The following is a 57671-nucleotide window of genomic DNA, read 5'->3' on the forward strand; positions in this document are numbered from 1 at the left end:
TTTTGCGGCATTTTATAGTCGGTCAATAACAGACGGTGAGCCTGAGCGCATTGCAGTCCTCAACCATCTCAAGGCAATGAGGTTGGTTAAGACAAAAAGCGCAGACTTTGCCCCGATCGAGCCCTAGTTAAAGGGGAATACCAAGTTCCGAGATGTAACTAGAAATATAAAATATCGTATAAGATTAAAAGCGGTAGGTGAAAGTTGCCGTTTTTTTGTTTTTATTCAGCTTAAGTTCAATATTCCGCGTGCAATGCAAACTGTTCTGTGAATAACGCAAACTAAATACAGCGCCATCTGTTTTTGCTATAGGTAAATCTATGTAAATTAATTGTCCTTCAATCTCTGAATATCCATTTATTTTCGTTGAAATATGATGTTTTAATTTTCCCGTTTCGATTGTTTTCTGCCGATGAATTTCATTGCTTTGTTGTTGTTTTGGCTTTAACTTTCTGTATTTTAAGCTTTTGCTTTCGGTTGCTTGTCGAATTACCTTTGCGCTTTCGACCGGTTTCAATCTGGTTAATACAGCAAGCGAAGAAATTCATGAGAATATTTTATGATTTAAGGTTTATCGATTCGTATCTCAGGCATGGATAACCCACATGATAAAGCCATGATATTGGTATATGTTATATATATTGATAAGCATATTTCTATCTTCTTATCACTGCTTAAATTAATATTATTTTAGATTAAAGCTAAACCAAAAAGGTGCTCTTGAGCGGTCTATAGTAGCTTTATGATTAAGGAGTCGACGATGGGTGTAAATAATAAACTAATGGCTGTTGTTCTTGCTTTGTTGCTCGCGGGGTGTTCATCGACTATCGCGCTTGAAAAAGGCCAGACCTGGGAGCAGTTTGGCTATGATTTGGCGATGCGCGGAAGCAAAATGATTGAAACATCACGCCTTGAATCCGTGGATGTGGCTGCCTACAAAAAAGGCTATGTCGCTGGCTTAAAAGCATTCTGTGATCAGGATGGATATGATATCGGGCTCAGCGGGCTGTTCTATCAAGGTACCTGCGATGAGATAAACCCTAATTTTGCCGAACAGTACAATATTGGTTGGGTTGACTATGAAATCAACCAACAGAATTACGACTGGGAGCTGGGCACCTACGATCCATCCATTGAAAGTGATGAATTCTAGCGCTCAAGCGAATAAACACTTCTTCAGCTAAGCCTGTTGGCTATCTGCCAGCAGGCTTTGCGCGTGCTGTACCTGTTCAGCATGCGCATCCTCAATCCTGTTATTCCACCACGTGCATATCCAGCCAACAACCTGATGACTAAATGGGCATTGGGTCTCATTTTTCAAAATAGATGATTGTCGAAATGATTCGACTAAACTAGTATCCATCCTATCTATTGGGGTTGCCAATGGCTGCGCAACTCTATTTGCATTTAGTGTTTTTGATTTTAATTTACTGATTTTAAATGATTTTAAATGATTTTGTGGTTTGGGGTGTTTTTCGAAACGATACGGCTGGATGGGCCGCCTTAGACCGTTATTCAGGGCTTCCAAATTAGTTTAAAGATTTTTCGGGAATGGTATGAAAACAGTGTTAAAGCCGACGTTGCTCGCGCTGAGTATGACAATGGGTGGTTATGTGATGGCAAGTTCAACGATGTTTAGTGACATGATTAATGTTGAGCGTACGGAGTCTGCATCATCAGCACACTGGCAGGATGATAAAGAGAAGATGGATGCTTTCATCGGTGGCTTGATTAACAAGATGACGTTGCAGGAAAAAGTGGGGCAGCTGGATCTGCAAAGTGGCTTTCGCAATGTCACTGGGCCATTTATCAATGAATCCTACGAACAGCAGATTAAAGACGGGCAGGTTGGAGCCATCTTCAATGCTTATGGTGCCGACTTTGGTCGTCAGCTCCAGAAAATAGCGGTTGAGGAGACCCGCCTGGGTATTCCGTTGATTGTCGGTCACGATATCATCCACGGTCACAAGACCATCTTCCCACAATCGATTGGTGAAGCCGCAACCTGGGACTTGGATGCGGTTAAACTCAGCGCCCGCGTTGCTGCAAAGGAAGCATCTGCTGATGGCATCATGTGGACATTCGCCCCGATGGCCGACTTGGTTCGTGACCCTCGCTGGGGCCGCGTGTCTGAAGCGGCCGGTGAAGACCCATTCTTATCAACGGCCATGGCCGTTGCCCGTGTTGAGGGCTTTCAAGGCGATGACTTAAGCCAAGAAGACACCATTATGGCGACAGCCAAACACTTTGTTGGCTATGGCCTGTCTCAGGCTGGCCGTGATTACCATACAACGGATGTCTCGGAGCACGAGCTTTGGACGACACAGATGCCTCCGTTCAAAGCCATGGTGGATGCCGGTGTTGCCACTTTCATGACGTCATTCAATGATTTGAATGGTATTCCGGCCACAGGTAGCAAACGCCTTCTGACCGATATCCTGCGTGACCAATGGGGATTCGAAGGTTTTGTGGTAACTGATTACACCGCCATCAATGAACTGGTTCCTCACGGTTACGCCCGTGACGATAAGCATGCAGCAGAGATCGCTTTTAATGCTGGTGCTGATATGGATATGGTTGGTCAGCTGTATATCAATTACCTCGAAGAGCTTGTTGCCGAGGGAAAAGTGTCAGAAGAAAAAATTGATACTGCTGTTCGTCAGATCCTCGAGATGAAATGGCGCCTTGGCCTGTTCGAAGACCCATATCGCTACAATGACGAGTCACGTGCCGAGCGTGAAATCCTCAGTGTAGAAAATCAAAATGCAGCCCGCGATGTTGCCCGTAAGTCTTTCGTACTGCTTAAAAATGACAACCAGACGCTACCGTTAAAAGACAATGAAATTAAGTCCATCGCCTTGATTGGTCCACTGGCGGACAGCAAGTTTGACATGATTGGTAACTGGGCTGCCGCGGGGGATCGTAAATCGCACCCTGTGACCGTGTTGGAAGGCTTCAAGCACCGTTTTGGTAAAAACATCAAGATCAACTATGCCAAAGGCGCAAGCTACGAATACATCTCTTCACAAGATGATATCGATGCACTTCAGGGTATCGGTGTTCCACGTATTACAGCCGATGATTCGTCACTAGAAAAAGAGATGAAGCGTGCTATTGCTGCAGCGAAAAAATCTGACGTGATTGTCATGGTCATGGGTGAAGAGCAGCGCATGTCTGGTGAAGCATCAAGCCGTACTGAATTAACACTACCGGGCAATCAGCAGCAGGTAATGGAAGAGTTGAAGAAGCTTGGTAAACCTATGGTGCTGGTGGTGATGAGTGGCCGTCCAAACGATTTGCGCTGGGCTGATAAGAATGTCGACGCCATCCTTCATGCTTGGTACCCGGGCACCATGGGCGGTATCGCACTTGCTGATGTTATCTCTGGTGATTTTACGCCGTCAGGCAAACTGCCGATGACCTTCCCGCGTTCAGTGGGTCAGGTGCCAATTTACTACAACGAGAAAAATACCGGCCGTCCTTACTTTGCGGATAACCCGAACCAGCGCCAGGAGCATTACAAATCTCGTTACGATGATTCACCAAATACACCACTGTACGCATTTGGCCATGGTCTAAGCTACACCCAGTTTGACTACGGTGATATTCGTCTAAGCAGCGAAGAGCTGACTGTGGATGGTGAACTGACTGTATCTGTCGATATTACCAACAGCGGTAAATACGCCGGCGAGGAAGTGGTTCAGCTATATACCCGTCAGCATGTCGGCTCGATTACCCGTCCGGTTAAAGAGCTAAAGGGTTTCCAGAAAGTGCATTTTGATAAGGGGGAGTCGAAAACGATTTCCTTCACCCTGACACCTGCCGATCTCGCATTCTACCGCGCCGATATGAGCTGGGGGGTAGAAGCGGGCACGTTTGATGTCTTTGTCGGCACCGCCTCAGACAATGTGCAAAAAGCAAGTTTCGAACTGGTTGAAAAATAATAAAATCTTAGCCCGTCATTGACGGGCTTTTGCAAAGGAATCATTTATGAAAAAAGCGCTGATTTCATGCTTGGTCGCAGGGGTCTGTAGCCAGCCGTTAGCCAATGCGGCGGCTGCGGATGTGCAAGTAACAGAAGCAAGTCCAGAGCGGCCGAATATTCTGTTTATCATGTCGGACGATCATGCCGTGCAGGCACTGAGTGCCTATGGCCATCCTATCTCCAAACTTGCCCCCACTCCGAATATTGATCGCATTGCTGCCAATGGGGCGCAGTTTCAGCGTTCCTATGTGACCAACTCCCTGTGCGGGCCGAGCCGCGCAGCGATGCTCACGGGTAAGTTTGGTCACGAAAATGGCTTCACTTATAACGGTCAGATTTTCGATGGTACCCAGTTCAACTGGCCCAACGCACTGCAGGATGCGGGTTATACCACCGCCATGATCGGCAAGTGGCATATTAACCGCATCCCGAATGGCTTTAACTTTGACCACTGGGAAATCCTCAATGATCAGGGTGAGTACTACAACCCGGATTTTATCACTGCTGACGGTGTGACCATGGAGATGGGCTATACCACTGACTTGATCACCGATAAGACCCTTGAGTGGTTGGATGAAGGGCGGGATAAATCCAAACCTTTTGCCCTGCTGATGCACCACAAGGCACCACACCGCAACTGGATGCCGGCTCCTCGTCATACCCAGCTGTTTGAGAACGTTGAGTTTCCGCTGCCAGATAACTTTTACGATAACTACGAAGGACGCAAAGCGGCAAGCCAGCAGTCGATGACCATTGCTAACCACACTCAGGACGGCCATGACATTAAAATGACGGTGGCCGAGGGAGAAGGCGAATGGCGTGAAGATATCTGGCCGCACTTGCTTGCCAGGTTGACCGACGAGCAGCGTGCCGAGTGGGATAAAGCATACCAAGCCCGTAATGATCACATGAATGCCAATGAAGCCAACTGGACTGAAAAACAGATGGCGGAATGGAAGTATCAGCGCTACATGCAAGACTACCTAGCGACCATTGTTGCCGTGGATGAAAGTGTCGGAGAGGTGCTCGATTATCTGGAAGAGAATGGACTGAGCGAAAATACCTTGGTGGTGTATACCTCGGATCAGGGCTTCTTCCTTGGCGAACATGGTTTTTACGATAAGCGATTTATGTACGAGGAGTCATTCTCGACCCCGCTGGTTATGCAGCTACCTGGGGTGATCAAGCCTGGTACTGTCGTTGATGATCTAGTGCAGAATATCGATTACGCGCCGACATTCATGCAGTTGGCCGGTCTGCAGGCTCCGGCAGAGGTGCATGGCAAGTCCCTGTTGCCTCTGTTGACTGACCAGGGGAACAGTGGTTGGCGTGATGCCCTGTACTATCACTACTATGAATTCCCCGGTTTCCATGATGTGGCCCGCCACTACGGGGTGTCGGATGGCCGCTTCAAGTTAATCCACTTCTACAACCCAGGTGATCAATGGGAGTTTTACGATCTGCAGGCTGACCCATCCGAAATGGTCAATGCCATCGACGACCCGCGTTACAAGGAAGAAGTCGGGCGCTTGCTCAATCGTCTTGCCCAGTTGCAGGACGAATATGGTGTCCCTCCACTGAAGGAATGGCGCGATGCCCCATTGGAGCGTCATCCGAACCCCTCATTGAAAGAGTTGTTTCCCCATAGTTTCAAGTAGTTGATACAGCCGGTAGCCGAGAGGGTGCCGGCTAGCTGTTTAGTGTATTCTTACGCGCCGGTTGCTTGTGGGCGCGATATTTATTTCCAAGCGTGATGAAAGAGGGAATGTGACAATGATGATAACGGTCACGAATAATTATAAAAAACTGTTCTCTGTCGGTCTGCTTGCCGCATCAATGGCAGGTTGTGGTGGTGGCTCTGGCGGGAGCAGTGATGGCAAGCCGGGGACATTACCTCCAGAGGCTGATTGGCCGTCGCCGGATATTTCAATCAGTGCTTGGTCCTTTAATGGCGGCAGTGGTCAGAGTGTGGCGTCTGCGAAAGTGGCAGGCAGCTATGCCGTTGCAGATCCGGCAGGTTTAAATATCGAAATAAGGGATATCCATCAAACGCTGAAACACCGTATTGACGCTGCTGATATCGTCGACCTGTTGCCCGATATGAACCTCAACCATGATAACGCATTGTGCGGGATGACATTTACCCCGTCGGGGCGCTTTCTGTACCTTGCGGTTTGTGATCGTGACGCGGGCCGGAGTGATGACGCCATTCTGGCATACAATACCAACACCGAAGCGTTGACCGTTTTCCACCGTCTAACTCTGCAGAAACAAGGCGCGAGCCAGTTGCCGCGTGTCGGTATGAACTATTTCTCTTCGACACTCTATGTTGGGGGGGATTCCGCTGTTTACCGGATTGATGCCGACCGCAATGCGGCATTTGAAGTTGAGCACAACGGGCGTCAGCTTGGCGTTGAGAAGATCGCGCTGGCGGGTCCGGTACAGGATATCGCGCTCGACATGGAAGTGGGCAATCTGTATCTGCAGACGCCCGACAGCGTTTACAAACTGCCGCACCACAGCCAATCTGTTCAGCGTATCTACCGGCAGGATAATCTGACTGGCATTGCCTTCAGCCGGGTGTTCGGCAGTGAGGGGGATGCTGGGCTGTATATCAGCGTGGAGCATGGGGAGCGGACGGGGATGCTGTTCTCCCCGCTAGAGACGGTGCGAAGCAGTGGCCAGATAGCGCCAACCCCCTATCTGCTGACAGAGCAGCGCTGGCACGACTTCAGCCTAACAGCAGACGGCAAGTTACTGTTTGCCGACAATGGTGCCCATCTGCTGCGGGACAATACAGATTTGCGGTTGGATTTTGACGCTTGGATGCGTGATGAATTGGCGCAGTATGTTGCAGCGATAAAGGGGCTGACCGCTTCGGGGATGTCGGGGAATTACGCCTCTCCGGAAGGTTTCCTGCACCGCAAACTGGAGCATACCAATCCCAACACGTCACCAATTGCCGATAACGTTGGCTGGGCACTATACCTGTTGATGGTCGCTGATCAAATTGAGCATGATCCAGAAATTGAGCAGTACATAGAGCTATTGATCAAACGTCACGCGGGTCTGCATGAGGACGGCAAGGGCGGCGTGAAAAGCGTCGATGGCCACTTTGTGCGTAACTACAACACTGATGGCTCGATTAATGCGGGTAACCCGCAGTACCAGGTCTACATCAGCATGAAGTTCTTGCCTGCTGCGATCAAAGCGGCAGAGATGTATCCCGATAACCAGAACATTGCCAGTTATGCCAAATACCTCCAGCAAGTGTTCCAGCGAGCTGGGGATGTGGTAAGGGCTGAGCAGCGTATTACATGGGACTCAGATGACTTTGGCCCGGTACGCCTTAACCGCCTCATGTCCAACGAGACTTGGCTTTACGGTGATATTGCTGCAGCTCAAGACCCCCTTGCAACCCGCAACTATGGCAAGTTTACCTACGAAAGGGAAAACTTCCTCTACGACTACGAGTTGCTTGATCAGCCAGTGATTAAGTCCTCCCATTCGGCGTTTATCATTATGGGGGGGCCGCTTATTTTGGACCACCACTTCCATGGTAAGTCGTGGGCGGAACAGAACAATAACTACTACGCGCTGACCCAGTCGGAAACCGATGAGATGGGCTTTACCTATTTTGCTGGATTCTCTGCCGGCCATAGCCCGAATTCGAACGGCAACTATTATAACGATGGTCCGACCGACCATCCTGATGATTTTATTCACTTCCCAGCGGTGAGCGGCTTTGGCCAGCTAGGCAAAACCGATGCCGTTGTCGGCGCTTACATGGCCTACCGAGATGGCCGCCGCCAGACCATGGTCAGCGCGGGAGACACCGATGCGCAGCTGCTAATGCGCTGGTCGGCCAACATGCCTGACTACGACAAAATGAGCGTTGGGATTGCGGACTTCTGGTACGGCGCAATCGGGCTTGCAGAAACGATCCAGCCGGGGGTGGTTCAGCCATTTAGAAATACCTTCTATCGCCCTGAAGTCCAGATTGGTTTTAATGAACAAAATCGCCAGCAGGTGCTCTACTCAACCATGACACCAAGGCTGGTCACTGGTATTCGCGCCGATGGCAGTGAGGAGGCGTTTGGCTACCACCTTTCACCGTTTGTGGTCCCGACCGGTGAGATATTTGCCGAATTTCGCGTGGAAGACCCACAAGGAGATTGGGTCGAACTCGATGATATCGTGGGCATCCACAATATTACTGCCCCATTGTCTGGACGTGAGGTCATTTTCAAGAACCCTAACTTTGAGCTTGGGGCAAACGTTGGTTGGGAGACTGTTGCTGGGAATGTGACAAGTGGCGGCAGTATTCATGGTAGCGGAGTTACTCTGCAGGATGATGCGATCTTAACCCAGGCCGTCCATTTGCCGTATGGGATGGAAGGCAGTGAGTACCGGATATCGACGTTGATTGAACCGCAAGGCCAAGCCGGAAGAGCAAAGTTGCGCCTGAGTTGGTCATCTACGGGCAATTTTGCCGACATCGATCCTGATAGTCAGGTAGAAAGCTCCAATGTGTTTGGGAATTGGGCCAACAAAGTGATGAGCCTGGATATTAAGCAACCGGCTAATGCGAAATATCTGCACATCGAATACTTGACCGAAGGTAGTGGCTCGTTTGTGTTTGGTAATACGGCGTTGCAATCTTTTGGCGCGAAACAACCCTTCAGCAATGGTGACTTCGAGCAAGGTAGTTCGAACTGGAACTTGAGCAACCGTGTTTACATTACCGATGACTCCAGCGAGGTTATTCAAGGCAGCCACTCGCTCAAATTCGATTTGAGCGGCGGGGTGACAAATTGGCAGAGCGCAGAGCGCAGGATCGATATTTCGGACGATCCGGCAGGAACCCGTTATCTGGTTCGCTTCAAAGTGGGTCAGCGTGACCTGGCGGAGGCGAAATTTGAAATCAAGTTTGATATCGAAAACCCGCAACGCCCACCTAACTCTGAAGCAACCCCTACCGGTGACTGGCGAGATGTTGGTTTTGTTGACAATGATAGCCCCGAAGAGATCACGGTAACGGCTCGCAAACGCCCGGGCGAAACGGCGTTGAACTTGGTACTGCGGATGAAGCAGGACGGTAGGAATGCCGGCAGAAGCACTGTGGTATTGGATGATGTCCGGGTATATCACCAACAGATCCTCGACGACAGTTACTGTAATAATAGTGCTCAGTGCTACTAGTTGTGCAATCATCACTGAAGTGATCAATTAGATTGTCGACAAGCCTAACCGCGATGCGGTTAGGCTTTTTTTTATCTGTTATGCCGTGGCAAGGCGTTATTCTACTTTGGTTGCATCTTGCCATCGCGGGTCGTTGAAAAAGGCTACTTTTGCTAAAACGTTTCGAAATGAATGAAAAGTAACCAGAGTTATTTCTATAGTATCGGATCAGAAAGTTAGATCCATATCAAACTTTCGGTCAATGACAAGCCGGGAGGTGGCGATATGGCGCTTGTGTTGCAGTTACTATCGGCTGGTGAAATGACTTTAATAACGTGCAGATTGGATTTAAGTTTATGATTTATTGTGATTTATTATTTCCAGTATAGCGGTTGTAAGAGCAAGAAATAAAAAGTGTGACCCATGTACATGATTTGATACCTGTTGTTGACAGTAAATGGGGCTTTACTTACTATTTGTAGAAACGTTTCAACACAAACAATTTTCTACGAAGAGTACGGTTATGGCCCAGGTCAAGCTGCAAAACATAAACAAAATTTATAAGAATGGTTATCACGCTGTTCATGATTTTTGTCTGGACATCAAGGATGGTGAGTTCATGGTGCTGGTTGGTCCTTCGGGCTGTGCCAAATCGACCACACTACGAATGATTGCCGGGCTTGAAAGTATTACCAGTGGTGATCTTCATATCGGTGATAAGCATTGTAATTCTGTTCTACCGAAAGACCGTGGTATTGCCATGGTGTTCCAGAACTACGCACTGTATCCACACATGACTGTGCGCCAAAATTTGGCGTTTGGTTTGGAAACCCGCAAGAAGTCGAAAGAGGAAATTCATCGTCGTGTGACAGAAGCCGCAGAGTTGCTGGAAATCACTGAATTGCTTGATCGCAAACCGGGGCAAATGTCTGGTGGCCAGTGTCAGCGCGTTGCATTAGGCCGTGCGATGGTACGTAAGCCTGAAGTCTTTTTGTTCGATGAACCGCTTTCAAACCTGGATGCGAAATTGCGTGTTTCGATGCGGATGCGCATATCCCGCCTGCATGATGAACTCAAGCAGAGCGGTAAACCGGCAACCATGATCTATGTCACCCATGATCAGGTGGAAGCATTGACCATGGGTGACCGAATTTGTGTGCTAAACCGCGGCGCAATTATGCAGGTTGACACACCCATGAACCTGTATCACAAACCAGTGAATAAGTTTGTCGCGGAATTTATCGGCTCACCAACGATGAACATGCTGGAAGGCAAACTGACTAAAACCGAATCCAATAACATGGCAGTAGAAGTCGATGGCCATTTATTCGAATTGCCTGAAGCAAAGCAAGCCCGAGCTGAACAATATAACGGACACGAAGTATTCCTGGGTTTGCGACCAGAACATATTAATATCGGTGAAGCAAGCAACAGCTGCGAAGCCAAAATTACAGAAGTGGAAGAAATGGGTTCTGAGTCTTTTGTTTATCTAAACTTCGCAGGTAAACAATTGATTTGTAAATATGTAAACCCAGACATTGCATTGTGCAAACAAAGCATGCATCAAATTTCTTTCAATATGGATAAGTGCCATATTTTCGATAGAAGCACCGAAGAAAATATTTTTATTCCGACAGAATAACAGACAGTTTTAAATTTATATTATAGGTATTTTAATTTCATGATTCACACTATTTCTGACTCAAGCCATGTAGTCTCAAATGGCTTACTAAACCTAGAATTTACTGAGCATAATGTTCTGAAGAATATTAAATCTGGCAATGTAATGGTAAACCTTTACGAGCCAAGTGAATTCGAAGGTGCTTTGTCAAATGTATATATTCGCGTTAAAAGCGATGCTGGCATTTCATTTATGCCGCTTATGCACCTTAATCACAATATGCGCGCTTTCCGTACTGAAGCGGGATTGGTTGGCTGGGAAACCACCACAGAAGCTTTCCGTGCAACAGTTGTCATGAGCCTGGATGCACAATCTGAAAAAGTTTTCTTTACCACTCAGGTAGAAAACCTGCAAAAAGATGCTCTGAAATACGACTTGGTATTTGGTCAAGATCTTGCTCTTGCCGATGAAGGCGGCGTAAAAAGCAATGAGTGCTACGTCAGCCAATACCTGGATCATCAAGTATTTAACCTAGAGCAAGCGGGTTATGTTATCTGCTCTCGCCAGAACCTGCCTCAGTCTACGGGTAACCCTTGCTCTCAAATTGGCTCACTGACTGATTCAATTGTTGGTTACTCAACTGACGGTTATCAGTTCTTTGGCAAGAACTACCGTTTTGAGCCAACGCCAGTAGTACTTTCTGAGCCGACGCTAGCTAACGAAAAACTACAGTTTGAAATGGGTTATGTTGCGCTGCAAACTGCGGACATTACACTGGCCCCTGCGCAACAATCTCAGTCGGTATTCTACATTGCCTTCGGTACTCACCTTGAAGGGGCGAATGTTGCTGAAGCGGGTGATCTTGAGGCTATCAAAGCGGCATATTCAGCGCCTGCAATGACCGCGGCAACAGAACAAACACTGCCTTCATTCTTCCTAAATGGTTATAACGTGCTTGTTGGCGACGAGCTTACGGCAGAAGAAATCAAAGACTTCTTCGGTGAAGAGCGTCGCTTTGCTGAAGAGCAAGACGGCAAGCTATTGTCTTTCTTCTACGGTAAGCAAAAAGGCGAAAGCCGCTATGTGACATTGCCTGCGAAAGAGCGTGTGCTTGAGCGTTCAACCGGCCACATGGTTTCTTCTGGCAACTGCCAGGACTTCCAAAATGCCGTGATGAGCTCAACCCACGGTATGTATGGTGTGTTCAACTCACATGTCGTCATTGGCAATACTTCATTCAACAAACTGTTGGGTGTCGACCGTACGTCTTTGAACCTGTTTAAGTACAGCGGCCAGCGTATCTGGGTGAAGGAAGGCGATGATTTCCGTATCCTTTCGATGCCATCTGCCTACGAGACCGGTCTTAACTTCTCGCGCTGGGTATACAAATACCAGCAAGGTTATATCGTTGTAACCAGCTTCAGTGCGCAGGATACCTCTTCAATCCAGCTAGACATCGAAACCGTTAATTTATCTGATGCGCTTGAAGTCATTGTGACCAACCAAATGGTAATGGGTAACAATGAAAATGATGCCAATGTCGTGGTTGAACACAAAGATGACTACATGACAGTATCTGGTGATTTCGAGCTGATGAACTCGGTTCACCCTGAGCTGACCTATGCGATTCGCCCTGATGCTTCACTGGCGGAAGTGTCGCTAGTGAAAGCTGACGACAGTGTTCGTTACGTACTGTTCCAAGGTAAGGTACAAGACAAGGCAAGCCTAACAATTCAAGGTGCCATGAACGCTGATCAGGTAACGGCTCCGCTAACACTCGACTTTGCTGCTGAAATTGAAAAATACCAAGCTTCACAGCACGCACTGATCAATAACTTCCACATTGATTTCGAGAACGACAGTTACAACGCCCAGAAGTTGAATGACACTATGCAGTGGTTCACCCACAACGCATTGGTGCACTACAGCACGCCACACGGCCTAGAGCAATACTCTGGTGCGGCGTGGGGTACGCGTGATGTCTCTCAGGGCCCATTCGAATTCTTTATGTCGATGCAGCGCTATGACCGTGTAGTTGACCTATTGAAAACCATCTACAGCCACCAGCATATCGAAACCGGTACTTGGCCGCAGTGGTTCATGTTCGACAAATACGCCAAGATCCAGCAGGAAGACTGCCACGGTGACATCGTAGTTTGGCCTTTGAAAGCCATTGCTGACTACATCACGGCCACCGGCGATCTGGATGTACTGAACATTGAAGTGCCATACACCAGCATCGAAGACGGCTTTACCTTTACACCGGAAACCTACACCCTGTTTGCCCACGTTGAGCGTCAGGTTAAACACATCATCGACAACCTGATCCCGGGCACATCGCTATCATGCTACGGTGACGGTGACTGGGATGATACCCTGCAGCCGGCTAACCAAGCCCTGCGTGAAAACATGGTCAGTGGCTGGACTATCCCGCTAACCCTGCAAGCGCTGAAGACGATGAGTGCCGCGCTTGAAGGTAATCCTGATTTCGCCGTTTTTGTTCACAAGATCAATAAACTGGCTATCGAAATGGAAGAGGATTACAACAACTTGCTGATCAAAGACGGTGTTATTGCTGGCTTTATCCACTTACCGAACAAAGACGTTGATCAGGTTGAGTACCTCCTTCACCCGTCAGACAAGAAAACAGGCATCAAGTATCGCCTGCTGCCGGCCTCACGTTCGATCATCTCTGAAACGTTCGACAAAGAGATGGCAGACAAGCACATGGCCATCATCGAAGAGAACCTGGTTCACCCTGACGGCGTGCGCTTGATGGAGAAAATGGCGAAATACCAGGGTGGTAAGCAGAGCTACTTCAAGCGTGCCGAGCTGGCTGCAAACCTTGGCCGTGAAGTGGGCCTTCAGTACTGCCACGCCCATATTCGCTTCATCGAAGCTCTGTGTAAGATGGGTAAAGCGGATGAAGTGGCGCAGAACCTGTACAAGATTGTCCCTGTGGGTATTCAAAAGGCCGTACCGAACGCAGAAGTGCGTCAGTCCAATGCTTACTTCTCAAGCTCTGACGGTAAGTTCAATGACCGCTACGAAGCGTACCGTGATTTCGACAAGCTGAAGAAAGGCGAAGTCGCAGTGAAAGGTGGCTGGCGTATCTACTCGAGCGGCCCTGGTATCTACATCAACCAGGTGATCAGTAATGTACTGGGTATCCGTTTCGATAACGAGTCTTTGGTACTGGACCCTGTGATTGCCAAGCAGATGGGTAAAGTGACGCTGGACTTCACGCTATACGGCAAGCCATGCCGCTTGGTGATTAACCCAGAGCAAGGGACTTACACACCGAAACGTGTTGAGCTTAACGGTGAAGAGCTTGCTATCTCGCTAATGCCAAATGCTTACCGTACCGGTGGGGCGCTTATTGAGAAGCAAGTTGTTGCCTCTATGCTACAAGACACCCAAAACGAGTTGGCGATCTGGCTGTAGCCAATGGGCCTGACACCCCGGATTCCGGGGTGTCAACCTCATCGTCGGTCGTATTCTGTGTTATGCGTCAACGTTACTCTGTTCTGATTTGTAGAAACGTTTTACATGATCCGTTATACTTCAAGTTAACTAGCTGCAAATACAAAATATTATTTTCGTAAGCAAGGCTGTAACTGTTACGGTTTAAGTAAAAGGAAAAAGGTTTAGCTAATGAGGCCTACAATCAAAGATGTCGCAAGAGAAGCGAAAGTGTCTATTTCGACAGTGTCTTATGCGATCAACAACAGTGATCGTATTAGCGAGAAGACTCGCAACCATGTGTTAGAAGTAGCGAAAAAGTTGAACTACTCAGCGAACAGTAATGCTAAACGTCTAAGACAGAAGAATGTGGGTGCCATTGGTATCTTCTTTAACTCTTGGTTCGGTCCTATCTATAGTGAGTTGGTTCAGGGAATTGAGCGCAAAGTTCACGAAATGGGTTATGACTTGATTGCCTGTAGTTTGTTCGGCGGGTCCGAGTCGACGGCGCACCGCTACCTCAAGGATCAGATGATTGATGGTGCCATTATCTTGAGCAACGCCTTTGATGATGATTTCCTGAAGTCGGTCGCTTCAAAAGACTTACCAATTGTTGCCTTGGACCGTGAAGTCAAAGCAGAGCATATTTACAATATCCTGATTGACAACTTCGGTGGCGCATTTGGTGCAACCAAGCAGCTTATTGCAAGTGGGTGCCAGCAAGTTCACTACTTCTGTGGTCCTGATGACTCATACGACAACCAGAAACGCTTGGAAGGCTACATTGCCGCGCTTGGCTTCTACAATGTCAAATTTGATAACAATTTGATTATTAAGTCTGATTTTACCGAAGAAGACGCATATTTGAAAATGAAGGAAATTATTGACCAAGGTGAAACACCGAAAGCAATATTTTCTGCAAATGATGAAATGGCTCTGGGTATTATCCGGGCTGCAAATGAAAGTGGTATTAAAATTCCAGAGCAACTAAAGCTCATTGGTTTTGACAATATCAGAGAATCTGAAAGAACGACACCGGCATTAAGTACTGTTACTCACCATAAGTATGAAATGGGTGTTAAAGCTGTTGAAGTACTATTTAGTGCGATGAATAGCGAAGAAGAAATTGAACAAGTAACAATTCTACCAACTCAAATTGTTGAACGAGAAACCGTGTAGTTTTTATATTTGTTTTATTCTTTCTTTTAGGTCCAAAAACATATCTAACAATTGGTTGCCATGAAAATTTCATGGCAACAGCCATGTTTTGTGATTTGGGGCAATATTATATAGCCTTATAAGGATAGCGAAATGAAATACAAGTGGCTTACAGTTCTCTTAGTTGCCATGGCAAGTTCTGTTTGTGCCAAAGAAAGAATAGAGTTTATGGTGTCATCAGGTGACCAGATGGCATTCGTTAATGAAGTTATCAAACCTGAATATGAAAAGCGTTATCCTGATGTTGAATTAATTCTCACTAACGATGGCAACCTCGAAACACGTATGGCCGCGGGTGATTACCCCAATGTGTATGCCGGGATCTTTGGTTACATGGTACCAAGGTACGCCAAGTTAGGTCGCTTGATGTATCTTGACGACTTCGACGGCTTCGATGAAATGACAGATCGCATCGAACCGCAATTTATGGAAAAGCACTTTGGCCGCCAGTATTACATCCCTTGGCATGCTACCACTCAAATGATGATTTACAACAAGGACCTATTCCGCGAAGCGGGCCTTGACCCAGAGTTACCGCCTCAGACTTGGGATGAATTGCTGAGTGCAGCTGAAAAAATTAATAATTTGCCGGCACGTTCGAATGGTAGCCGAGTTCATGGCGTTGCCCTTTGGAATGACGCGCTTGCAAGCGGTGGCTGGTACTGGAACATGCTGTCACCCCTGTATTACAACTTTAACGATGGCGAATACCAGCTACTTAACCGCTATGGTACTCATCCGGTGTTCGATAAAGAGGAAGCGGGTATGGTGCCATTCCTCGAGACCATGAAGCAGCTTCAGCAGTTCGCACCGCTGACAATGGAGCAAAACTTTTTCTCACGTACTATTGGCATTTGGCCACAATACGGCATCGCCTGGCGTGTTAACCTTCAGGACGCAGCAGGCAAGCCAATGGTGATTGGCGAGGATGTCGGTATTGCACCTATTCCGGTTCGAGAAAAAGGTGATACGCATTATTCAAACCTTGATGGTCGCGCATTGATGGTATTTAAGAATACCCGCCATATTGAAGAGCGTAGCTGGCAACTGATTGAGTTGTTGATGGAAGATGATTTTAACCTCAAGGCGAATATGGCGCTGCAGAACTTACCGACCCTAGCGTCTCTGCAGGAACACCCATACTTCCAGACTCCAGACATCAAACCGTTTGTCGATCAACTACAACATGTGGTGATGAATGAGTCCAATGCGGCGGTATCAGAAGTATCGAGTATCATACTGAATTATTATTCGCAATCGGTTGTTATGAACAGGCTAACACCAGAAGAAGCGGTTAGCGCAGCAACAGAAGATGTTAAGAAGATAATGCACCGGTAACGGTTAACGATATTGCGAATTCGGCTGCAGCCCTTGCTGCAGCTACCTAAAAGATTTTAATTTTTAAATGGAATAAAAGCCATGAACATAAAACGTTACTGGGTGCCATACCTGTTTATGTTACCGTGGGTAGCATATTTCATAATATTTATGCTGTACCCATTCTTCTTGTCGTTACAAAATAGTTTTTTAGATATAAACATTCTTAACCCAGAAAATACTCGCTTTGTTGGCCTTGGTAATTGGGTGACGTCAGTAACAGACTACAAATTTTGGAAATCAATTTTTAACGTTTTCTTTAACCAAATTATTTTCATTACCTTGAGTTTCGTCTGTGCGATGGGCGCAGCATTAATGCTGAATGAAATTACATTCTTATCGAGCTTATTTCGAACTGTACTCTTTATTCCAGTTGTGACTTCAATCACGGTTGCAATGATCATTTTTGATTTTATTGCAGGACCGAATGGCCCGATTCAGTCCTTAATGATGGATTGGAATGTACTGAGCTCGCCAATCTTCTGGAAATTTGAAAAGTGGCTGCCGATGCCGGTGATCGCGGTATTCAGTGCTTGGAAGTGGTTCGGCGTCCAGATGATTATTTTCCTTGGCGGGATTGCCAGCATTAACCGTTCATTGCTTGAAGCCGCGGATATTGATGGTGCGAGCTGGTGGCGCAAGGTGACCAAGATTATCTTGCCGCTGATCAAGCCGCAGATTGTGTTTGTGATGACAATCAATGTGATTAACGGTTTGCAGATGTTTACCGAAGTCTTCATGAACTTCGACTTGCAGGGCGGTCCGCACAACTCGGCCCTCACGCCGGTACTGCACTTGTACCAGACCGGTTTCGAACAGATGAAGATGGGTGAAGCGTCAACCATTGGCCTTCTGCTGGCGATTGTTATTTTCGTGTTGACCATGCTTCAGTTGAAATTGACTAAGGGTAAGGACTAACCATGAATAATTCTAATAAAGGTAAGCTGCTCATTTACATCGGCTTGTTAGCGGCCAGCTTGATCGTGCTTTACCCGTTTTTCTTTATGATCATCAACTCATTTAAATCGGGTTCGGAGATCATGCACTCCCCGAATGCGCTGCCGACCTCATGGTCTGCCAAGGGCTATATCGAGGTGTTCGATAGCGTCAACCTATGGCGTATTTTCTTCAACACCATTTTTGTTTCGGTATCGGTGATGGTGCTTAACTGCCTGTTGTCAGCCATGGTGGCTTTTGCGATAGCCAAAACCAAGATGCCCGGGCGTCAGGTATGGCTGCGCTTGATTCTGTCTTCGATGATGGTGCCGGCGATTTTGTTCACTATTCCGGTTTACATGATGATGTATGAATGGGGCTGGGTGAATACGTATCGCGTACTGATCATCCCAGGGGCTATCAGCGCCTACAATATTTTCTTGCTGTACCAGTTTATGACCCAGGTTGATGAAGCCTACCTTGAGGCAGCACGTATTGACGGTGCTAGCGAGATGCGCATTTTCTTCAAGGTAGTACTGCCTATGATGCGTCCTGCTATGGCAACGGTCGGTATCCTGACCTTTATGGGGGCATGGAACGACTTCATGGGGCCGCTACTGTATATCCGCGATGATTCGATGCTGACACTTCAGCTTGCACTGTTCAAGTTCCAGCAAGATATCCCTGCCGGCAACCTCGAACAGGTATGGGCGATGACGACGATGATTGCCGTGCCAGTTGTGTTTGTCTTCTTCTTTATGCAGAAGAACTTCATCAAGGCGTTTACTGGGGTGGGAGTTAAGTAATGAATGTATCTCAGCTGAAAAAAATCGTTCTTCTTTTCTCTGTGGTGGTAGTGGCTTATTGGGCTGCATGGGGCAAGGCGTATTTCTTGTCCAAAAGTTATTTCGACTATGCGGTTGAGCAAGAGGCTGCTGGTCACTACATCATTGCCTTAAAAGGGATGAACAAGTTGGAATTGCGTATCGACGAGCAATATCTCGGCGGCTACCAGCAAGTGATCGAGACGTGGGAGCAAGCGCTGTTTGGTATCCGCCCTGCCTTCTATGAGGAAGCATTAGTGGCCCCGGGGCGTTTGATCCCGCAGTTTGCTGATGAAGATCTTCAAGCGTTCATTGATATTTATGTCCAGCTGGATACCAAGTATGTGCCGGAAGTAGCCCATATGCAGCTTCAGCGCGCTAGGCTGGCTGGCAATGAAGAACTCTCTGCAGAGATGGAAGAGTTTCTTACCCAAGCATTCCCTTACTTTGATTTTAATTAATCATGTTTCACTTTTTTGCCGCCCTGCTTGGGCGGTTTTTTTTCAATGATCATCTGCTGAGATGACATTGCATTATTAGATTTCGGAGTATTGTATGGATTTTCCATATAAGAACAGTACTTTACCTGTTGAAGATAGAGTCGAAGACTTGCTGTCACGAATGACGGTAGCAGAAAAAATTGGCCAGCTGTGCCAATCCCCAATGCTTGAATACAATATTAACCGCGATATTTACCTCGAGCGTATCCGGCAAGGACATTGGGGCTCGCGTATCTTGGCTGATACGGCTTGGGCCGGTAACGCACCGGGTGAAACGGTGAGCCCGGCCCAGCTTAATGAAATCCAGCGCGCAGCCGTTGAGGGGAGCCGCCTTGGTATTCCGCTGATCATTGCCCGTGATGTAATTTATGGCCAGCAAACCGTGTTGCCCATCCCGTTGGCCCAGGCAGCGTCATGGAACCCAGAGCAAGTTCAGAATGCCTACCGCTGTATCGCCAAAGAAGCAGCGTCGCTCGGGATCCATTGGACGTTTGCGCCAATGCTCGATATCGTTCGCGACCCTCGCTGGGGCCGTGTTATCGAAAGTAGCGGTGAAGACCCATATCTAACCAGCCAATTTGCCAAAGCCGTGGTAAAAGGTTTCCAGGGTGATTCGCTGGCAGATGAAGACTCTTTGGTGGCTTGTGCCAAGCATTTCGTCGGCTACGGTGCTTCAGAGGGCGGCCGTGACTATGACACCACGGAGATTTCCGACAACTCTTTACATAATGTTTACTTGCCACCGTTTGCCGCTGCAGTTGAAGCAGGTGTCGAAACCGTTATGTCCGGTTTTAATGATCTGGGCGGTACGCCGGTGTCGGGCAGCCAATCGCTGATCAATGGCTGGCTCAAATCAGAGCAGCAATTTGATGGCATGGTGATCAGTGACTGGGGATCCATTTCGGATCTTGCTTATTTCGGTGTCGCCAAAGGCGCTGAGGGGGCTGCTGCAGAGGCGCTTAAAGCCGGTGTTGATATGGCGATGACCAATGAAGCCTATGAAGATCACCTTCAAGAACTTCTGGACAAAGAAGCCATTGATATTGCCCATATCGATGAGGCAACCCGCCGGGTACTGCGTACCAAGTTCAAGGCGGGATTGTTTGAGCGCCCTTATGTCGATGAGTACAAGCACAAGAGTGTCATGCGTCACCCAGAGCATCTGGCACAGGCGCTGACGGTGGCCGAGCAGAGTATGGTGCTGCTTAAAAACAACCACGATGTGTTGCCGATTGAAGCGAAGCCGATGACTATTGCAGTGATCGGTCCACACGCTCACTCTAAGCGCCAGCACCTAGGCTCTTGGTGCTTGGACGGTCGTGCCGAGGATGTGACCAGCATTTATGAAGGCATCAAGGCATGGACAGCCAAGCTCGACTGCACCATTGAACTGCTGACCGAAGAGGCGGCATTTACAGATGAAATGGTCGAGAGTGCTCACCGTGCCGATCTGGTGATCTTGTGTACCGGCGAAAGCCATCGCCGCACTGGTGAAGCGCGCAATGTTGCTGAGCTTACTTTACCTGCTGGCCAGGAAGAATTGATCCGCGCTATCGGTGAAGTCGGCAAGCCTTTGGTTGTGGTGCAATGTACCGGTCGCCCGGTACCGTCCGCAGCGACAGAGCAGTTTGCCGATGCGCTCCTGTACGCCTGGCAGTCCGGTACTGAAGCAGGCCATGCTGTGGCGCGTTTGCTGTTTGGTGATGTGTCACCATCTGGTCGCCTGCCGATGTCGGTACCGCGTAGTACCGGTCAGATCCCAATGTACTATGCCCGTAAGCCACTTGGCAAAATGCGCGCATTCCAAGACTACCAGCCGTACAAAGATCAAAAAGACACCCCGTTATACCCATTCGGTTTTGGCCTGACTTATGGTGAGTTTGACTATTCCAACTTGCGTTTGAGCCAAGCTGAGCTGACGGCAGGTGACACTTTGTATGCAACAGTGACTTTGCGTAATAAAGGCACGCTAACTGCGACAGAAGTCGTTCAGTGCTACATTCGTCAGCAAGTTGCCTCAACGACGCGACCAGTTCGTGAGCTGAAAGATTTCTGCCGAGTAACCTTGGAGCCGGGTGAGTCGAAAGAGGTCGTACTATCGCTACCTGTTGAAAAGCTGCGTTTCTACGGCATCAACAAAACCTTCGCGCTGGAACCTTCGATGGTCGAACTGTATGTCGGTGGTGACAGCAATGCCACGCTAAGCGCGAGTGTTGAAGTGAGCTAACTCACCTCAAACGCACATATTTCATCAACCACTTTTCAGCAGCATACGGCGCCCCGTTGATCTTCGCGGGGCGTAAATAAGAGCCAGCTATCATGACGAAAGAACGACAGGCTGAGCCGTTAGCGACTCGCCCCAACATTATCTATATCATGTCTGATGACCATGCGATTCGGGCATTGAGTGCTTACAATAGCGATATAGCCCACCTAGCTCCGACGCCTAATATCGACCGTATTGCCCAAAACGGTGCGCGGTTTGACCAATCCTTTGTGACCAACTCCCTATGTGGCCCTTCTAGAGCCGCTATGCTGACGGGGAAATTTGGCCATAAAAACGGTTTCAACCATAACGGACAGTTGTTTGACGGTTTCCAGCCGACCTGGCCAAGACTACTCAAAGCCCACGGCTATACAACGGCTTGTATCGGGAAATGGCATATCAACCTCACTCCAGATGGGATCGACTTTGATCATTGGGAAGTCCTGAACGATCAGGGGGAGTATTACAACCCTGACTTTATTACCGCCCAGGGGGTGAAGCGTGAGCATGGATACACCACAGAGCTGATCACCCAGAAGTCCCTGCGCTGGCTGGAAGAGCAACAGCAGAGTGACCAGCCTTTTGCCCTGTTGCTTCACCACAAAGCGCCACATCGCAACTGGATGCCGGCCCCGCAGCACATGCGAGCATTTGAGCATACCACCTTCCCAGTACCGGATAACTATTTCGACACCTATGAAGGCCGTGCGGCGGCGGCTATGCAAACCATGACCATCTATCGGGATGCCCAGGAAGGCCATGATTTGAAAATGACCAAAGGGGTGGGGGAAACAGAATGGCGCGAGGATATCTGGCCGTTTTTGTTGGCGCGCTTAACTCCGGAGCAGCGCCAAGCGTGGGATGAAGCCTACCAAGACCGTAATGACTGGTTCAATGCGAACGAAGCCACTATGACGGCCGAGGAAATTGCTATCTGGAAATACCAGCGTTACTTGCAGGATTATCTGGCTACCATCAAATCGGTCGATGAGTCGGTGGGTGAGGTGCTTGATTACCTTGAAGCGAACGGTCTCGCGGATAACACCATTGTAGTCTATACCTCGGATCAGGGCTTCTACATGGGGGAGCATGGTTGGTTCGACAAGCGGTTTATGTATGAAGAATCATTCCGTGCGCCTTTACTGATCCAGTACCCGAACCGGATCAAACCGGGCACCGTAGTGGAGCACTTGGTGCAGAACATCGACTACGCACCAACCTTCCTTGAATATGCGGGGCTTGATGTGCCTGCGGATATCCAGGGTGAATCTATGGTGCCGCTGCTTGATGGCGAATCACCTGCGGATTGGCGCCAGTCTCTCTACTACCACTTCTATGAATATCCGGCGATGCACGATGTGACAAGGCATTACGGTACCCGTGACAGTCGCTATAAGTTGATGCATTTTTATTATGATATCGACGAGTGGGAGTTTTACGATATCGAAGAAGACCCGACCGAGATGAACAATGCGATCAACGATCCGCGTTACCAGCATGAGATTGCGCGGCTAAAAGCCGAGATTGGCAAACTCGAGGCGAAATACGATGTACCGCCACGGGAGGAATGGGTCAATCTACCGCTTGAGTATGAGCCTGCGCCGACGCTGGAAGAGCTTTTCCCGGAAAGCTATCAGGTCGCTTGCCAATAGGCGAAAGCGAATTTATCTGTTCGTGCTTTACGTATGTCAATGAATTGGGGGGTAGGCCGCGTGTTCAGGCCTAAGCCCTGATTATTAAATAGCTACTGAAAGAGAATAAGAAGAATTATGTCATCACTATTCACATGGACGAGAAGAATTACCAATCGACTTGCTGTCACTATCGCTATTGCTTTTTGCTCGATTGCATTTGTCGGGTATGAGGGGCTAAGTGGGATGAACCAGCTATCCAATCAAACTGCCAGCTTGGTTGAGGATGATTTGGCCAAGGTCATTACCATCAGCGATATCCAGCAGCGGGTTGAACAGGCTCGGGTACATACCTTACTAGCCATACAGCATGATCCCGATACCTTCAGCAGTCGTTACCATGAGCACCCCATTTCGGTTCATACCGATTTGATCTTTGAGAGCTATGATGATCTTCAGGCGCTGTTTTTTGATGTGATGACATTCAATATGGGGGAAAGCTTAGAAGCGGCGACAACGAAAGCGAGTTCTCTCACCGATGAACTGTTCTTTTCTGGCTTTGAGGTGATTGTTGAATTGCTGGAGCAAGGTGAATTTCAACAAGCTAATGTGCGGTTGCTCAACGAGGTGAACCCCAAGATTGAGCAACTCAAAACGTTACTCAGTACGATGAACGACCTGAGTGCGACTGGCGCGAGGGACGCATACACAGAAGCGGTCAGCGATGGCCAGAGCTTTGTTTTCAGCATGAGCACAGCGCTGATTGTGAGCACATTACTGTTAATCGGTATTGCCTATTTGACCATCCGTCGCATTGTGTTTGCACTAAAAGCGCTTCAGGCAACGGCAAATAACATTGCCGAGGGTAACCTGACATGCCGCGTGCAGGTTCAGGGCCAGGATGAATTTACTATGATCGCTGATGCGGTCAATAATATTGCGGCAAGGTTCCAGCAAACGGTTTCATTGATTGGTGATTCTGCTAATCAGCTTAATCTTGCCTCGCAGCAGAATACCCGGCTCAGTGAACAGACGGCATCAAATGCCGCCTCACAGCAGGCGCAAATTCAACAAATTGCGACTGCAACCGAAGAGCTGACGGCAACAGTCAGTGATGTGGCTGCCAGTGCGGTGGCTGCGGCTGAAGCTTCCCAGAAATCGGATGAACTAGCACAAAATGGCGTGGGGGTAGTGAATGAAGCTATTGCTCAGTCTGTTGAATTAGCAGAAGAAATTGAGCAAGCCAAAGTGACGATCAATGAACTTGGCAATCATTCACAAGCTATCGGTAGTGTGTCAGACACGATTCGTGAGATTTCCGATCAAACTAATTTGTTGGCGTTGAACGCCGCAATAGAAGCGGCGAGGGCGGGCAGCTATGGCCGCGGTTTTGCAGTGGTCGCAGACGAGGTCCGTACTCTGGCGCAACGCACCAAGAGCGCCACGGAAGATATTCAAGACACGATAGCTCGCCTGCAAAACGGTTGCCAGCATGCCATTGAGCGTATGGAGTCCGGCGATCAATATGCCCGAGAGAGTACGGTCAAAACTAAGCAGGCTGGCGAAGCATTGCAAGCCATCACCGAAACGGTTGCTGGTATTGCTGAGAAGAACATCCAGATTGCCTCGGCGGCTGAGCAACAAGCCGTGGTAACAGGGGATGTAAATACCAATGTGTTTGAAATCAATGCACTGGCTGATAAAACCGCGAGAGATTCTGAATCAAGCCAAGAGGCATCTGAATCCATTGTGAAACTGGCACATTCACTGACCAATGAGGTGAATCGTTTCAAATTATAGTTGTCTCTCTGTTTGGTAAACTGATGCTGTTGACCCAACCGAATACGGAGTTAAAAGCAAGAATATGGGGCTAAAATATACTTAATTAACGCGAAAAATAGCATTTATCCATAAAATTCGTCATGCGTTTTCGTTGGCCTCTCTTGCGCTAAAGCCTGAGAGGTTTTTTTATATTATTTACGTTGTGCTTAGCTCTCAAAAATGACATTTGGAAGATTAAGTTGTTGGTTTTGACTGAATTGTTTTGTTAGTCTTAATGCTAGTCGAAACGTTTAAATTGAGGCGTAAATGAAACTGAAAACGATAGCTATAGGTGTCAGCTTATCAGTAGTTGCCATGGGAGTAAGTGCTGGTAATGATGCTGTTAATAGCGGTGAGTACATTGCTTTTTTTGACCATACGTTACCCATTGAAGAGCGACTGGATGATATTAGTGCTCGCCTAACCGATAAAGAAAAAGGCCATATGATCACCCTGTGGAACGAGGGTGTTCCGCGTTACGGGTTGAAGTCATTTATGCCAGGTGAAGCACTTCATGGTCTGGCGGCCCCGCGAAAAAATGCTGCGACCGTCTTTCCCCAATCAATTGGTCTGGCTGCGACATGGCAACCTGAGGCGCTTAAGCGAATGGGGGATGCCGTGTCCGATGAAGCGCGAGCGCAATATCACAATGGTCCTGTGATAAAAGATGGCAAGCGAGGCCCACTAACGTTCTGGTCACCGGTGATCAATATTGCCCGCGATCCGCGCTGGGGCCGCACTCAGGAAGCCTATGGCGAGGATCCGTTACTCAATGGAGTCATGGCCAGCGCCTATGTTAAAGGTTTGCAGGGTGATCATCCCAAGTACCTCAAGACCGCAGCTGGTGCCAAACACTTCGTCGCCAACAATGAAGAACACAACCGCTTTAACGGTAATGCCAATATTTCAGAAAAACAGTTACGCGAATACTATTTCCCGGCCTACAAACAAGTTGTCGAAGAGGCTAATGCGCAAATTGTGATGACTGCGTATAACAAGCTTAACAATGAGCCTGCGGTCACCAATACATGGTTAGTTCGAGATGTATTACGTGGCGAGTGGGGATTTGATGGCTTCGTGCTTGGTGACTATGGTTCTGTACTGATGACCACCAAAGGATGGGGCGAACGCAGCTTCCACGGTCACGATATCTATGACAACTATGTCGATGCGACTGCCGCGGTACTTAATGCTGAAACCTTGGATTTTGATAACACCAGGCTGTTTCGCCAAGAGGCAATGACAGCAATAGCACAAAACAAAACAACCAGTGCCCAGTTGGACCGGGCATTTCGAAACACCATGCGCGTAGGCCTAAGGCTCGGCATGTTTGATCCAGAAGAACTGTCACCGTGGAAAGACATCCCGTTTGAAACAATGACCACATTTAAGCCGCTTGCACTTGAGCTCGCAGAGAAGAGTATGGTCTTACTGCAAAATGAGCCAGTGAATAGCCAACCGGTATTACCTATCGATAAATCTACGGTTAAATCTGTCGCAGTCATTGGCCCTAACGCGAACGTGTTGAACTTCGGTACCTACTCCGGTACAGCTAAAGATCCTATCACGCCATTACAAGGCATTCGAGATTATCTTGGTGATGATATCGACGTCATCTACGTACCATGGACCCAAAATCAAGGTGAACTTAACCCAATCCCACTAGAAAGTATTACATTACTTGATAACCAAGGGCTCGGTGTCTGGACCGCTGATTATTACACCAACCGAAATGGCAGTGGTAAACCTGTCGCTAATAACACGGTTGGCAACATTGATTTCGACTTTGGCAACAAACCACCACACAAAGACCTAGGTAACGAACATTTTGCTGTCAAATATACAACGACAATTGTACCTCCTCAAAGTGGCCTGTATACGTTAGGTGTTGAGTCCCAAGGCTATGAAATGGTGTTCGATATTGATGGGTCCACTATTTTACGAGACCACGGTAACAACAGCGAGCCACTTCGAACAACAGCAGAGCTTGAGTTGGACTCTCAGAAAACTTACACATTTACTGTGCTAGCTATGGAAAAGCGCGGCAGCTCTGAGCGCTCAGTCAAATTTGGTTGGGAACTGCCATCAGAAGACAGTATTTATGAAGGCGCAGAGCTTGAAGCGGCTAAAAAAGCCGATGTCGTTATTGCCGTTATGGGCTTATCGACTGAATATGAACGAGAGTCGATTGACCGGACTTCAGAAGGCCTGCCTTCTGAGCAAATTGATTTACTCAGAAGCATTATTAAGGTCAACCCAAAAACAGCCGTAGTACTACAATCAGGATCGTCTATCGAAAGTCCTTGGCTTAAAAGTAATGTACCTGCCATTTTACAGAGTTGGTATCCGGGTGAACAGGGCGGTGCAGCTATCGCTAATACCTTGTTTGGTGACAATAACCCAGGCGGTAAGCTTCCGCTTACCTTTGTTAAGTCCTGGAGTGACTTACCAGCCTTTAATGATTATGACATCAGCAAAGGTCGTACTTACCTCTATTTCGACAAAGAGCCGCTATGGGCCTTTGGTCATGGCTTGAGCTATACCCAGTTTGCTCTGTCAGATATGAAGATCAAGAGCAGCAAGGTAGCCAAAGACGGCCACATTGATGTCACTGTAACGGTAGAAAACACCGGTAAAAAGGCTGGTGATGAGGTGGTACAAGTCTACATTACGGATATGTTTGAGCGCAGTGAGAAGCCAAAGCAACGCCTGAAAGCCTTCGAACGTGTCTCGCTTGAAGCCGGAGAAAGCAAGCAAGTTAATCTCAGCATCGATGTCAGCGATCTGGCTTACTGGGACGAGAAAACCAAAGGTTGGATGCTCGGTGACAAATACGAAATCCGGGTCGGGAATGCATCGGACAATATCTTGCTGACTGATACTATAAATGTTGAGTAGCTGATCTCGTATTTTGACCGCCTTTATTAATGGTAATACTCACCGTTTGTAAAAAACGAACGGTGAGTATTTTTCAAAGGTAAAGCAAATTTATGGCACATTTTTACTGCTGCTCGATCAACGTTGAGCAGCTATTTTCATATCCCAGTAATGTGATTTTAAAAAGCAGGGGGGAATAAAGAGAGAGAGAGTTAGGTTGGGTCTTGATTATATTTCTTCGCAATCCGGTCGTTGTAAGTAGTACGTGGTTGTATAGAACACGTTGTTTTTTAAAATTAAAAGATAGATGAATTTCATGAACAAATTAAGTTTTGCTGCTTTGACAGCTTTAATAGCTCTTTCTGGTCAATTGAATGCCGCTGAATTACAGCATCGTTTGGGGGTAGGTTATAGCTCTACGGACTTTGAAGCATTAGGCGTTAGTTTTGGTTACGGCAATGGCATCAAGTTGGAATATGGTTATGATTTCAACCAAATTGCCGGTATGCATGTTTCCTATGAGCAGAATAAAGACGGTATTTTAAAGGGAGACACCTTTAAATTAGGTGGTGACATTGGCTATACGTTCGAATTTGATGAAGCGTCAATCAAGCCTTTTATTTCTGGTGGTTTTTACTCTTATGAAGAGAATTTTTACGATGACTCCGGCCTGTATTGGGGGCTAGGGGCTCGAGCCACGTACAAAAACTTCTATATTGATCTGCGCCAGGATTTCTTCGAGATGAAAGATCAAGGTATCAGTGTTGATATGGAGCAATTTGCTGTCACGCTGGGAATCAGGTTATAAGCTATAAGCACATAAAGCCAGTGATAGAAGAACGCTTGGGACAAACAGAGTTCTTTAATTCCATTGAACCGATTGTGACTTATCTCGATGAAAATGGTGAGTGGCAGAAATTGACTACGTTGCCAGCCCATAGAGCGAATCAAGGTTTTTCTGCTGACAAAACGGCAAGACAATGGCGCTTTGAATTGAGTTGAAATCGAGATAGCACATTCTCCGTAAGCCAGTTGATTATGAATTAAAGAGTGTTTTTGCGGTTTGAATCACCTTAGTGTCAGGTTAATAAATCTGGCACTTTGCCATCAGTTTAGTTGTTGAAATGTTAAATTTCATCCGTCTCCTTATAATGAATTTTATATGCTCTATGACGGTCATTTATTCGAGCGCTAGATGCTTGAATATTATTTATAAATAAAGAGATTTATGAGAAAAATTTTATCTTTAGTGGCTTTGTCCATGTTGAGTTCTGGTGTGTTGGCTGATCGTACGTATATTAACCCTATGGATCTCGAATATCAGTATGGTGAAAGGATTCCGGAACGCCGGCAATTTATTAAGGCTGAAGGGCTCGTTACCCGGCAAAGCGCAGATCCGGTTATCGTAAGCTTTGAAAAAGATGGCAAGCATCAGGGCTATTTCATGTTTGCCAGCCAAGGTCGCGGGTATTGGGTGTCCAACGATCTTATAACTTGGCAACATATTCAGCCTACTGGCGAGTGGCCGGTAAGCTATTTCACTCCAAGCGATGGTAAAGATCCGACAACAGAGAAAGATCCCGAGAGCGGACTCGAGTGGAAAGACATGATTGCTCCTGCGGCCCTGTCAAAGGACGGAAAAATTTACTTGCTCTCGTCCAACCGAAAAGGTGGGCTGACAACACTGTTTGTCTCGGATGATCCAGCATCAGGAAAGTGGGAAAAGGCCGACGAAAATCTGGGGTATCCCGTTGTGGGAGATAAAAACTTGTGGGATCCGGCACTCTATCATGAAAATGATCAATGGTATGTCTACTGGGGCTCATCCAACTTGTTTCCGTTGTGGGGTGCAAAAATAAATGAGAACAAGAAGGGATTAGAAATAGATCGCTTTGCCAAACCACTGTTAGCGATGCACCCGGATGTACATGGATGGGAGAGGATGGGTTTCGATCATACCTCTCCGCATGCCCCTTATGTTGAAGGGCCCGAAATGCTAAAAAGCGGCGATACATATTATCTTTCCTATGCTGGCCCGGGTACCGACGGAAATGTATATGGCGATGGCATTTATACTGGAAAGTCTCCTTTGGGGCCTTTTACCTACCAATCTCACAATCCGGTGACTTATAAGCCTGGCGGATATGTTCATGGTGCCGGTCATGGCAATACCTTTAGAGATGCCTTTGGTAATATCTGGCGCAGTGGGTCTAACTGGTATGGCGTTAACTGGGTGTTTGAGCGGCGTAATGTGATCCTACCTTCCGCTATCGATGCCGATGGTATTATGTACTCGTCGGCGCGATTTGCTGATTTCCCGCAATTTGCACCAACTGATAAATATAGTGATCCCAACGAACTGTTTACCGGCTGGATGTTGCTGTCCTATAACAAGCCTGCTTGGGCGACGTCCGAATTGTCTCCCGAGCGTGGTCGTACTTTTGATGCGAGTTTTGTGACTGATGAAAACCCTAGAAACTTCTGGGTTGCTGGTGAAAATAACGACGCTCAGCATGTAGTGGTTGATCTGCAGTCTGAAAAGACTATCAATGCAATTCAAATCAACTATGCAGATTATCTGGTAACAGGAGATGAGTATAGAGCGCCTCTTCCTCATGACAAGGCGATGGAAGATTACAAGAAGCGTATTTATACCCACTATCGCTTGTCAATATCCAATGACAATGAAACATGGGAGGAGATCAGTAATAACCTGGATAAGCATGAAAATCGTTCCAATATTTATATTGAACTAGATGAGCCTATAACAGCCCGCTATGTACGTTTTGAAAATGTTCATGTGGGTGTGAAACATCTGGCTTTGAACGGATTGCGAGTATTTGGATCTGCCAATGGTGAGTTACCTGCTGTACCTGAGAAGTTAACGACTATACGGGATGCTGATCGCCGTAATGTAACAGTGGCATGGCAGCCTGTTGAAGATGCTGTTGGTTATAACGTACGCTTCGGTATTGCCCCAGATAAGCTTTATCATACCTACCAGATATGGGGTGATGAGTTTGATGGTCAAAAGGAGATTCGCTCACTGGACATTCATGAAAGCTACTATTTTGCGGTCGAGGCGTTTAACGAGACCGGCGTCTCCAAGTTGTCTTCCCCTAAGATGGCCAAATAACCAGACTGTACCATGCTGGGTGCCGTTGAATTGAGAAAATAAAATGCGCTACTGATTTCCAGTAGCGCATTTTTTATTGTCTACGGCTGGGTGAACAATAAACGTAGTAAGGTGCGTTTCAATCAAAGCTCTGCCCGACAGGGACATTTACCTCAATAAAGTACTCCGGAGAGAGCGCGCGATCGTTCGCCCAAACGACTAGCTTGTTTAGTGGCTGGTCTGCCAGAAAATTGGGTTGGAGAAGAACCATAGGTCTTGCCAAGGATATTGATTACCTTGCTGTTTTTTCGGTTCCAAGGTGTCAGTGCTGGTACCACGTAGTCGTAGATAACCGTTTTGATGCTCGCGCGGAATGTTGATGGTTAGAGCAATGGTGTTGTCTTTTACTTGCCATTGCGACTGATCAATCCGCTGGATGACTTTGGTGGTGCTATTGGCGTTCGGTTCATTGGCAATGGCTGGATCAACCGCACCGGTAATTACGTCGATGCGGCTTAATACTGGAATATCACCGTTGGCATTTTGGCTATTACTGAGTTTGAGTTCGAGTTGCAGAGTTAGCATTTCTTCGTCTGCTCCAACCAATAAGGTTTCACCGAGAGAAGCGTTGTTGTTTGCTTTGTTATTGGTCGTGCCGGCACTCAAGTCGGCATTAAGTCCGCTGATCAGATCGCCAAACACCATAAAGCTACGACCGCGGCGAAGTCCATCCATGATGTCAGCAGGTTCGTTACGGGCATAGACATAGGTTTTGTTGTACTCACCCGGCCAGAAATCACGGCCACCGACACTGGCATGTTTATGTGAATCAGCTGAAGAGGTGATCCAGAAGCGCATACCGTTACCAAGGATATGATCCCAGACACCGCCGACAACGGCGGTCATTTGATCGGCCCCTCTAAAAGTCCCAAACTTATAATAAGCGCCGCGAGCCCCTCTGGCTGCCTGATGGCCTGGAGAGCCCACCATACCAATAAAGACGTCGGGATCGGTCTGGTGCCAAGTCATCAGCTTTTCAGGTGTTACCCTTGCCCACTCGTTGAGGCCGGTTGCTTGTCGGCTTGGGTGGTTTTTGATGATGATTGGCTTTTCATCCTGCTGAGCCAGGAACTCGATGCCTTTTTGCATGTGTTCGACATTGTTGCGCTTGCGGGTCAACTTGCGGTATTCCCTGATCGAGTAATCACGCTGGAACTGGACCAGGACATCACGCTCGGCAGCGTTGATCGGCATCATCACGGTGGCGTGCTCGCCATCTGGCACGTCCAGCTCAATACCGAAAAACTGATGGACTTCCGGTACCGCTTTCCGCGCCTCTAGCAGTTCAGGGTAGGCATGCTGGTCGAGCAACTTAGAATGCTCCGGGCCACCGTGGTCAGTATTGACTAGCCAGCTCAGGCCATATTTCTTGGCAGCCTGCGCATTATCAAGATACGTATGCTGACTGTCGCCCCCCTTGATGGGAGACCATGGGTCTGTGGATTTATCCCACTTAACGCTCCAGTGTGTGTGGGCGTGGTGTTCACCCGCAAGCCATTGTCTTTCTTGCGCGGCAACAGTCGAGGCTGCCACGCCCAGCGTAAGGATTGTAGCTAGTGTTATTGAGCGGAGTTTCATCTTATTACACCTTTAGTGTGTTAGTAATCGTTGGTTTTTTTATAACCAATTGTGTTGTCCGAAAAATGGCAGAAGATCGTCGATGATCTGACTCTTATATTTCTGGCCATTGAAAAAGCCATGTCCCTTGCCTTGGAAAGGTACAACCTGGCACTTCCGCTGAAGTGAGGTCGCTTTCCGGCAGAAAGCCTCAGCCGTTGAGATGGCGACGGTTTTATCTTCCGTGCCGTGGTAAATAACGGTGGGCGGCAAGGATTGTGATAGATGGTGGTAGGGAGAAAGCGATATCAGCGGACTGCCAGTCCAAGCTTCCGTCCAATGGGTTGGTTGGTAGAGGTTTGGCTCTGGGGCCATGATGGTGACCGGGTTAAACAGGACTAGCAAAGCCGGGGTGAAACTCATATCGCCATAGTCAGGCAACACCGCAGTGGCCGCGGCAAGTTGTCCGCCGGCTGAGGCCCCCGCTGCACCGATTCTTTTTTTATCAATGTGAAAATGCTCGGCATTGCGATAGAGCCAGTTCATTGCACTTTTTGCATCAGCAACGGCTTCGGCTACTCCAGTGTTGTGCCGGTTGCGAACCCGGTAATCAACCAGCATAGAGGCGATGCCCTTTTGTTGCAGTTGCTGGGCATAGTGAACGAACTGAGCGGGATTACCCCCAGCCCAGCCGCCACCAAAAAAGAAAACAAGTGCAGGGGAAGGCGTTTCGCCTGTTACGGTGAAAAGCCAGCTTTTTAGCTCTATGCCATCAACATGCTTGTAGCTGACCTGAATTGCCCCATTGATAGTTGGTGGGTATTTACTTGCATGCAGGTGCGATGAGTTCAACAATGCAAAGAGTAATACAGTAAAAATGCTCAGCCGAGAAATGCTCATAACTGCCTCTAGATTATTCTGCTGGTGGGATTGCTGGCAAAATGTATTCAGGTACAAATTGCAGCGGTACGCGCCGTTGTTGACCGGTATTGCTGCTAGTGACGGCGACGATAAGATCCAAGTCGGGGTTCACGAAAATAAACTGGCCACGAGCACCTCGCGCCGAAATGGTTGTTAGCTCTTGTCCGTTCAGGCGGAAGTTCTGGGTCCACCAGTAATAGCCGTAGTTGCCGTTTTGGGTTTTTGGGGTTGTCGCGTTGTGTAGCCATTTCCTGGTAAGTAACCGCTTACCATCAAACAGTCCTTCGTTTAGCACCAACATGCCGAACTTGATCATGTCGCGCGAAGTCATATGCAGTCCTGAGCTGGCTTTGGTCAGGCCACAGGCTGATTTTTCCCAATAGGCGTGTTCAATCTCCATCGGGGTAAAAAAGTGTTGTTCGGTAAAGGCGGCAAGATCTTTTCCCGTAGCGTTGAAGAGCACATGGTTGAGGATATCGGTATCGGCCCCCTGGTATTTAAAGTGCGCTCCCGGCTCAACATCGTCGCTTAATGAGAGATACAACTGGGCATGGTTGTCGACGGTGATCGGTAGTTGGTTTTCTGGACGGTTAGGTATTGAGATACCCGATTGCATGCTGAGCAAGTCATGCAGGGTAATTTCTTTGCTACCGCGGGCAAGGGGGGCTGTCTCTATATTGGGTAGGTATTTGATCGCGGGGTCGTCCACACTGTCGATAAAGCCAAGTTCAATAGCTTTACCGATGGCATTGGACAGCATATTTTTGGTGATCGAAAACATGAAGTGTGGTTTATCTATTGCCCCGTCATACCAGTAATCTTCCGAGATGAGCTTGCCTTTGTGGTGAATCAGCAGGCTGTCTATTTGACCATAATGTCCGGCGGCGATACCTTGGCGCAGCTGGTTGATTAATTGGCTATCAAGCCCCGTATCATGGAGGTCGGCCGTCGCGATGCCGTCGCTGCGGGAGACGGGAGTGCGGTAGCTGCCGTTATTCTCCCGTGTTGATATGCCAGCGACTGTTGGCTGCTCGAACGTTGTCGAAACATGATTCAGGGTGACCACCTCATCACTGAGCCCGTCCTGGGCGCTAGCGGGCTCCGCCACGGTGAGTAACCCAGCGGCCAATACTGCATAGGCTCCGATTAATATTCGGATCAGGTGTTGGCTAGGCTGCATGGGTAATGCTCTCCATGGCGGTGTCTTCCTGTTCTGTTTGCTGCGGCTCGGTGCCTATTTGAAAAAGCGCCTTTATATCTTCAAGGGCATGGTATAAACACGGCAGTAGTACCAGGGTGATCAGGGTGGCAAACAGAATGCCGAACCCCAGTGATATCGCCATCGGGATCATCAACTGGGCCTGATTGGAGGTTTCCAAGATCATTGGTGCAAGGCCGCCAAAGGTCGTCAGGGTGGTCAGTATGATGGGTCTAAAACGCCGTGCACTGCCGTTGATAATGGCCTCGAGAAGCGGCTTGCCTGCCTCGCGGTTACGGTTAACTTCAGTTACCAGGATCAGGCTGTCGTTGATCACCACCCCGCTAAGGGCAAGAATACCTAGCAGGCTCACCACACTGAGGACATAGCCAAGCAGGACGTGGCCGAGCACTGCGCCAATCAAACCAAACGGGATAATGGTCATGATGATCAGAGGCTGGGTATAGCTCTTAAACGGGATCGCCAGCAGGCAGTACAGTGCCAGCATTACCAGCGCCCCGTTGACGGCCAAACTTTCCAGACTCTCTTTTTGTTCGGCTTGATCGCCCCGAAAACCAATATCCAGACCTGGATACTTTTCTTCCAGTACCGGCAGCACGTCACGACGCAAGGTTTGGGTCAGGGTCATGGCCTCCGACGAGGGGGTAATATCGGCACTGACGCTGATCCGTCGCTGCCCATCACGACGGTGAATTGCCGAAGCAGAATATTCTCGGTACACATCTGCGATTTGTGATAACGGAAGAAACTGGTTGCCGACTTTGATCGGCAGTTGTTCAAGGTGATAAACACTGGCACGTTGCCAGTCGGGCAGTTGTACCTTGACGTCGACTTCATCGCTGCCGCGTTGTTGGCGGATCGCTCTTACACCACTGAAGGCATGGCGGATCTGGCGGATCAAGCTCTGCTCAGTCAGTCCCATACTCTTGCCTTCCGGGCGCAGGGCGAGGCGGATCTGTTGGCTACCTGACATAAAGCTGTTTTCAATATCCACGATGCCCGCATAGTTGCTGAGGATTTCACTGAGCTCCTCACTGGCCGCGCGCAGCGCATGATTGTTACGGTGGGTGAGCTCCAAGGTGACCCCGGCAACATCGGCTCCTGGGCCATTGCCGGTGGCGGAAAAACGCACCGCATTGGCCGCAGGTACCTCGCCCGTTAGCTGTCGCCACTGGGCTGATACCTGACGGGTGCTGAGCGCACGATTTTCGCCCGGCTGCAGGAAGATCCGCGTCATCACCACATATTCGCCATCTCGGCTCCAGATCCGGCTCGAGATCCCTTTTGCCAGGACCTTGCCGCCGTTTTCCGCGACCACCTGTTTAGCGGCGTTTTCGAGTTGCCCTCGAACCATCTCGGCTTCTTCTGCGGAGCTGCCGACGGGCATAAAGGCACGGGCGACAGAAAACTCAGCCTCCACCCTTGGCATGGTAGTGAAGCCCATGTGGCCGCCCGAGATATAGGCAATGGCGCTGATCAACATGGCAAACCCCGTCGCGACCACGATATAGCGACCGGCGAGCAGGCGCTGCAGGGTCGGTTTGTAGATATGCCGAATGAACCACTGCAGGCCGCCGTCTACCTTGTGTTGCACCGCGTTAAAAGGTCGCGTCCAGCGTGGCGGTTGACGATAGTCTATGTGGGCGACGTGTGCGGGGAGAATAAACAGCGCCTCAACCCATGAGATGATGAACACGGCCCCTACCACAAGGGGGATCACCTTAAAGGTCAGCCCTAGCGTACCGGGCAAAAACCAGATGGGGATGAAGGCAACGATATTTGTCAGGATACTGAAGGTGAGCGGGGTGGCGATATCCCTTGCACCTTCAATCGCGGCGTCGGTAAAGCGCATCCCCTGGCTCATTTTCTCATGGATGTTCTCCCCCGCGATGATGGCGTCATCGACCACGATTCCAAGGGCGATAATAAAGGCAAACATGGAGATCATGTTGATCGAGACATCCATGCTCGGTAGGAACAACACAGCGCCCAGAAAGGCGGTTGGGATCCCCACCGTGACCCAGAAAGCCAGCCGCACATCGAGAAACAGCGCCAGCACCAGCAATACTAGCAGCAGGCCGCTGAAGGCATTCTTCAGCAACAGCGACATGCGTTGCTGGTAGATAACCGCATCGTCATCTACCACCTCCAGCGATATACCGGGCTGCAGGCTGGATTCAAGTTCCGGCATCAGGGCGTATACCGACTCGGAGATAGACACTGGGGTCTGATCGGCAATGCGATAGATACGGATGCTGGCCGAGGGGTAGCCGTTATAGAAATTGCGGTTGTGTCGGTTGGAAAAGCCATCGCGAATGGTGGCGATATCTTCCAAATATAGTTTGCTGCCCGTCGGGGTTTGCATAACGACAATATCGCTGAAATCTTTGGCCCAGCCGCGACTTTCGTCGATTTGCAACAGGATGTCACCGCCGGCGGTTTCTAGTCGGCCTCCCGACTGGTTGATGGCGTGGCGGCTGATGCTGTTGGCAATGTCATCGAGTCCTAGGCCATATTGTTGCAGGGTGAGGGTATCGACCTGGATCTGGACCTCGTATTTGGAGAACCCGCCGATCTCGACTTGGGTGAGTCCTGGCGAGCTCAATAGGATGTTGCGGATCTCGGTGCTGGTTTCCTTTAGGGCGATGAGATCGACATCGCCGTACAGAACCAACTCGAAGGATTGATCGCGGGTTTCATTGCGAAAGATCCGTGGCTTTTCAGCCCCTGCCGGTAAGGGGGCGCGGTTGACGGCGCTCTCGACTTCACGCAGAACCCGGTCGGCATCGACGCCGTTCATCAGCTCGGCGGTGATATTGGTTCCCGCTGAGTTCGCCCAGCCGTGGATCTCCTTGATCCCCTCGATACCGTTTATCGCGTTTTCGATCGGTAGGGTGACTCCCTGCTCCATCTCTGCCGGTGTGGAGCCGGGATAATGCACCCAGATCCGGATTGAGTTGTGCTGATAGTTGGGGTAGACCTCTTTTTTGATCTGCCAAGCCATCAACAGGCCGCCAATGATAAAGAACAGCATCAGCAGGTTGGGGGTGACGCCATTGCCCGCCATCCAGGCGATGGCTCCGCGACGGTTTTTCATCAGCTTGGCTCTCCTTGCTTGCCTACCTCGTGCTGGGTAGCCGGTGTGCTGTCGGCAGTTGACAGGTCAAATTCGAGCGGGACTTGCCTAACATCCAGGCTGATCCCTTCAACAGCGCCCGGTAACGGGGTAGTGATCAGCTGATCGCCGCTATCAAGCCCCTCATCAATTAGCACATAATCCTGGGTACGAAAGGTAACTGAAACTGGCTGGGCGACAAGGGTGCCGTCTTCTGCCATCAGCCAGACAAATTTTTCCTGTTGCAGGTGGCGCCGGGCTATCCGTGCGACGTTGTCGAATGGGTTGGTGTCGATCTCTGCTTGTAAAAAGGCGTTAAGCAGCACCTTTGGCTTGCCGCTGTTTTGTGGTTGCATTGCCAGCGGGTCTTGGATTTCAACCAGCAGGTTGGCCAGCTTAACCTTGTTGTCGAGGGTCGGTAGCAGGCTGACCACACACCCCTGACGGCTTGCTCGCCCCCCCCATTCATGAGGATTGCGAATGGTGACGGCAGAGCCGATGCATTGTCCTTGTGAGTCTGCTGCGCGGCCATTGTCGGGTACGGTGATCCATTGCAGCTGGTGGGCCGGGACACTGACCCGCAGCCAGAAGGTATCGGTGGCCACCAGTTCGGCGATCGATGAGTTATCTCGAAGCAAACTGCCTTTGGCGACATCCAACGAGACGATTTGCGCATCAAACGGTGCGGTAATGTGAGTACGTTCATAATTGAGTTCTGCGCGCTGCAGAGCGGCTTGACTGCGGGCGATATCGGCTTCGATTTGAGCCAAATGAGGGCCGCGCAGCACCAAATCAAGGTCGTCATCGGCCAATGACTGCCCTGAGAGTGCATATTCCAATTCGGCTGCCCGGCGGCGGCCATACTCGACCTGATACAGTGCTTGGTGGCGTGCCAGGGTTGCCTGCGCCTCTTTTACGGCCAGGGCATGGTCGCGAAGGTCAATATTCAGTAGGGTTTCACCGGCTTTGACATAGCCGCCGGGCACCAGATCTTCAGCCATGTTGGTGACCAGGCCGCGTAGTTGCGAGCGGAGGCTGATCGTCCGCTTTGGCTCGACCGAGCCTTGAACGACGATCTGCGGGATGTCACGGCTAAGCCTGATAGGTTCGACATCAACAGTACGGCTTGGCGGCTGACCTGGCCGTGATGGGCGGTGAGGCTTGCCTTGCATAAACTGATGACTGGCATAGAGCCCGCCGGCGATGATCAGGCAGGGCAGTAACAGTTTGAGTGCTGTCGCCAGTTTTGTTCGGGATGTTGATGTTTGCGTTGGGCTGGTCATGTTCAGGATTCCGTCCTGTATGGCAATGTGATTTCCCCATTGTCAGACACTGCAATGAGGCCGCCTCCTAATGACTGATAGGTGGCGATACGGCGTAGGAAAAGTTGGCGCTGCGCCCTGAGTGTCTGCTGCTGGAGGGTAAACAGCTTCTCTTGGGCATTGAGTACATCCAAGTACCCCTGCATTCCACGGCTGTAGCGAATTGATTCTACATCGAGGATGTTGTTGGCCTGTCGGGTTTGACGGCGCAATGAGTCGAGTTGTTCTTGCTGGCTCAGTTCACTAAGAATGTTGGTTTCTACCTCTTCAATAGCACTGAGTACTCCTTGGGTATAGTTATAGAAGGCCTGCGTAGAGGATGCTTCGGCGACCTTTTGTTCGGCTTCCAGTTTCCCGGCATTAAACAGTGGGATATTGAGCTGAGCGCCAAGATTGAGCTGCCAAAGTTCAAATGCATTAGACCAGTCACTGCTCGCGGCGGAGCTGGTGATGGATATGTTTGGTAGCCGAGCCGCAGCAGCAGCAGAAACATCTTGCTGGCTCGACGCGTATTGATACCAGAGAGCCCTTACATCAGGTCTTTTCTCTAGCAGCGCGGCAGGAAGGCCGGTATCAGGCAGCGGTGGCAAAGCCGGGAATGATGAGTATGCCCAATCGACAGCGGCCGTTGGCGAGCGTCCGAGCAAGACATTCATCTGTCTTTCGATGATCTGCAAATTCTTACGGGCTTGTTTCTCTTGCGCTTCCAAGTTCTCTAAGAGCTGCTCCTGGCGCCATAAGGCACTAATACTGCCTTGGCCGGTGCGGTAACGGTGGCCGGTGATCTCGGCGATAATTTTGGTATTGCTAATTTGTTTTTCGAGTATGGCCAGAGATTGGTGTTGTTCAATCAGTTGATACCAGCGCCTCGCGATGTCCCCGGCAAGGGTTTGCGCGGCAGCCTGCAACTGCTCTTCACTGGCCAAGAAGCTGAAATAGGCCGCAGATGCCCTGGCGTGGTTCTTGCCCCATAAGTCGAGCTCCCAGCTGGCGTTTAGCCTCAGATTTTCCGTTGTTTCTTGTGTGATATCGCCGTTGATGGAGCCCCTTTCTCGGCGGACATTGCTGCCAGCCACACCGTTTACCGTAGGGTAGCGGCTGGCGTTTCTGACATCGGCCGTGGCAGCCGCCCTCTGTACGCGGGCGACACTCGATTGCAGGCTGAAGTTTGATTTAAGTGCTGTGCTGACAAGCTGATCGAGCTGAGCATCGTTAAATTCTTTCCACCAGAATTCATCCGATTCCATGTTACCGGATATGCTAAAGGAAGGAGCAATAGCAGATGCTATATCGGTGTGTTCCTGAGGCGTTTGAACACAGCCGTTTAACAGCAACGCTATTGTCGAGGTGCGGAGAAATAGTATTGCTCGTGAACTTGAAGGCATGATCAGGCTCCCACAAACCTTATCGGGTGGTTATTAGGTATTAAATATTGTTGGATACCGCTAATAATCCATTAGGCGGCACAGTATCGCTTTATTAGTTCATTCGCTGGTTAAATTCTTTTACATTTACTCTTTCACCATCGCTAAAACCATTATTGCGGTTGGTTGGTTTGTGGCTCAATTTATTTATTGGCAAGGTTGCTTCCCAGGCATCAAATTTATCTTTTAGCGCTTGGGCAATATTAGGCTCATCGATGACACGGTCATGCCATTCACCAGGGTCATTAGCCATATCGAATAGCTGAATTGTTGCCGGGCCATTGTCATCATTGACGGTGAGCTTCCAGTTTCCATCGCGGATGGCGTAGTCATTGTCCCGGCGCCAGTATAGGGTTTGGTGTGGTTCACCATCTTTTTCTCCCAATAAATAAGGGAAAAGGTCAACGCCATCAAAGGGGATTGCTGCAGCAGTAGTTGTTTCTATTTCATTAATGCCAAAACGGGCGGCAATGGTCGGGAATATATCTAGCGAGCTAACCATAGGCTCATATTTCATTCCCGGTTTTATCTGGGCAGGGTAATGAATAATAAATGGAACACGGATACCGCCTTCATAAGTATCCCCTTTAAAACCATTAAATGGCCCAGGGCTAGACATGGTTGTTTCCCCCCGCTTTTTCTTCCGAGGTTCTTCAAAACCCTGTCCGGAAGGCGTGCCGTTATCACTCATGAAAAAGACCAGCGTGTCTTTATCAAGCTGGTGGGATTTCAGGGTATCCATGATAGCGCCAATGCCGTCATCCAAGACTAATGTTTGTGCGGCGAAGAAACGCCGCTCTTCATGGTGGACGTCGAGATGGTCCAATCGCTCTATATACCCATCCGGTACCTGCCATGGGTGGTGAACGGCAAAATGGGCGACGTGCAGGAAGAACGGCTTGTCAGCATTGTTTTCAATAAACGCCACGGCTTCGTCGGTAAATAGCTCGGTCAGGTAGCCATTGCTTTCTTGGATGGGCGGCTCTGTTGCCGTGTTGCGATAAAGCGGGGATAACCAGGGCTTGCCCCCTTCCACGGCATCAGAAAACATGTAGTTGTGCGAGCCGCCATGGAAACCATAGAAGAAGTCCGCCCCACGTTCATTCGGCCTGCCGGTGGGCTCGCCCATGTGCCATTTACCGATGACGCCGGTGGTGTAACCCAAGTCCTGCATCATTTCCATCATCAGAGGCTGACTGCGCGGAATATGGTTTTGGGCAAAGTTGCCATAAATGCCGAAACGCTGCTGGTATACCCCTGTCAGCAAACCGGCCCGGGACGGGCCGCATACTGAAGCGCTGACATAAGCTTGCGGAAAATGGACACCACCTGCGGCCAACGCATCAATATTGGGGGTGTGGATATCATCGAAGCCATGGTAGCCGACATCTCCCCAGCCCTGATCGTCGGTATAGATAACAATGATATTTGGCTGGCTTGCCAAGTTGTCCCGAGGCGGTTCGATCTCCTGGGCATTCACGGTGGAGCCAGAATAGAGTAAGCCAGCAATCGCAAAAGCTAATGAGGATTTTTTTCCTTTTCCAAACATAGTGACCTTCATTGAATACTGCCCCGTTTACTTAATTTTTCGTTGAGTAACTTAAACAATCTGGCAGCAGCGCTTGACCTTCTTGCCGCTTCCACACGGGCAAGGGGAGTTACGGCCACCGGTAAAAGTGTTAGCGACCATTTTCCTCTGCAGGTCGAGATAGATAATGTCTGAAGCCGGGCGGCCACGCATGAGTAGGTCGCGCATCTGCTTCATCTTTGCCTCGGTGTGAGAAAAGAAGGCATAGTAGCCGGCACAGAAATAGCTGTGTCCCTCTTGTCCTGCTTCAGAGCGGGAGAAACGGTGTTTAGGGCATCCCCCGTGGCACTGCATGCGGTAAGGGCAGCGGCGGCATTGCAGGGTGAGTTTGTCTTTCTTATCCATACCAAACTGGACGGCCTTGTCGGTCTGGTTCAGAGCCTGGATTGAGGCGCTGTGAATATTGCCAAGCTTGTGCTCTGGATACACAAAGTGGTCACAGTTATACATGTCGCCGTTGGACTCAAGAATAAAGGCATGGCCACAGGTTTCTGACTGAACACAAATGCCCGATGGCTCGTTGCACCATGTCGCTAGGGTTGAGTCGAAGGTGTTGACATAAATACGACCGACATCTTTTTTGACCCAACGGTCGAAGACGCGGTTGAGGAACTCACCATAGGCCAGTGACGGTACCGACCATTCGGTAACATCGGCCTCGGCCTGGTATTCTGGGCTAACAAGGAACAGCCCTTCATCTGTTTCCTGCTTGGCTGTACGCTCAACAATTGGAATAAACTGCAAGAAGGTGGAGCCAATGCCGACCAAGAAATCGTAAACCTCTTCAGGGTACTTCACGTTCTCGCTGTTGAGCACAGTCAAGGTGTTGAAATCGACACCGTGCTTTTTCATCTTGGTGATGGCTGCCATCACCTTTTCATGGCTTGCCTTGCCGGCACGAGTTACACGGAAATGGTCGTGCAGGTGGGCAGGGCCATCGATGGAGATACCAATCAGGAAATTATGCTGTTTGAAAAACTGGCACCACTCGTCATCAACAAGCAGGCCATTGGTTTGGAACGCATTGGTAATTCGGTGGTGTTTCTTGTACTTGTGCTGCAGCTCCACGGCTTTGCGGAAGAAGTCGAGCCCCATAAGGGTTGGCTCGCCGCCTTGCCAGGAGAACTCGATCGATTCGTTGCCGCTGTTAGCATCAATATATTGCTCTATGTAGGCCTCAAGCGTTTCATCTGACATTTGCCAGCGGCTTTTTCGCTCTGGGTAAAGGTTCTCTTTTTCTAGGTAAAAACAGTAAGTGCAGTCAAGGTTGCATACAGAGCTGCTTGGTTTCGCCATAACATGGCATGGTTTGAACGTAGACATTGCTTACCTTTATAACGTTATTGGCATAGGTTGAGGGTTAAGCTTGCACTTGGCGTCGCATCCTTGACAGTGTTTGTATGCGAAACATCAATCTATGGTTGGCTATCAATGAAAGCGTTTATGTTTTGTTTCTGTATAAACGTTTCGAGTTAATTAAAGATTACCTTAAAGCCTGTAGTGCCTCAATTTATGCGTGGTTTGCATGTCTGGTAATGTGAGCTAAATCTACTATGTAGTCGAAATGATAAAAGTGGGTAAAAAAAGACAGCGCCTTGGCGCTGTCTGAACGGTGGTTACAAGCTGTTGAGGTTTCGCCAGTTCGTTTCCACCGGGAACATGCCACGGTTCCACCCCCACAGTGCCGGCGTGTTCTCCGCATCCCAGGCTTCCCACGCGGCCTTTAGGCGCTCAACCTGTTCCGGGTGCTTGTCGGCCAGATCAACAGACTCCGAGATATCGTTGCTGATGTTAAACAGCTGATAAGTCTTACGCTTGGCTCGCAGGTTAGGGACTACCAGCTTCCAGTCGTGGTCGCGGATTGCAGCGGCTAGAGTGGTATTCCAGTACAGGAAGCGATTCTCCAGCTGCTTTTCTTTCCCGGTAAACAGCGGAAGCAGATCGACACCGTCCAATTGCCAGTCAGCCTTCACTTCAATACCGGCAGCGGCAGCCATAGTCGGCAGGATATCAAGTGAGATAACAGGCTCGTCGATGGTCTGTCCCGCAGGAATGGTGCCAGGCCAGGATACGGTAAACGGTACCCGGATCCCGCCGTCCCACAGGGTGCCTTTTTCAGCGCGCAGAGGGAGGTTATAGGATGCATTGCCTTTGGGCTTTCCGCCATTGTCTGACAGGAAGAAGACAATGGTATTCTCGGTTAATTCTTGCTCGTCGAGCGCATCCATAATACGGCCAACGTTACGGTCAAGGTTGTAGTTCATTGCCAGTAGCTTGCGGCGCTTCTCATCCTCGACATGAGCATAGCGCTCCAGATCTTCGTCTGTCGCCTGCAGTGGACCGTGCACGCCATTGAATGGCACATAAAGGAAGAAAGGGGCGTCTTTATGGCGCTTGATAAAGCTGATGGCCTCGGTGCCGAAACGGTCGGTCAGGTACTCATCGAAATTATCATCGAGCTCATCGTTGCGGTACATTGAAGAGAAAGGCTTTTGCGCTGCGCGCTCTTTGTTGACAGGGCCTATAAAGTAGTTGGCAGCACCGTTGTTGAAGCCGTAGAACTCATCGAATCCGCGGTGGTGGGGCCAGAATTTACGTTGTTTGCCGTCATGGTGCTTGCCGACCATACCGGTGACATAACCTGCTTGCTGGAAGTAGTAACCGAAATTGTTGTTCAGCATATCATCCGGTGTACCCTGGACGATACCTTTCTCACGCACAAATGGGCCGGTGTTGTTGTGGAAGCCGAAGCGCTGCTGGTAGCGTCCCGATGTAATGCCAGCGCGCGATGGGCCGCATACCGGCGCGGTGACATAACCTGATGTCAGTGCTACACCACTGGCTGCCAGGCGGTCGATATTCGGGGTTTCGACATCCTTGCTTGAATTGTGGTAGCCCACATCGGCATAGCCTAAGTCATCGGCGAACAGAATAACCACATTGGGTTGTGCTTGCGACTGCTCGTTGGATTGGGCGAAGGCAGCTCCGCTCCCCAGGGCTGCCAACACCGTCATGCTTACGGCTGTTTTCTTAAAAATATTTTTCATTCTTATTTTCCTCGTAGGTCAGAGGTTTACAGCCCTTTGCTTAGTTGCGTCCGCGCCAGCCATTGGCATGCGGGAATAGCTGACGGTTCCATCCCCACTTCGGCTCTTGGTTGTCGGCATCCCAGCGTTCAAGTTCTGCTAGCAGGCGTGCGACCTGTTCAGGGTGCTTGTGGGCAATGTCGTTCGACTCGCTGATGTCTTCCGAGATCTTGTACAACTGAGGTTTCGGCCTCTTGACCAAGGTATTCGGAATAAACAGTTTCCAGTCGTTGTCGCGGATGGCGCTCGCGTTGATAGTTTTCCAGTACAGGAATCGCTCATCGATATCAGTGACTTCACCCTTAAGTAACGGCAGCAAGTTTTCGCCCTCTAGCTGCCATTCCTCTTGTTGTTCAATACCGGCCATTGCCAGCGTGGTCGGTAAGATATCGAGGGATATCATTGGTGTGTCAATGACTTGTTCAGCAGGGATGGTGCCACGCCAAGTGATGGTTGTTGGTACGCGAATGCCGCCCTCCCAGTAGGTACCCTTCCTACCATTTAACGGCGTATTGACAGACCCATTGTCATCAGGTCGACCACCATTGTCTGACATGAAGATGATCATGGTGTTTTCCATCAAATCATGTTCTTCAAGTTTGTCGACCATTTTGCCGATATTGAGGTCCATGTTGTACGTCATCGCGATCATTTTTCGGCGCAGTTCGTCGTCGATATAGGAGAACTTCTCCAAGTCCTCTTTCTTGGCCTGCATCGGCCCGTGTGAGGCATTGAACGGTACATAAAGGAAGAAAGGTTTATCCTTATGGCGTTCAATAAAGTTGACAGCTTCATCGCCAAAAATGTCAGTCAGGTAGCCATCGAAATCTTCAACCAATTCATCGTTACGGTGGATTGATGAGAACGTTCTTTCTTCAGCATTCATGGTATTAAAACCACTGACAAAATAGTCGGCAGCACCATTATTGAACCCGTAGAACTCGTCCCAGCCACGGTTGTGCGGCCAGTACTCCTTAGCATCACCGTCATGAGACTTACCGATAAAGCCAGTGACATAGCCGGCGTCGCTGAAATAGTTACCAATAGTTTTGGCATTGAGGTCGAGGCCCTGGACGATGCCGGGCTCCTTGATGAATGGAGCGGTATTGTCGTGGTAACCGTAACGCTGCTGGTAGCGGCCTGTCAGCAACCCGGCACGAGAGGGTCCGCAGACGGAAGCTGTTACATAGCCAGCAGAAAAGATGGCACCTTCCGCAGCGATCTTGTCCATATGCGGGGTAACGATATCCTGGCTTTGGTTTTGAAAGCCCATGTCGGCATAGCCGATATCATCGACGAAAATAAACAGGACATTCGGTTGTTGCTGCGTCTCAGTGGCTGGGGTTGGCGTATCAGCAAGCGCCGGTGCGCTCAGTGCAGCCATCATGGCCAACGTGAGACCATGCTTGTTAAACGTGGTGTTCATCGTAATGTTTCCTACAAAACTGGGAAAAAACGGCCATGTGAAATGGCCGTTTATAAATAAAAGGGGAGAAAGTTATTCAGGTGTGTCGGTCGGGTTCATTACCAGCTTGATGTCGCCCAGGCCATAACGGAAACCTTCTAGTGCATCGAACTTAATGCTGTCGTCACTGTGCCTAACTTGTACGTGGGTTTCTAGTTTCTCCACATATTGCAGGGCGTTGAGGCTAACCTGACCGTTTGCGCTGGTAAAGAAGTCGCGTAGCGGGATTGCAATGTCAATAGTTTTGCCTTTATCTGCCTCTGCTGCGGTTAGGTTATATGTTAGAGCCACGCTATTGCCGTATCCACCCGCAGACAAATCTATTGTGTTGTTGCCCGGGCTGTAGAATTGCATGACTAGCTCTAGCTGGCCTTCAGTAGGCATATTGACTGTACCGTTATTGGGAATGACAAACTCTGCCTGTAATTCACCGTTTAGCATATAGTGGCTGAGGTCAAGTCTAGGCTGTGTCATATCCTTGAGGTTAGCGCCGATATCGATGGCAAAGGAGAGGATGCTGCGTCTTTCCGGATCGAATTTTTCATCGTAATAAATGCCACGGGCACGGATGGCATCTTCATCAACACCATTATTCGTAATATTGGCTGCAGCACCACGCGTAATGCGTATATCTTGTGCTTCACCACTTAGTTCCCAAGTTGATCCGACTTTGGTATCACGTAGGATAATCGTTTCTTCATCAGTCAGTACCTTACTGTTGTTGTTGTTGTAACAACCTTGGATATTGACATTTGCTGGAGTGACAGTCACTGAGTTATTGGCCAAACGTGCCTGGCTAAACTCGTACTGAATGGCGCCTGTGGTTTCGATCTCCATGGCCATATCAACAGTTGTGAGGTCTAAGCCATCGTCCATAAAGCAGTTGAGAGGAACGCGGATAAATTGGGCTTGTTCACCAGCAGAAGCGATGACGGCACTGGTAATATCGGCGGAGAATTTCTTGTCGCCGTTAGCCATGCTGAGCAGGACCGGATTTGGATTTGCCGGGTCATCACCTAAATCATAACTTAGCGTTTTAACATAGAATTGAACAGACCCGCCTTGGAATTTTTCAGCATCATAAAAACCGTTAGATTTTGTTATGTCGTAGTCTTGATTAGCCAAGAAACGTAAAGAAGCTTGGTTGTCAGTCACAGTGACGGTTAGGGGGGAGACTTTAGCGAACTCACCCTCGACATTGATATTGCTTGCTGCTGGCAATGCGTTGCCGTCGACCGCTGTTTCCGTTCCGTCTGAATCTACCGCATACATCACATATGGGTTGTTGAACTCTTTAGGATCGTTGTGATAAAGAGGTACTTGCAAACCGAGTTCGTTTGATGCACCACCGCCACCACCGCCACCGGTGTTACCACCGCCGCTGTAGTCGTAGTTATCACTCAAACATCCTGTTAGTGCGACAGCCGAAGTTATTAATAAAGCTAAGGAGGATTTCTTATAAGTCATTGTAGGGAGCCTTTTTCTTAATATTAGGGATACAGATTTAGCCTTTTTTCGAGGCATTGAAGCGGCGCAGATCATCACGGCTTATTACTTTGAATAGGCCTGACTGGTAAGTCGTCCAATATGGCTTGCGCGCTTCACGGAAAGCATCTGTACCGCGGCCGTGTTCTTGGATAAGTTTTGCATTTGCTTTTGCCATATCCGCTTTTAGCTGCTTAATTTTGTCGGCATCACCTTGACTAAGTTCTAAGAAAACTTGCATCTCATGGACTTCGGTGGAGATTCGCTTTTGATCTCTTGGAGCAAGGTCATTGTATGCAAGGGCTTGGCTTGAAATAAGCATTAACAGTGCAGTAGAGCAGGTAGCAATCATTTTTTTCATAGCGGAATCTCCAAGAAAACCTGTGTCATAAAAACGTTTCAACTAAATGTTGAGTGAAACATACATAAGATATTTAAACGGTTCAATCATCAGCCCCTCAACAAGAAAAAAATATTAAGTTTTTTAATGAATTTTGTGATGTAACGCTTGTTAAAGCCTGTTGGTTAACCATTTTTAGTCAGGGGGAAATGGTGAATATGCTCAGGTTTTCATTTTGCGTTCTTTTTGTCCCAAAAATAAACCAATATACAAGTCACTAAAAAGGTGCTGGTGTAAGTTGTTGATTTAAGTGGGTTTTAGTCGTGGGTGTAAAATTTTGCGTGTGATTTGGTTCATATTGTGTGAATTTAAATTGCTCTATAAAATTCATCAATTGGATGCAAAAATCAACAAAATTAGATACTTATAACCTGTTTTTGCTGTTTGTCGTGTTGATTGACTTCCTAGTCGAAACGTTTATCTTTGTTGATATCAATTAGATGATTGAAGATTACGAATTTTGTTACTTATTTAAAAACTTCAGTCATCAATTACAAATACCAGCGAGTTATAATTATCTGATACGTAAGCAGGGTTAAAATGAATAAGAAATTGATATTAAGCATAGGGACATTATTGCTTTCAGGGGGAGCTTGGGCTTCTCAAACAGACTCAGGTTCTTTCCAGATTGATATGGACGGTGATGTCGATACAATTCAAGTGCGTGCAGATTCAAATCCGAATCTAAGACGAACTAACTTTTTTACTGGTCTAAATTATAACGAAGCCGTATTTGAACGCGCGCCAAAACGTAGCAATGTCCGCTTGGTTTATTTAGATGGTTCGACACGAATCAATGAGCACTGGCGTATCAGGCATGTCCTTTCAGAAGCTTGGCTCACTGAAGGTAAAAATCAAGAGCGTACCGACGGTCGCGTTAACTTTACCATTGCCCCTCGCTATGAGCACTGGGTTAGTCCAAAGGTAAGCTGGTTCGCAGAGCCTGTGTATATCCGTGGTGTTGAAGCGTCCAATGGACTTGCAACGCAAGAACTTAAATTAAAACCAGGCGTACAGCTGACCTTTGGCCAGCACTTCATCTCTACCACCGGTGATTACCAGTTTAAGTGGCGTGAGCGATACAACCGTGAAGATAATGATAATTGGCAGGCCTATTCTGCAGATGTCAATTATGTTTACCGATATAGCCCACAATTTAACTTTGGTATTAGTGGAACATACAGCGGAACTGTTGACAACTCTGATTACGAATTTCGTCGCAAGAACTACAATGTGAAACCTTTTGTTCGTTTACGTCACTACTACGATATCACGACTGAGGTTAACACTACATTTGGTCGTGAAGAAAGTGGCCAGCACTGGGTGGGTTATGATTATGCATCCATCAGTATAAACAACAACAAACGAATCACTCGAAATCTTCGTTTCGTTGCTAACGCTCAGTATAAAGAAGGCAAGCGTAATGGACCTCCAGCTGGAGTTACTGACTGGAGTGGTGGTGATAAGGAAGAATTACAATTCCGTGTTGGTTTCAACATCACATTGTAAATGAATTATCAAAAGGGGCTTCGGCCCCTTTTTTTACTGTATTATATTTTTCGGGAAGTATTTGAATTAAATACTTTTCCTAAACTTGTTGTTGGCTGGTTATTTTCAGACTCCTGCTAGCGATAACTTTCCTGAATTATTTTGATACCATTCTTAACCTTTTTAATACATCTATAATTAACGCGTTGCTTATCCATTCCTACCACGAAGAAAGCACCCTTCTAAACGCCCCGGTTGTACGAGAATGCTAGGCTACTCACATTATTAGAAGCATAACCGGTGTAAGATTGTTGAAACGTTTATATTGGTGGTTGGCGCATGTGATTGCATTGGTAGGTAACGATCTGTTGGCTTGTCCGTTGCGCTTGTTTCTCTACTTTGCATCGATCACCATCATCCATTGAAGACAGGTTATAAGTTACGATGAACCTTCGATATTCCAAAATTTTTAAGAATCTTACCATGCTAATGGCGGCATCTTCAGTGATAGCGCCAGTTGCAGTGGCAGAGCCGGTTTCGACTGAGCAGCCCAATATTATCTTTATCTTCTCCGACGATCACGCCAACCGGGCAATCAGTGCCTATGGATCTGATCTGGTGAAAACACCAAATATTGACCGAATTGCTAACGAAGGTGCGATTTTCGAAAACACCTTTGTGGGGAATTCGATATGCCAACCGAGCCGTGCTTCGGTGATGACGGGCAAGCATTCACATAAAAACGGTGTAACCGATAACTCGGCGCGTTGGAACCCGAACCAAGTTGCGTTCCCTAAACTGCTGGAACAAGCGGGTTATGACACAGCGCTAATCGGTAAGTGGCACATGGCTCCGACACCGGTCAATGAGTTCGGTTATTCGATTGTACTCAGTGGTTCAGGGCGACAGGGGACTTACTATCAACCGGAATTCGTTGATCAAAAGGGCAAAAAAACCGTGGTTGAAGGCTACTCGGCCGATGTCATCACAGACATGTCTCTTGACTGGATGAAACAACATGCAGATTCAGACAAACCATTCTTAATTAAGATCCAATACAAAGCACCACACACGCCACGCCGCCCAGCACTGAGGCACTTGACCACATTTAAAGACCATGTATTCCCTGAGCCGGCAACTTTGCATGATGACTACAATACCCGAGGTGACCATGCCCAGCGCGCCTGGATGCAGCTCTACGGCATGGGGCCTGTTGGGATTAATGCATTCCCACCGGCGGCAACAACACCAGAGCGGGCAAAAGTGCGAGAAGACTGGCTGGCCAGTATGAATCCTAGAGAGCGAAAAACGCACGAGCAGTGGATGGAGCGAATGAATCAGGAGCAGCGTGATGCCTGGCATGCTGCTTATGATGACATTAACGTTGAATACTGGGAGATGCAAAAAGATCCTAAGTATGCAAGAAGGAGAGGGAACCTTACCACCGAGCAAAAAGCGGATCGCCTAAGTTACATGTATCAGCGTTTTATGCGTGATTACGCAGCAACGGTGTTGGGTATTGATGAAAACGTCGGCCGCGTGCTGGATTATGTCGATCAGGCAGGTATTGCCGACAATACCATTGTGGTTTATAGCTCGGATCAAAGCTTCTTCATCGGTGAGCACGGTTGGGCCGAAAAACGCTACATGTACGAAGAAGGGATGAAAATGCCGTTCTTGATCCGCTGGCCTGGACACATTGAGGCGGGTCTCCGACCAGACGCGATGATCCAGAATATCGACTTTGCCCCGACTTTCCTTGAGTCTGCCGGTGTCGATATTCCGCAAGAGATGCAGGGCAAGTCCTTTAAAGCTTTGCTTGAGGGTAAGGTGTCTGATGAGCAGTGGCATAAAGAGCGTCCGGCTGTGTACTACCATTACTACATGCATGGTGCCCATAATGTACCAAGACATGATGGGGTCAGAACGGAGCGTTATAAGTTGATTGACTTCTATTCACAAAACGGCGGTAAAGGTGAATTCGAACTTTACGATTTAGAAACTGATCCTTATGAAGTAAATAATGTCTATGCCGATCCAAAGTATGCAGAAGTTCGCGAAATGATGCATGGCCAGTTGAAAGAAGCTCGAAATAACTATGAGGTTCCTGACGATGTATTTGAAGTGCCATATGTGTACATGAACCGTAAAGAACGTCGTGAGCTTGGCCTGATAAAGTAGTAACTATCTGTTTTTAAATGATATAAATTTAGGCCTGCCTTGTTTAAGGGCAGGCCTTTGTTATTTACAAACTGCTACAATTAAATCGCGTGACCTATCGCACAGTCTACCGCCACTCCATTTGAATAAGCTGTCGAAACGTTTATATTTAAAGGCAGAAAATACGTTAGCGTATACCTTTTAAAGATGAAGGAATCGAAATGAAAAAGAAGTTAGCTGCGCTGCTGATTGGTACAATGCTCCTGCCGGGGATGGCATTCGCGCAAACGGCGGCAAATGACACCGTTATCAGTGAAACAGTGAAAAGCGATCAAGAAATTATTGATAGCCTTTACCGTGGTGGTTATGCGTACTGGCAACAACTACGAAATGAGAATGGCACCTATGAAGACAAGCTATTCCTCAACGGTGACCGCAGCTATGTAGGCTCCATTGCCAACTCTGGTATGGGGTTGATTGCGCTAACGATTGGTCATGCTAATGGCTGGGAGCCAGAAGCCGAGCAACTTGCGTTGGTGACACTGCGCAAGCTAGCGGGGCGTGACCCAAATTTCGCGGTACCGCAGAATGCAACCAATACGTTTATTCATTTCTATAATACCAAGACCGGTGAAGCGGTCGGTGATGACTGGAGTCCGGTTGACAGTGCCATCATGATTTATGGTGCGCTGTTTGTTAAAAACTACTTCAGTGAAAATGAAGAAATCGCCGAACTTGCCGACTTCTTGTACCGCAATACTGATTTAACCCAGTATATTGCCGATGTTCGAACTGGTCGTATCTACCTAGCCCAGCATACCGACGGCACGTTTAAAAAGTATCGTACCAAAGCGTTCAATGAATATATGCTTGTTGCCGGTATTGCTAACCAGCAGGCGAAAGATTTAGACAACGCTGTTAATGCGAGTAATGCCAAGAAGTTCTGGGATATTTGGTACGCATCAACAAAATTCCTTCCTGTTGCTGAATATAATGGCATTCCTGTTCTTTCCGAAGGTAAAACATGGTTTACCTCGCAATTTAATTTCTTGTTCAATAATTATTTGATGCATGATTTTTCTAATCATCCAGAGTTTGTTACAGCTCTTGAAAATTCGGCTAAAGCTGACTTCGCATTCTGGCGAGACGTTGATGTTGAAGGGGTTGAGTTAAAAGAATATGAATGGGGGAGTGGTGCAGGCTCTTGTCCAAATGGCTACTGTGTTGACCGGTTCCATTTCGATGGTGATCGCCAGTTCAACCATAACCTAGTGGTTTCACCACATATTTTGGCTGGTTATATTCCATTTAATGATAGGGCGAAAGCCGATTTGATTTCGACTTATCGTGACAACACGATTAATGCTAAACACGAACTTGAAGGTGGCTACGAAATTCTTTGGCGTTATAGCCACGACCAACCTGAGTGGAAAGCTGAGTTTATAGAAGGTGTTGATTTCTCGACGTTTTTGTTCGGTCTTGCGGCAATGCCGGAGCATTTAGGCATGGATTTCTTCAATAAATACAACAACTACTTTGAGTAGTTAACGTCTTCTTTTGTTTCTTAGGGTAATTTCACAGTTTGTATCATTGTTGTTTTCTCCCAGCAGAAATGTTGGGAGTTTTTTTTATTTGAAAATTACCCGAATTAAATATTTACACTTATTTAATATTCAAATCATTTAGAACAATTTATTAAAGGCGTAATTGTCATTAATAAGTAGTACTTAATCCTGATCACATTTTAGGTCGGTTGAATTGACGCATTTAGTCGAAACGTTTATATTTGTGGGGTGAAAAGGACGTAATTCACTCAATGCGATTAACTTGGCAGTTTGGCTTGTTATTTTACTGAGTCGTTTGTGCACGGAAAAGCACATACCGTTGTTTTATCGCTATGCGTAAAGGTAAAAAATAGCTTGATGTTATCAAGTTGTTTAATCTTATATTAGGCAAGGACAATATGAATATTAAACGCTCAACCCTTTCGAAGGGGATTGGCTTATTATTAGCTTCGTCTGCAATGACCAGTGTTGCCGCGGAGCAAGAAAGACCAAACATTCTATTTATTTTTTCTGATGACCATGCCAACCAGGCTATCAGTGCATACAACCCGACTTTAGGTCAAACGCCGAATATTGATCGTATTGCCAATGAAGGGGCAATTTTCGAGCGCGCTTTCGTCACCAACTCTATTTGCCAGCCAAGCCGTGCATCGGTTATGACAGGCAAGCATTCTCATAAGAATGGCGTGCTTGATAACACCTCTCGTTGGAACCCTAATCAAGTTATCTTCCCTAAGATCCTTGAACAGAACGGCTATGATACGGCTCTGATTGGTAAGTGGCACATGCACCCGACACCGGTTAAAGAGTTTGGCTATTCACTAGTGCTTAACGGTGCGGGTGGCCAGGGTACTTACTACAACCCAGAGTTTATTGACCAAGAAGGCAAAACTCGCGTTATCGAGGGTTACTCGACGGATCTGATTACGGACATGTCACTGGAATGGCTTGAAGAGTCTTGGGATGAAGATAAGCCCTTCTTGCTGAAAGTTCAGTACAAAGCGCCACATACTCCACGTCGCCCGCCACCACGACACATGGCAACTTTCATGGATCACAACTTTCCGATCCCTGATACGCTGTTTGACGATTACAAAACCCGCGGTGAGCATGCTGAGAATGCGTGGATGCAGCTATACGGCATGACACCAGTCGGTATCAATGCTTTCCCACCGGCACCGACAACCCCTGAGAAAGCACGTATTCGCGAAGAGTGGATCAAAAGCATGGATGGCGACCAACGCTGGCATTTTGACCAGTGGATGAACCGCCTGACTGACGAACAGAAAGCGGCATTCCATGAAGCGTACGATGACGTCAACGTCGATTACTGGGAGAAGATGAAAGATCCGATGTACAAGCGTCGTTGGGGCAATGTGCCGCGTGATCTGAAAGTTGCCCGTACTGAGTACATGTACCAGCGTTTCATGCGTGACTACATGGGGACGGTGATGACCATCGATGAAAACGTTGGCCGTATCCTTGATTACCTAGATGAAAGTGGTCTGGCAGACAATACCATTGTTGTTTATAGCTCGGATCAGAGCTTCTTCATTGGTGAGCATGGTTGGGCTGAGAAGCGCTACATGTATGAAGAAGGCTTCAAGATGCCATTTATGATCCGCTGGCCGGGACAGATTGCACCTAATCAACGTCCGCAAGCGATGATCCAGAACATGGACTTCGGTCCAACGTTTCTTGATGCTGCAGGGATTTCGACTCCAGAGGAAATGCAGGGTAAGTCATTCCTGAAAGTGCTCAAGGGCCAGACCTCTGATGCCCAGTGGCAGGAAGAACGTCCGGTTGTTTACTACCACTACTACATGGAAGGTGCACACAATGTGCCTCGTCATGATGGCGTGCGTAGCGATCGCTACAAGCTGATTGACTTCTACTCTCAGCATGAAGGCAAAGGTTTCTTCGAATTATATGATTTGGTGAAAGATCCAAACGAAGTGAACAATGTTTACGAAGATCCTGAGTATGCTGAAGTACGAGCCATGATGACCACGGAGCTTGAGAATGCACGTGTGCGTTATGACGTGCCAGAAGATTACTTCGAAGCACCATACCCGTTTATGAACCGTGAGGAGCGTAAAAAGCTGGGCTTTTAATTAGCGGCTTTAAATAAACGCAAAAGACGATTAGTCTAATAGAAATTGCCCTTCATGCGCTATGTATGGGGGGCTTTTTTTTAAGGTCTGTTGGCACTGGCACAAATCCAAAACCGGGTTAGGTCAGTTAAGGGGAGCCTATGGTATGTTCGGCCAATATCTGACATGACATTGTAAAGCATTCTCCGACTATGCCACATAACATCCAAGTTCTTAGTCCATCTCATTCTTGCCGTTCGAACAGCGATAAAGTAACCGAACTCTCTTTGCGCAAACACTTTTATCCATCTGGTTTTGAACAAGAGCTTCAAACCAATTTGGATTTTTTCTTAGATGGCGTCGGTGTCGATGAGCAAGCTAAGGTGCCGTTCGATACCTTGTTTGTTGCTGGCTCTGATATAGATCCCCAATACTATGTCAATACCACCGAAATTGGGCTCTACCTGAATATTCTGACGGAAGCCTATTTAAACGGTCATCAAGCCGCGCTCGTTAGGATCAATCAAACGTTAGATGTCTTGTTTGGCGCGCCAACCTGGAATGGCTTGTTTTATTGGCCATATGATATTGTCGAAGGTCAACTGAAACCGCAGGAGGAAGGAATAGTCCCGGCGGTTGATAATGCAAACTTGGCCTTTGCACTCACTGCGGTTTCTGGTGCATTCTTTGATTCAGCTGATGCGTTGGCGGTAAGTGCCGTCAAAAAGATTGACGACATTTTGCAGCGGCAAATTCCCGGCTGGCAACAGCTCTATGAGCCAACCCGAGATCTCCTTTATGCCGGCTGGTCGGCCAAGGATAGCGCTCCTCTGGGGTACTATATTGACCGAAAAGCCAATGAAAGCCGTTTGGCACCGCTTTGGGCCCATTTGATCACCAAAGGTACAAGTAGTCCTGTTCCCAAGTCGGCGTTCGAGAATATGGAGCTCTATACCGGTACCTGTGTTTTGAACGGGCAAAAACTTCGGCCGATGTTGACCTGGGATGGCGCCTATTTCCAAGGCATGCTGCCTGCCATTTGGCTCAATGAAAGGTGCCTTATCCCTGATTACTCTATCATCGAAGATATGACGAAGGTTCAACAGGCGCACTCTGAACAAAACAAGATCCCCTTTGTCTCTTCGGCAGCCACAACCGATGACAGTTATGCTGCTTTCGGTGTGCCCGCTATTTCGGAAGCCGCAGTCCGTTTTGAGCTACAAATTGCTGGTGGCAATACTGGGACGCCTCATGCAACAGCCCTATCATTTATGGTTAATCCACCTGATGCGATCGCACATCTACAATCAATCAAGCAGTTGCACCCAGATATTGAATCGCCTTATGGCTGGTTTGATGCCGTCGATACAAAAGGCAATATGTCGTCGAAATTGATTTCTCTCGATCAAGGGATGTTTGTTTGTTCATTCTTGGCGACAAGTATTAACCAGCAGGTCAAAACGTACCTGAAACATAAAGGTTTATATCCTGATTTAAAGGATATTTATAAGTCGTTTACTCCGAATAACGAATAAATAGCAACAGGTTAGTCTTGTAATGCTATGAGCGATCGAAATAATTGTCATAGCCAAGGTAAGGGAATAGGTCGGCGGTATAGCAAGGCCTAGTTCCTGTATCAATACTGTACACGCACTAATAAAATAAAATTAGAGTAAAAACTCAGATCAAGTGCAAAGATATTGCTGACCAGCTTAGTATCATGAAGTTGTTCTTCCATGTTACAGCAGAGAAAGGAGTGAATAATGAAAAGTTTGACTTTGATTAGCATTATTTCGATAGCTGTGGCGACACCAGCTTTGGCTGCAGATTTTTTTGTTGGCGCTGGTGTTGGTTGGCAGCAAGACGAGATCAAACGTACCTTAGAAACAGATAGTGAGAGTGTTCATTT

38 protein-coding genes (2 of these 38 cut by a window edge) are annotated in these 57671 nt (G+C 48.2%); 25 read left to right on the forward strand and 13 right to left on the reverse strand.

Features of this window, described 5'->3' with window-relative positions; translation table 11 throughout:
* On the forward strand, positions 1-127 hold the 3' portion of the coding sequence (locus tag C9J03_RS16300; RefSeq protein ID WP_044620609.1) for a BatD family protein. It extends 1100 nt beyond the left edge of the window; only the last 127 of its 1227 coding nucleotides appear in the window; the start codon falls outside the window, past its left edge; the stop codon is at positions 125-127.
* 57 nt (positions 128-184) lie between these two features.
* Here the strand turns inward: C9J03_RS16300 and C9J03_RS26505 are convergent, their stop codons facing one another.
* Positions 185-517, reverse strand: a complete 333-nt coding sequence (locus C9J03_RS26505) for a hypothetical protein (RefSeq protein ID WP_146149088.1) — start codon at positions 515-517, stop codon at positions 185-187.
* A 243-nt stretch (positions 518-760) separates the two neighbouring features.
* On the opposite strand from C9J03_RS26505, the gene C9J03_RS16305 reads away from it, so the two are divergent.
* The 18 genes from C9J03_RS16305 (at position 761) to C9J03_RS16385 (ending at position 30835) form a co-directional block, all read left to right on the forward strand.
* Entirely contained in the window at positions 761-1153 is a 393-nt protein-coding gene (locus C9J03_RS16305; RefSeq protein WP_052829558.1) for a DUF2799 domain-containing protein, read from the forward strand.
* Positions 1154-1556: 403 nt separating this feature from the next.
* Complete coding sequence (gene bglX / locus C9J03_RS16310; RefSeq protein WP_052829559.1) at positions 1557-3944, forward strand: beta-glucosidase BglX; 2388 nt, start codon at positions 1557-1559, stop codon at positions 3942-3944.
* Between the two features lie 46 nt (positions 3945-3990).
* Entirely contained in the window at positions 3991-5643 is a 1653-nt protein-coding gene (locus tag C9J03_RS16315; protein ID WP_044620610.1) for a sulfatase family protein, read from the forward strand.
* A 115-nt stretch (positions 5644-5758) separates the two neighbouring features.
* Positions 5759-9187, forward strand: a complete 3429-nt coding sequence (locus tag C9J03_RS16320; RefSeq protein WP_044620611.1) for a hypothetical protein — start codon at positions 5759-5761, stop codon at positions 9185-9187.
* 502 nt (positions 9188-9689) lie between these two features.
* The gene (locus tag C9J03_RS16325) at positions 9690-10808 is read left to right on the forward strand and encodes an ABC transporter ATP-binding protein (protein ID WP_044620612.1); all 1119 of its coding nucleotides are present in this window, start codon (positions 9690-9692) and stop codon (positions 10806-10808) included.
* A gap of 39 nt (positions 10809-10847) precedes the next feature.
* On the forward strand, positions 10848-14231 hold the full coding sequence (locus tag C9J03_RS16330) for a GH36-type glycosyl hydrolase domain-containing protein (RefSeq protein ID WP_044620613.1): 3384 nt from the start codon (positions 10848-10850) through the stop codon (positions 14229-14231).
* Positions 14232-14441: 210 nt separating this feature from the next.
* Positions 14442-15428 carry a LacI family DNA-binding transcriptional regulator gene (locus tag C9J03_RS16335; RefSeq protein WP_044620614.1) on the forward strand — a complete coding sequence of 329 codons (987 nt, stop codon included), beginning with the start codon at positions 14442-14444 and terminating at the stop codon, positions 15426-15428.
* Positions 15429-15560: 132 nt separating this feature from the next.
* A complete protein-coding gene (locus C9J03_RS16340) occupies positions 15561-16805 on the forward strand; it encodes an extracellular solute-binding protein (RefSeq protein ID WP_044620615.1) in 1245 nt (414 codons plus the stop codon).
* A 354-nt stretch (positions 16806-17159) separates the two neighbouring features.
* Positions 17160-17762, forward strand: coding sequence for a carbohydrate ABC transporter permease (locus C9J03_RS16345; RefSeq protein WP_231569059.1), 603 nt, complete (start codon positions 17160-17162; stop codon positions 17760-17762).
* A 2-nt stretch (positions 17763-17764) separates the two neighbouring features.
* Positions 17765-18586, forward strand: a complete 822-nt coding sequence (locus tag C9J03_RS16350; protein WP_044620616.1) for a carbohydrate ABC transporter permease — start codon at positions 17765-17767, stop codon at positions 18584-18586.
* On the forward strand, positions 18586-19065 hold the full coding sequence (locus tag C9J03_RS16355) for a hypothetical protein (RefSeq protein ID WP_039464859.1): 480 nt from the start codon (positions 18586-18588) through the stop codon (positions 19063-19065). Before C9J03_RS16350 ends, C9J03_RS16355 begins: the two co-directional genes overlap by 1 nt.
* 94 nt (positions 19066-19159) lie before the next feature.
* Complete coding sequence (locus tag C9J03_RS16360; RefSeq protein WP_044620617.1) at positions 19160-21331, forward strand: glycoside hydrolase family 3 N-terminal domain-containing protein; 2172 nt, start codon at positions 19160-19162, stop codon at positions 21329-21331.
* A gap of 92 nt (positions 21332-21423) precedes the next feature.
* Positions 21424-23022 carry a sulfatase family protein gene (locus C9J03_RS16365; RefSeq protein WP_082008604.1) on the forward strand — a complete coding sequence of 533 codons (1599 nt, stop codon included), beginning with the start codon at positions 21424-21426 and terminating at the stop codon, positions 23020-23022.
* A 117-nt stretch (positions 23023-23139) separates the two neighbouring features.
* A complete protein-coding gene (locus C9J03_RS16370) occupies positions 23140-24801 on the forward strand; it encodes a methyl-accepting chemotaxis protein (protein ID WP_082060429.1) in 1662 nt (553 codons plus the stop codon).
* Between the two features lie 288 nt (positions 24802-25089).
* A complete protein-coding gene (locus C9J03_RS16375) occupies positions 25090-27720 on the forward strand; it encodes a glycoside hydrolase family 3 C-terminal domain-containing protein (RefSeq protein WP_052829560.1) in 2631 nt (876 codons plus the stop codon).
* A gap of 295 nt (positions 27721-28015) precedes the next feature.
* Entirely contained in the window at positions 28016-28507 is a 492-nt protein-coding gene (locus C9J03_RS16380; RefSeq protein WP_044620619.1) for an outer membrane beta-barrel protein, read from the forward strand.
* 20 nt (positions 28508-28527) lie between these two features.
* Positions 28528-28701 (forward strand): hypothetical protein, encoded by a 174-nt coding sequence (locus C9J03_RS26755; protein ID WP_156149922.1) that lies wholly within the window; start codon positions 28528-28530, stop codon positions 28699-28701.
* 226 nt (positions 28702-28927) lie between these two features.
* A complete protein-coding gene (locus C9J03_RS16385) occupies positions 28928-30835 on the forward strand; it encodes a family 43 glycosylhydrolase (protein WP_044620620.1) in 1908 nt (635 codons plus the stop codon).
* Between the two features lie 207 nt (positions 30836-31042).
* Here C9J03_RS16385 and C9J03_RS16390 read toward each other — a convergent pair whose 3' ends face one another.
* The 12 genes from C9J03_RS16390 to C9J03_RS16445 form a co-directional block, all read right to left on the reverse strand.
* Positions 31043-32452 (reverse strand): CehA/McbA family metallohydrolase domain-containing protein, encoded by a 1410-nt coding sequence (locus tag C9J03_RS16390; protein WP_052829561.1) that lies wholly within the window; start codon positions 32450-32452, stop codon positions 31043-31045.
* Between the two features lie 39 nt (positions 32453-32491).
* A complete protein-coding gene (locus C9J03_RS16395) occupies positions 32492-33331 on the reverse strand; it encodes an alpha/beta hydrolase family protein (RefSeq protein ID WP_052829562.1) in 840 nt (279 codons plus the stop codon).
* A 13-nt stretch (positions 33332-33344) separates the two neighbouring features.
* Complete coding sequence (locus C9J03_RS16400) at positions 33345-34532, reverse strand: serine hydrolase domain-containing protein (RefSeq protein WP_044620621.1); 1188 nt, start codon at positions 34530-34532, stop codon at positions 33345-33347.
* Entirely contained in the window at positions 34522-37668 is a 3147-nt protein-coding gene (locus tag C9J03_RS16405; RefSeq protein WP_044620622.1) for an efflux RND transporter permease subunit, read from the reverse strand. The genes C9J03_RS16400 and C9J03_RS16405 overlap by 11 nt, the downstream gene beginning before the upstream one ends.
* Positions 37668-38969 carry an efflux RND transporter periplasmic adaptor subunit gene (locus tag C9J03_RS16410; protein ID WP_044620623.1) on the reverse strand — a complete coding sequence of 434 codons (1302 nt, stop codon included), beginning with the start codon at positions 38967-38969 and terminating at the stop codon, positions 37668-37670. Before C9J03_RS16410 ends, C9J03_RS16405 begins: the two co-directional genes overlap by 1 nt.
* Before the next feature lie 2 nt (positions 38970-38971).
* Positions 38972-40393, reverse strand: a complete 1422-nt coding sequence (locus C9J03_RS16415) for an efflux transporter outer membrane subunit (RefSeq protein WP_082060431.1) — start codon at positions 40391-40393, stop codon at positions 38972-38974.
* Between the two features lie 94 nt (positions 40394-40487).
* Positions 40488-41981 (reverse strand): sulfatase family protein, encoded by a 1494-nt coding sequence (locus C9J03_RS16420; protein ID WP_044620625.1) that lies wholly within the window; start codon positions 41979-41981, stop codon positions 40488-40490.
* 51 nt (positions 41982-42032) lie between these two features.
* Complete coding sequence (locus C9J03_RS16425; RefSeq protein WP_044620626.1) at positions 42033-43343, reverse strand: anaerobic sulfatase maturase; 1311 nt, start codon at positions 43341-43343, stop codon at positions 42033-42035.
* A 293-nt stretch (positions 43344-43636) separates the two neighbouring features.
* Positions 43637-45067, reverse strand: coding sequence for a sulfatase (locus tag C9J03_RS16430; RefSeq protein WP_044620627.1), 1431 nt, complete (start codon positions 45065-45067; stop codon positions 43637-43639).
* Positions 45068-45107: 40 nt separating this feature from the next.
* Positions 45108-46532 carry a sulfatase-like hydrolase/transferase gene (locus C9J03_RS16435; protein ID WP_052829563.1) on the reverse strand — a complete coding sequence of 475 codons (1425 nt, stop codon included), beginning with the start codon at positions 46530-46532 and terminating at the stop codon, positions 45108-45110.
* A gap of 72 nt (positions 46533-46604) precedes the next feature.
* Positions 46605-47975 (reverse strand): putative glycoside hydrolase, encoded by a 1371-nt coding sequence (locus C9J03_RS16440; protein WP_044620628.1) that lies wholly within the window; start codon positions 47973-47975, stop codon positions 46605-46607.
* Between the two features lie 100 nt (positions 47976-48075).
* Positions 48076-48417, reverse strand: a complete 342-nt coding sequence (locus tag C9J03_RS16445) for a hypothetical protein (RefSeq protein ID WP_044620629.1) — start codon at positions 48415-48417, stop codon at positions 48076-48078.
* A gap of 579 nt (positions 48418-48996) precedes the next feature.
* Here C9J03_RS16445 and C9J03_RS16450 point away from each other — a divergent pair.
* The 6 genes from C9J03_RS16450 to C9J03_RS16475 form a co-directional block, all read left to right on the forward strand.
* Positions 48997-49965, forward strand: a complete 969-nt coding sequence (locus C9J03_RS16450; protein ID WP_044620630.1) for a hypothetical protein — start codon at positions 48997-48999, stop codon at positions 49963-49965.
* A 462-nt stretch (positions 49966-50427) separates the two neighbouring features.
* Positions 50428-52125: a sulfatase family protein gene (locus C9J03_RS16455; RefSeq protein WP_044620631.1), complete on the forward strand. Its 1698-nt coding sequence runs from the start codon at positions 50428-50430 to the stop codon at positions 52123-52125.
* A 200-nt stretch (positions 52126-52325) separates the two neighbouring features.
* Entirely contained in the window at positions 52326-53648 is a 1323-nt protein-coding gene (locus tag C9J03_RS16460) for a hypothetical protein (protein WP_044620632.1), read from the forward strand.
* 419 nt (positions 53649-54067) lie between these two features.
* On the forward strand, positions 54068-55783 hold the full coding sequence (locus C9J03_RS16465; protein ID WP_044620633.1) for a sulfatase family protein: 1716 nt from the start codon (positions 54068-54070) through the stop codon (positions 55781-55783).
* Between the two features lie 191 nt (positions 55784-55974).
* Positions 55975-57297: a membrane protein gene (locus C9J03_RS16470; RefSeq protein ID WP_044620634.1), complete on the forward strand. Its 1323-nt coding sequence runs from the start codon at positions 55975-55977 to the stop codon at positions 57295-57297.
* Between the two features lie 228 nt (positions 57298-57525).
* Positions 57526-57671 carry the 5' portion of a porin family protein gene (locus tag C9J03_RS16475; protein ID WP_044620635.1) on the forward strand. 388 nt of this gene lie beyond the right edge of the window, so the window shows 146 of its 534 coding nt (coding positions 1-146); it begins with the start codon at positions 57526-57528; its stop codon lies beyond the right edge, outside the window.

It is taken from the genome of Photobacterium gaetbulicola (assembly GCF_003025515.1).
GTDB classification, from domain to species: Bacteria; Pseudomonadota; Gammaproteobacteria; order Enterobacterales; family Vibrionaceae; genus Photobacterium; species Photobacterium gaetbulicola.

What these genes read in the sequence shown, in the direction of transcription:
- C9J03_RS16355 (WP_039464859.1), top strand. Translation starts at nt 18,586, where the DNA reads ATGAATGTATCTCAGCTGAAAAAAATCGTTCTTCTTTTCTCTGTGGTG.
- C9J03_RS16445 (WP_044620629.1), bottom strand. Translation starts at nt 48,417, where the DNA reads ATGAAAAAAATGATTGCTACCTGCTCTACTGCACTGTTAATGCTTATT.
- C9J03_RS16340 (WP_044620615.1), top strand. Translation starts at nt 15,561, where the DNA reads ATGAAATACAAGTGGCTTACAGTTCTCTTAGTTGCCATGGCAAGTTCT.
- C9J03_RS16400 (WP_044620621.1), bottom strand. Translation starts at nt 34,532, where the DNA reads ATGCAGCCTAGCCAACACCTGATCCGAATATTAATCGGAGCCTATGCA.
- C9J03_RS16415 (WP_082060431.1), bottom strand. Translation starts at nt 40,393, where the DNA reads ATGCCTTCAAGTTCACGAGCAATACTATTTCTCCGCACCTCGACAATA.
- C9J03_RS16335 (WP_044620614.1), top strand. Translation starts at nt 14,442, where the DNA reads ATGAGGCCTACAATCAAAGATGTCGCAAGAGAAGCGAAAGTGTCTATT.
- C9J03_RS16320 (WP_044620611.1), top strand. Translation starts at nt 5,759, where the DNA reads ATGATGATAACGGTCACGAATAATTATAAAAAACTGTTCTCTGTCGGT.
- C9J03_RS16420 (WP_044620625.1), bottom strand. Translation starts at nt 41,981, where the DNA reads ATGTTTGGAAAAGGAAAAAAATCCTCATTAGCTTTTGCGATTGCTGGC.
- C9J03_RS16330 (WP_044620613.1), top strand. Translation starts at nt 10,848, where the DNA reads ATGATTCACACTATTTCTGACTCAAGCCATGTAGTCTCAAATGGCTTA.
- C9J03_RS16460 (WP_044620632.1), top strand. Translation starts at nt 52,326, where the DNA reads ATGAAAAAGAAGTTAGCTGCGCTGCTGATTGGTACAATGCTCCTGCCG.
- C9J03_RS16450 (WP_044620630.1), top strand. Translation starts at nt 48,997, where the DNA reads ATGAATAAGAAATTGATATTAAGCATAGGGACATTATTGCTTTCAGGG.
- C9J03_RS16470 (WP_044620634.1), top strand. Translation starts at nt 55,975, where the DNA reads ATGCCACATAACATCCAAGTTCTTAGTCCATCTCATTCTTGCCGTTCG.
- C9J03_RS16435 (WP_052829563.1), bottom strand. Translation starts at nt 46,532, where the DNA reads ATGAACACCACGTTTAACAAGCATGGTCTCACGTTGGCCATGATGGCT.
- C9J03_RS16315 (WP_044620610.1), top strand. Translation starts at nt 3,991, where the DNA reads ATGAAAAAAGCGCTGATTTCATGCTTGGTCGCAGGGGTCTGTAGCCAG.
- C9J03_RS16410 (WP_044620623.1), bottom strand. Translation starts at nt 38,969, where the DNA reads ATGACCAGCCCAACGCAAACATCAACATCCCGAACAAAACTGGCGACA.
- C9J03_RS16430 (WP_044620627.1), bottom strand. Translation starts at nt 45,067, where the DNA reads ATGAAAAATATTTTTAAGAAAACAGCCGTAAGCATGACGGTGTTGGCA.
- C9J03_RS16370 (WP_082060429.1), top strand. Translation starts at nt 23,140, where the DNA reads ATGTCATCACTATTCACATGGACGAGAAGAATTACCAATCGACTTGCT.
- C9J03_RS16375 (WP_052829560.1), top strand. Translation starts at nt 25,090, where the DNA reads ATGAAACTGAAAACGATAGCTATAGGTGTCAGCTTATCAGTAGTTGCC.
- C9J03_RS16360 (WP_044620617.1), top strand. Translation starts at nt 19,160, where the DNA reads ATGGATTTTCCATATAAGAACAGTACTTTACCTGTTGAAGATAGAGTC.
- C9J03_RS16365 (WP_082008604.1), top strand. Translation starts at nt 21,424, where the DNA reads ATGACGAAAGAACGACAGGCTGAGCCGTTAGCGACTCGCCCCAACATT.
- C9J03_RS16455 (WP_044620631.1), top strand. Translation starts at nt 50,428, where the DNA reads ATGCTAATGGCGGCATCTTCAGTGATAGCGCCAGTTGCAGTGGCAGAG.
- bglX (WP_052829559.1), top strand. Translation starts at nt 1,557, where the DNA reads ATGAAAACAGTGTTAAAGCCGACGTTGCTCGCGCTGAGTATGACAATG.
- C9J03_RS16380 (WP_044620619.1), top strand. Translation starts at nt 28,016, where the DNA reads ATGAACAAATTAAGTTTTGCTGCTTTGACAGCTTTAATAGCTCTTTCT.
- C9J03_RS16345 (WP_231569059.1), top strand. Translation starts at nt 17,160, where the DNA reads ATGCTGAATGAAATTACATTCTTATCGAGCTTATTTCGAACTGTACTC.
- C9J03_RS16385 (WP_044620620.1), top strand. Translation starts at nt 28,928, where the DNA reads ATGAGAAAAATTTTATCTTTAGTGGCTTTGTCCATGTTGAGTTCTGGT.
- C9J03_RS16325 (WP_044620612.1), top strand. Translation starts at nt 9,690, where the DNA reads ATGGCCCAGGTCAAGCTGCAAAACATAAACAAAATTTATAAGAATGGT.
- C9J03_RS16405 (WP_044620622.1), bottom strand. Translation starts at nt 37,668, where the DNA reads ATGAAAAACCGTCGCGGAGCCATCGCCTGGATGGCGGGCAATGGCGTC.
- C9J03_RS16305 (WP_052829558.1), top strand. Translation starts at nt 761, where the DNA reads ATGGGTGTAAATAATAAACTAATGGCTGTTGTTCTTGCTTTGTTGCTC.
- C9J03_RS16350 (WP_044620616.1), top strand. Translation starts at nt 17,765, where the DNA reads ATGAATAATTCTAATAAAGGTAAGCTGCTCATTTACATCGGCTTGTTA.
- C9J03_RS16465 (WP_044620633.1), top strand. Translation starts at nt 54,068, where the DNA reads ATGAATATTAAACGCTCAACCCTTTCGAAGGGGATTGGCTTATTATTA.
- C9J03_RS16395 (WP_052829562.1), bottom strand. Translation starts at nt 33,331, where the DNA reads ATGAGCATTTCTCGGCTGAGCATTTTTACTGTATTACTCTTTGCATTG.
- C9J03_RS16390 (WP_052829561.1), bottom strand. Translation starts at nt 32,452, where the DNA reads ATGAAACTCCGCTCAATAACACTAGCTACAATCCTTACGCTGGGCGTG.
- C9J03_RS16425 (WP_044620626.1), bottom strand. Translation starts at nt 43,343, where the DNA reads ATGTCTACGTTCAAACCATGCCATGTTATGGCGAAACCAAGCAGCTCT.